We start from the raw sequence: 55682 nt of genomic DNA, 5'->3' as shown, positions 1-55682 counted from the left end.
AGCGGCCGACCGCCCGCTGCACGGTCAGGACGTTGCTTCCCAATGGCGTCTCGAGCTTCAGCAACCGGTCCTGCTGAAGCAACCCGCCGCGCAATGCGGCGATCGTGTTCTGCATGTTCATGGCTACGGCCTTTTCTTCTTTTGACGCGCCCTCGGATGGCGCGCTGAGCGATTTCGCTCGCGCGATTTTACAGACAAATTACGGCCCGAATCGGAAAAATGACCTGATTTAAAAGAGTATTTTTAAGTGGATCCAGAATGCCCGCGGCGAACGGTTCGACTAGGCAGTCGCCGTGCACAGCCCATGCCGTCGCGCTGGATTGCCGCCTTCAATCCGCTGAAATCGATTGCAATCAGGGCCAATTCGACTTCCGGTGCGGCGCGGTTGCGAGTAGTGTCTACGTGCCCGTATTGCGGCCCATCGAGGCCACCCAGCGCCCGGTGCCCGTCGCTCACCACAACACCCTACTGACCACTGGAGATCCGCGATGAAACGTTCGAAGTTCCTGCTGTCGGGCCTGCTGCTCGCGTCGGCCCTCGGCTTCACGGCCGTCGCCGCGCACGCGGAAGACCTGCTCGATTCCGTGAAGAAAGCCGGCGTGCTGCGCGTCGGCCTCGAAGGCACGTATCCGCCGTTCAACTCGCGCGGCACGTCCGGCCAGCTCGAGGGTTTCGACGTCGACGTCGCGAACGCGGTCGCCGGCAAGCTCGGCGTGAAGACGCAATTCATTCCGACCGAATGGAGCGGCATCATCGCGGGCCTGCAGGCCGGCAAGTTCGACGTGATTGTCAACCAGGTCACGATCACGCCGCAGCGCAAGGAAGCGCTCGACTTCAGCCAGCCGTACACGTACTCGGCCGCGCAGCTGATCCAGCGCAAGGACGACACGCGCAACTTCAAGTCGCTCGACGATTTCAAGGGCAAGAAGCTCGGCGTGACGCTCGGCACCAACTACGACCAGATGGCGCGCAGCGTGCCGGGCATCGAGGTACAGACGTATCCGGGCGCGCCGGAGAAACTGCGCGACCTCGCTGCGGGGCGGATCGAGGCGACGCTCGACGACCGGTTGATGCTGCCGTACATGATCAAGACGTCGAACCTGCCGCTGCGCTCGGGTGCGGTGCTGAACGGCGGCAAGCAGGAGATGGCGATCCCGTTCCGCAAGGGCAACCCGAAATTCGAGAAGGCGATCAACGACGCGCTCGATTCGCTGCGCAAGGACGGCACGCTGAAGAAGATCTCGATGCACTGGTTCGGCAGCGACGTGACGGTGCCGGTCGCGCAGTAAGCGGTTCGCCGCGCGTTCGATGCGTCACGTTTTCGCTGCGGCGAAGGCGTGACGCGCGGTTGCAGCCTTCCCCCTTTGCCTTTTCCGTCAGGCCGCGTCGTCGAAACGGGCAAGCAGCATCTGGCCGATCGGCGTCAGCGCCGGGCGCGCCGCTACCTCGTTCACGCGTCGCTGCGTGTCGTCGACCAGCCGCTTTTCGACGAGCACGGCAAAGGCCGGGTTCGCGAGATCGACACTGTCGGGCGCACGCGCAATGCGCAGCAGCATCGAGAATTCGTGCGGGCTCAGCATGGTTCGTGTCTCCTGATCGTCCGCGATGCAGTTCGATCGGCGTCGATCGCGTTTTCGAATGGAATGGATGCGAGGCAGAAGCCAATGCGCTGGCGGGAGCGAGATCCCGGGTGAGCCTGCGCGACGCGGGCACGGCGTCGGATGCGGTCACGCACGCTCGGCTCGCGAAGATGCTGCCGCGACGAGAAGGTGCAACGTTAGGGGTGCCGCGTGACGCAGGCGTGACAGGAAAAAGGGGCAACGATGGCGCTCGCGACATCGCGGCGCGCGGCTCCATGAACAAAAAAGGGGTTACGGAAAATTCCGTAACCCCTTTTCGGATTTGGTGCCGGCTGCAGGACTCGAACCCGCCACCTGATGATTACAAATCAACTGCTCTACCAGATGAGCTAAGCCGGCGTAGCGCGAGATTCTACCTCATTTCACGATCTTGAGGCGAGGTCTGCTCCCGCCTTTCGAACCATCGCCGTCGCCGTCGGTTTTCGGCGGTTCGTCGGCGCCTTCGGACGGTTCCTCGTTCGCGCCGCTGTCGGCGACGGGCGCCAACGGCGATACGGACTCGTCACGCGGCGCATCATCGGCCGACGCGGCGTCATCGTCGAACGCGCCCGAATCCTCGCCTTCGCCCGCGACCGCATCGACCTGGAACGCCATGCCCTGCCCGTTCTCGCGCGCATAGATCGCGAGCACGTTGGCCACCGGAATCTCGATCTTGTGCGCCTTCCCGGAGAACCGGGCCGTGAACTCGATCCACTCGTTGCCCATCTGCAACTGGCTCGTCGCCTCGAAGCTGATGTTGAGCACGATCTCGCCGTCACGCACGAACTGACGCGGCACACGCGTCGAGTTGTCGACCCTCACCGCGATATGCGGCGTGTAACCGTTATCGGTGCACCACTCGTACAACGCGCGCAGCAGATACGGCTTCGTTGAAATCTCTTGCATCACAATCCTCGAACCCGGAGCGGATGCGCGGCACGCCGCGCCACCGCTCCGTCATGCCTTCATTGCAACATTAGCGACGCATGACCTTTTCGGACGGCGTCAGTGCTTCGATGTAGGCCGGACGGCTGAAGATCCGTTCGGCGTACTTCATCAGCGGCGCGGCGTTCTTCGACAGCTCGATGCCGTAGTGATCCAGGCGCCACAGCAGCGGCGCGATCGCGACGTCGAGCATCGAGAACTCTTCGCCAAGCATGTACTTGTTCTTCACGAAGATCGGCGCGAGCTGCGTCAGGCGATCGCGGATCGCGAGGCGTGCCTTCTCGTGGTTCTTCTCCGCCGCCTTGCCCTTCTCGTTCTCGAGCGTGCTGACGTGAACGAACAGTTCCTTCTCGAAGTTGAGCAGGAACAGGCGCGCGCGGGCGCGCTGCACCGGGTCGGCCGGCATCAGTTGCGGATGCGGGAAGCGCTCGTCGATGTACTCGTTGATGATGTTCGATTCGTACAGGATCAGGTCGCGCTCGACGAGGATCGGCACCTGACCGTACGGGTTCATCACCGAAATATCTTCCGGCTTGTTGAACAGGTCGACGTCGCGGATTTCGAAGTCCATGCCCTTCTCGAACAGCACCAGCCGGCAACGCTGGGAGAACGGGCAAGTTGTGCCGGAATACAGAACCATCATATTTGCGTTTCCTCAAAAAAGCCGAGGGCCGGCACGCGGCGCAACCCCTTTCACGGGTTCCGCCTTGCGCCGGCCCCACGCCGGTCAGGCGTGTTTACTTGATATCTTTCCAGTACGCGGCATTCAGCCGCCAGGCCAGGAAAGTCAGGACACCGAGAAAGATCAGCACCCACACGCCAAGGCGCTTGCGGGTCTGCTGGGCCGGCTCGGACATCCATGTCATATAGGCCACCAGGTCGGCCACCGCAGCATCGTAGTCGGGCGACGAGAGCGTGCCCGGCGTGACCTGCTGGAAGCCGACGAGCACGTGGGCCTTCTCGCCCGTCTCCTCGTCCGTCTTGTCTTCGAATTTGGCTACGCGCTGCCCCTGCAACTGCCACAACACATGGGGCATGCCAACGTTCTCGAACACCGCGTTGTTCCAGCCGGTCGGCCGCGTATCGTCGCGGTAGAAGCTGCGCAGATACGTGTACAGCCAGTCGCGGCCGCGCGCACGCTCCTCGACCGACAGGTCGGGCGGCGTGGTGCCGAGCCAGTTCTTCGCGTCGTCGGGCCGCATCGCGACGGACATCGTGTTCCCGACCTTGTCGGTCGTGAACAGGAGATTCTTTTCGATCTCCTTCTGGGATATGCCCAGATCCGTCAGACGGTTGTAGCGCATCAGGTTCGCGCTGTGGCAGTTCAGGCAATAGTTTACAAACAATTGCGCGCCGTGCTGAAGCGAAACGAGATTTTCCGTGTTATCGGGCGCCCGGTCGAGCGGAAAATTACCCTCCGCCCGCACGGCCGGCGCCGCCAGCAGCGCACACGCGGTCGCCCCGATCAGCGCGAGTGTCGAAAGCAGTTTCTTCATGTCGTTCTCTCCTCGCTCACGTTAATGGGGCTTGAAGCGCACCCGTTCCGGCGGCTGCTTGAACGTGCCAAGCGGCGTCCAGACGGGCATGCCGAGGAAGAACGCGAAATAGATCAACGCACAGGCCTGCGCGATCAGCGTCGCCGCCGGCGATGGCGGCCGCGTGCCGAGGAACGCGAGGGTCAGGAACGCCGCGACGAAGATCCCGAGGAACACCTTGTGGAACAGCGGCCGGTAGCGGATCGACTTCACCGGGCTGCGGTCGAGCCACGGCAGGAAGAACAGCGTGATCACCGCCGCGCCCATCACGACGACGCCCCAGAACTTCGACTCCGTCAGGTACATGAACACGACGATCGCGGCGGCCAGCACCGGCAGCCCGATCTTCCACTTGCCGCGCGCGCGGATCAGCGCGAGCACGCCGAGCAGCGCGATCACGATCATCAGCACGATCTTGAACGGGTCGGTGGTCGCGCGCAGCATCGCGTAGAACGCGGTGAAGTACCAGACCGGCGCGATCTCCGGCGGCGTCTGCAGCGGGTTCGCCGGGACGAAGTTGTTCGCCTCGAGGAAGTAGCCGCCCATCTCCGGCGAGAAGAACACGATCAGCGCGAACACCATCAGGAACACGCACACGCCGAGGAAATCGTGCACCGAGTAGTACGGGTGGAACGGGATGCCGTCGAGCGGGATGCCGTTCTCGTCCTTCTTCGCCTTGATCTCGATGCCGTCCGGGTTGTTCGACCCGACTTCGTGCAGCGCCACGAGGTGCGCGATCACGAGGCCGACCAGCACGAGCGGAATCGCGATCACGTGGAATGCGAAGAAGCGGTTCAGCGTGACGTCGGACACGACGTAGTCGCCGCGAATCCACAGCGACAGGTCCGGGCCGACGAACGGAATCGCCGAGAACAGGTTCACGATCACCTGCGCGCCCCAGAACGACATCTGGCCCCACGGCAGCAGGTAGCCGAAGAACGCCTCGGCCATCAGGCACAGGAAGATCGCGCAGCCGAAGATCCAGACGAGCTCGCGCGGCTTGCGGTACGAGCCGTACAGCAGCCCGCGGAACATGTGCAGGTACACGACCACGAAGAACATCGATGCACCCGTGGAGTGCATGTAGCGGATCAGCCAGCCCCACGGCACCTCGCGCATGATGTACTCGACCGACGCGAACGCGAGCATCGAGTCAGGCTTGTAGTTCATCGTCAGGAAGATGCCCGTGACGATCTGGTTGACGAGCACGAGTAGCGCGAGGGAGCCGAAGAAGTACCAGAAGTTGAAGTTCTTCGGCGCGTAGTACTCGGATACGTGCTTCTTCCAGGTGGACGTGAACGGGAAGCGCTGGTCGATCCAGCCGGTGAAACCTGTCGTGGAGACTTCGTTGTTGTCGGCGGCCATCACGCTTCTCCTTTCTCGTCCTTGCCGATCACGAGGGTCGTCGCCGACGTGAACATGTAGGGCGGGATGTCGAGATTCTGAGGCGCCGGCTTGTTCTTGAACACGCGGCCGGCGAGGTCGTAGGTCGAACCATGGCACGGGCACAGAAAACCGCCCGGCCAGTCGTCCGGCAGGTTCGGCTGCGGACCCGGCGTGAAGCGTTGGCTAGGCGTGCAGCCGAGGTGCGTACACACGGCCATCACGACGAGAATGTTCTTCCGATCGGCCCGCGACCGATATTCGTTCGCGCAATACGCGGGCAACGGCATCGAATACGGGGATTTCGTGGCCGGATCGGCCACTTCCTTGTCGGCCTTGACGACGTCGGCCAGCATCGAATCGGTGCGATTCAGGATCCAGACGGGTTTGCCGCGCCACGGCACGGTGACCATTTCGCCGGGCTTCAGGCCGCTGATGTCGACCTCGACCGGCGCACCGGCCGCTTTTGCTTTCGCGGACGGCGCAAGCGACGCCGCGAAAGGTATGACGGTGGCGACGCCTCCTACGCCACCTGCTACGGATGTCGCAATCAGCCAGGTACGGCGGCCGCTGTCGACGCGTTTCTCTTCCTTGTCTCGCATCACACGCCCCACTTCTGAGTTGGATTTTCCGTCACGACTTTCCATTCCGCCGCTAGTTTGCTCGAATGGAGTCGTCATTTACAAGGCCCGGAGATGAAAATCCCTTCGAAGTGTTTGATAGTTAAGGGTTATCCCCCACTATCGGAGCAATTAAATCATTTCGCTTTTAAGCGAATGCTACATTGCGGAATTTCGATGCACCGCCGCAAATCCGGCGCTCAGACCGGATTATGAATATCGATAAAAAGGTGTTCGAGATCGAATTCCTCGGACAAGTGGCGCCCCAGCGCCTGAATTCCGTAGCGTTCGGTCGCATGGTGCCCCGCCGCAACGAACGCGACACCGCTTTCCGCCGCCGCGTGCGTGGTCGACTCGGATACCTCGCCGGTCAGGAACACGTCCGCCCCGGCGTCGATCGCCGCATCGAAATAGCTCTGCGCGGCGCCCGTGCACCACGCGATGCGGCGCAACTGCGTGTCCGGATCGCCGAGCACGAGCGGCGTGCGGCCGAGCGTGTGCTCGACCTTCGCGACGAAGTGCTCGAGCGTGACGGGCATCGGCAGCGTCGCCATCCAGCCGAGATCGCCTTCGCCGAAACGTTGCTCGCCGATCAGCCCGAGCTTCTCGCCGAGCTGCGCGTTGTTGCCGAATTCGGGGTGCGCGTCGAGCGGCAGGTGAAACGCGAACAGATTCAGGTCGTTCGCGAGCAGCAGTTTCAGGCGCCGATACTTGCGGCCGGTGATCTGCGGCGCCTCGTTGCGCCAGAAATAGCCGTGATGGACGAGCACGGCATCCGCGCCCCATTCGAGCGCGGCTTCGAGGAGCGCGACCGACGCCGTCACGCCGGTGGCGATCTTCTCGATCTTGCGGCGCCCCTCGACCTGCAGGCCGTTCGGGCAATAGTCCTTGAAGCGCGCGGTTTCAAGGGTATTGTTCAAGTACAATTCGAGTTCGATCCGATCCATATAAACCTCTAATCCATTCAGATGCTTAGACGCTTCTGGCTGTTCTTCGCGCAGGCGGTGACCGTACTGCTCGCGCTGATGTTCATCGTCGTGACGCTCAAGCCGCAATGGCTGCAACGGCAAGGACAGCTCGGCAAGCAGCTCGCCACGCCGATCGTCGCGCTGCGCGAAGTCGCGCCGGGCATCGGCGGCGCACCGGCAACCACGTCGTATGCCGAAGCCGCGCAGAAGGCGATGCCGGCCGTCGTCAACGTGTTCTCCAGCAAGGACGGCTCGCTGCCGCCCGACCCGCGCGCGAAGGATCCGCTGTTCCGCTACTTCTTCGGCGACCGCAACGCCCGCAAGCAGCAGGACGAGCCGGCCGCCAACCTCGGCTCGGGCGTCATCGTGAGCCCTGAAGGTTACATTCTAACGAACCAGCACGTCGTGGACGGCGCCGACCAGATCGAAGTCGCGCTCGCCGACGGCCGCACGGCCACCGCGAAGGTGATCGGCAGCGATCCCGAAACCGATCTCGCGGTGCTGAAGATCAACATGACGAACCTGCCGACGATCACGCTCGGGCGCTCCGACCAGTCGCGCGTCGGCGACGTCGTGCTCGCGATCGGCAACCCGTTCGGGGTCGGCCAGACGGTCACGATGGGCATCATCAGCGCGCTCGGCCGCAACCACCTCGGCATCAACACGTTCGAGAACTTCATCCAGACCGACGCGCCGATCAACCCCGGCAACTCCGGCGGCGCGCTGGTCGACGTGAACGGCAACCTGCTCGGCATCAACACGGCGATCTACTCGCGCTCGGGCGGCTCGCTCGGCATCGGTTTCGCGATTCCGGTCTCGACCGCGCGCACGGTGCTCGAAAGCATCATCACGACGGGCTCGGTCACGCGCGGCTGGATCGGCGTCGAGCCGCAGGACGTCACGCCGGAAATCGCCGAGTCGTTCGGGCTCCAGCAGAAATCGGGCGCGATCGTCGCGGGCGTGCTGCAGGGCGGCCCGGCCGACAAGGCCGGCATCCGGCCGGGCGACATCCTGGTGAGCGTCAACGGCGAGGACATCACCGACACGACGAAGCTGCTGAACGTCGTCGCGCAGATCAAGCCGGGCACGCCCACCAAGGTGCACGTCGTGCGCAAGGGCAAGCAGTTCGACGTGAACGTCGTGATCGGCAAGCGCCCGCCGCCGCCGAAACAGGCACTCGACGAGCAGGACAGCGACAGCGAATGACGGTCGGCGGGCGGCACGCCGCCTGCCGGTCATGACGCGATGCGGAATTGAAAAAGGGCAGCCGGCCGGCTGCCCTTTTACCTTGCTTCAAACGATGCCTGGTGCCGGGAAGATGGCTATGCCACGCACCGGCCGGCGGCCAACCACGGTACCGGTGGCCGCAGCGCCACGCGGCGGCGCGTCGTCAACTCGCGGCTTCGCCGTTGCCTGCCTCGCCCTCTTCCACCGGCTTCTTCGGTACGAAGAATCGCGCGGCCAGCAGCCCGATCTCGAACAGCACGATCAGCGGCAGCGCGAGCATCAGTTGCGAGAACACGTCCGGCGGCGTGACGACCGCCGCGACCACGAATGCGCCGACGATCACGTACGGCCGCATCTCCTTCAGCTTCTTCAGGGACAGCACGCCCATCCGGACGAGCAGCACGACGACGATCGGCACCTCGAACGTGACCCCGAACGCGATGAACATCCCCAGCACGAAGCTCAGGTAGTTGTCGATGTCGGTCGTCATCTCGGCCCCGAGCGGCGCGTTGTAGTGCGCCATCACGCGGAAGATCGTCGGAAACACGAGGAAGTACGCGAACGCCATCCCGCACAGGAACAGGAAGTAGCTGCTGCCGACGAGCGGCGCGACGAGCTTCTTCTCGTGCTGGTACAGCCCCGGCGCGACGAACGCCCAGATCTGGTACAGCACGATCGGCAGCGCGATCACGAGCGCGACGAGCATCGTGACCTTCATCGGCACGAAGAACGAGCCGGTGACGTCGGTGACGATCATCTTGCCGTCTTTCGGCAGGTTGTCCATCAGCGGCCGCGCGAGCAGCTTGAAGATGTCCGGCGCCCAGTAGACGAGCCCGACGAACACGACGATCACGGCCAGCCCCGCGCGAATGATGCGATCGCGAAGCTCGACGAGATGGGAAATGAAGGTTTCTTCCGGGGCGTCGCCCGGGTTCTGCTGGGGGTCGCTCACACCGGCCCTCGGTAGGATTGACGAGCGAGCATGCGCTCGACTCAGAAGAAGCGCGTCGGCCGGCGCAGGCTGGCCGGCTGGTGGCGCGCGACACGCGCGGCGCCCGACTGCACGTGCGTGCGGCGGGTGGTCGCGCGCTTGTACCAGACAGGTGTCGCCGCCTGCTTGATGCGCCAGTTGCGACGCTTCGGCGCAAGCGCGGTCGAACTGCCTCGCCACGACGGCGCCGCAGGCGTGTCGGAACCCGCGGAACCGACGGAACCGGCGTCGCCGGACGCCCCGTCAAGACCGCCGACCGCGGAATGCCACGTGTCGTTCAGTTCCTTCTCGTGCTCGCGCAGGTTGTCGTGAATCGTCGTCTCGACGTTGCGCGCGGCCGATTCGAAATCGGTCTTCATCGTCCGCAGCGCGTCGAGTTCGATTTCGCGCGAGACCTCGGCCTTCACGTCGTTGATGTACCGCTGCGCGCGGCCGAACAGCGCGCCTGCCGTACGCGCGACGCGCGGCAGGCGCTCGGGGCCGAGCACCACGAGCGCGACGACGCCGATCAGCGCCATCTTCGAAAGACCGAGATCCAGCATCGAGAATGCCTGTCAGCGTGCCGGCGTTACGCCTTGTTCGAATCGGAACGCGTCGTTTCCTTCGCGTTGACGTCGACCGCGCCCGAACGCGGCAGCTGCTGCGCATCAGCCGGCGTTTCGCCTTCCTTCATGCCGTCCTTGAAACCCTTGACGGCGCTGCCGAGGTCGTTGCCGATGTTGCGCAGCTTCTTCGTCCCGAAAACCAGCGCGACGATCAGCAGCACGATCAGCCAGTGCCAAATGCTCAATCCACCCATGATGAAACCTCTCCTCAACCACGCCGCCATGCGGCGCAAATCGCCGGCAACGCGCCGGCTTCGACTATCGGATGCGGGGAAACGCCCCGCGTCGTCAACCCATTCGCTGCCACGGGCGCGGGCCGGCCAGGATATGCGCGTGCAGGTGGTAGACCTCCTGCCCGCCGCCCGGGCCCGTGTTGATCACCGTGCGAAAACCCGTTTCGCCGCCCGTATACGCGACGCCGAGCTGGTCGGCCAGACGCGCGACGAGCAGCATCAGCCGGCCGAGCATCGGCGCATCGGCCTCACCTGCCGCCGACAGCGTCGGCAGGTGCCGGCGCGGAATCACGAGCACGTGCGTGTCGGCCGCCGGGCGGATGTCGCGGAACGCGACGAATTCGTCGTCCTCGTGCACCTTCGTGCTCGGGATCTCGCCTGCCGCGATCTTGCAGAACAGGCAATTCGGATCGTGACTCATGTTGCTCCTGCAAACGCCCGCCCGCGGCCGGTCAGAACCACGCCTGCGGATCGAGCGTCTTGTTGTCGTTCAGGTACAGCCAACCCTTGATGATACGGTACAGCGTCCAGATCCATGTGACAAACATCACCGCGAATCCGATCACCACGAAGGCCAGCGCGAACCCGATCACGTACGCGATCAGCGCGCGCCAGAACGTGCGGATCTGCCACTCGAAGTGATCGGCGTACGGCGTGCCGGCCACATCGCCGCGCTTCACGTAGTTGATGATGATCGCAATGATGCCCGTCACGCCGCCCGTCAGCCAGTGAAATGCATAGAGGCCGTAGAGCACGTGCGTGAGCGTGCGCAGCCCGTTCAGGCGTTCGGCATCCGCTGCGCCCGGCACCGCCGGCGTCGGAAACTGGTTCGACGTATCGTTCATGATGCTACCCCCGTTGGATGACAATTCTTACAGCTTACCGCACTGTTGCCACCGCGGCGGGCCTGCCCGTCACCCGCCGTTTTCCTCGCGCTCGCGACGCTTGCGCAGCGCTTTTTCCTCGATGCCCGACAAGCCTTCGCGGCGCTCGAGTTCGGCGATCACGTCGGCCGGGCTCAGGTCGAAATGCGACAGCATCACGAGGCAGTGGAACCACAGGTCGGCCACCTCGCCGACGAGCGCGCCCGGCGCGCCGCCCTGACGCACGTCCTTCGCGGCGAGCACGACTTCGGTCGCCTCTTCGCCGATTTTCTTCAGCACCGCGTCGTCGCCCTTGTGGAACAGGCGCGACACGTACGATTGATCGGGATCGCCGCCCTTGCGGCTATCGATCACGGCCGCGAGGCGCAGCAGCGTGTCTTCGGTCGATTGCGTCATTTGTAGATGTGTTCGGGGTCTTTCAGCACCGGCTCGACCGCGACCCAGTCGCCGCTGTCCACCGTACCTTCGAATTTCTGGAAGAAGCACGAATGCCGGCCGGTGTGGCACGCGATGCCCGACACCTGCTCGACCTTCAGCAGCACGACGTCCTCGTCGCAGTCGAGCCGCACCTCGTGCACGTGCTGCACGTGGCCCGACTCCTCGCCCTTGAACCACAGGCGCTTGCGCGAACGCGAATAGTAGACCGCGCGCCGGGTCTCGACCGTCTTCGCGAGCGCCTCGCGGTTCATCCACGCGAACATCAGCACGTCGTTCGTCGACGCTTCCTGCGCGATCACCGGCACGAGGCCGTTGTCGTCCCAGCGGACCTTGTCGAGCCACGCGGGCAGGGATTTCGTTTCGGTATTCATCACAGCCTCACCGGGATGCCCTGATCGGCCATGAAGCGCTTCGCCTCGCCGACCGTGTGCTCGCCGTAGTGGAAGATGCTCGCGGCCAGCACCGCGTCGGCACGGCCGTCCTTGATGCCGTCCGCGAGATCCTGCAGGCAGCCGACGCCGCCCGATGCGATCACCGGCACCGGCACCGCGTCCGACACGCCGCGCGTGAGCGCGAGGTCGAAGCCCGACTTCGTGCCGTCGCGGTCCATGCTCGTGAGCAGGATCTCGCCCGCGCCGAGCGCGGCCATCTTGCGCGCCCATTCGATCGCGTCGAGGCCCGTGTTCTTGCGGCCGCCGTGCGTGAACACTTCCCAGCGCGGCGTCTCGCCGTCGGCCGACACGCGCTTCGCGTCGATCGCGACGACGATGCACTGCGAGCCGTACTTGTCGGCCGCGTCGCGCACGAGCTGCGGATTCGCGACCGCCGACGAGTTCATGCTGACCTTGTCCGCGCCCGCGTTCAGCAGGCGCCGCACGTCCTCGACGGCGCGCACGCCGCCGCCGACGGTCAGCGGAATGAACACCTGCGACGCGACGGCTTCGATGATCGGCAGGATCAGGTCGCGCTGGTCGGAGGTCGCGGTGATGTCGAGGAAGGTGAGTTCGTCGGCACCCTGGTCGTCGTAGCGGCGGGCGATTTCGACAGGGTCGCCGGCGTCGCGCAGCTCGACGAAGTTGACGCCCTTGACGACACGCCCGGCGGTCACGTCCAGGCAGGGGATGATGCGTTTAGCTAGAGCCATGATGTTGCGCCAAATGCCGCGCTGGGACGGCCGGTTACGGAAGCCTCGCGCGAGGCTTCCGGCGGGGCTGCCCGCGGGCAGCCCCGGCGAACGGGACGACCGCGGTTACGCGTTGTCGAGTTCGCCGTTCAGTTCGTCCGCGCGCTTTTGCGCGGCCGCGAAATCGAGATCGCCGGAGTAGATCGCCCGGCCGCAGATCACGCCTTCGACGCCGTGCTCTTCCACTTCGCACAGGCTCTCGATGTCCGTGAGGTTCGACAGGCCGCCGCTCGCGATCACCGGGATGCCGACCGCCTGCGCGAGCTTCACGGTCGCGTCGATGTTGATGCCCTGCAGCATCCCGTCGCGGCCGATGTCCGTGTAGACGATCGATTCGACGCCGTAGTCCTCGAACTTCTTCGCGAGATCGATCACCTCGTGGCCCGTCAGCTTGCTCCAGCCGTCGGTCGCGACCTTGCCGTCCTTCGCGTCCAGCCCGACGATGATGTTGCCGGAGAACGCGGTGCACGCGTCCTGCAGGAAGCCCGGATTCTTCACGGCCGCGGTGCCGATGATCACGTAGGACAGGCCGGCGTCGAGATACTTCTCGATCGTCTCGAGGCTGCGGATGCCGCCGCCGAGCTGTACGGGGATTTCGTCGCCGACTTCGTCGAGGATCGCTTCGATCGCGTCGAGATTCTTCGGCTTGCCGGCGAATGCGCCGTTCAGGTCGACGAGATGGAGCCGCCGTGCGCCGAGGTCGACCCACTTGCGGGCCATCGCCGCCGGGTCCTCGGAGAAAATCGTGGCCTGGTCCATATCGCCCTGTTTCAGGCGCACACACTGACCGTCTTTGAGATCGATGGCCGGAATCAGCAACATAGCAATCGGGTGTCGTCGTGGAAAATGAAAAGAATCCGGCGCGTACCGGCCAAACCGGTGCCGCGCCGTCTCGCTAGTTTAGTACAACTCTTTCGGCGCTTAAGCGAGCGTGCCACGTGCGACAGGCCGTTCGGCCAGGTCGACTGTGGCTCGCGCACCACGTTTTACGGTTTCCAGTGCACGAAGTTGCGATACAGACGCAACCCGACCTCCGCGCTTTTCTCCGGGTGGAATTGGGTCGCGAAGAGGTTGTCCCGCGCGACCGCGGACGTAAACGGCGCACCGTAAGCCGTTTCGCCTACCGTGTGCGCCGGGTTGTCCGGCGTCACGTAGTAGCTGTGCACGAAGTAGAAATACGCGTCGTCGGGCACGCCGTCCCACAGCGGGTGCGGCTGCGCCTGGCGCACGCGGTTCCAGCCCATCTGCGGCACCTTGAAGCGCGAGCCGTCGTCCTGCAGCCGGCCGTCCAGCTCGAAACGCACGACCTTGCCGGGCAACAGGCCCAGGCCCTTCGTGTCGCCTTCCGCGCTCCAGTCGAACAGCATCTGCTCGCCGACGCACACGCCGAGCAGCGGCTTCGTGCGCGATGCGTCGATCACCGCTTCCTGCAGCCCCGATTCGCCGAGGCAACGCATGCAGTCGGGCATCGCGCCCTGGCCGGGCAGCACGACGCGGTCGGCCGCGCGAATCGCGGCCGGCGTGTCGACGATCGCCACGTCGGCGGCCGGTTCGGCCTTCTTGAGCGCCTGCGCGACCGAGCGCAGGTTGCCCATCCCATAATCCACAATCGCAATCGAAGTTTTCATCTCAGTGCAGGCAGTAGCGCCCTCAGTCCATCGACGATGAATTCCACCGCCAGCGCCGACAGCATCAGACCCATCAGCCGCGTGGCGATGTTGATGCCGGTGCGGCCGATCCAGGTCGCGATCGGCTCGGCGAGCCGCATCGCGACGAAACACAGAACAGCCAGGACCGCGCCGATCGCGACCAGCCCGGCCCGCTCATACCAGTGATGCGCGTTCGCCGCATAGATGATCACCGTGCTGATCGAGCCGGGGCCCGTGAGCAGCGGAATCGCCAGCGGCACGACCGCGATGTTGTCCTTCAGCTCGGCTTCGTGGCGCTCCTCCGGCGTGGATCGCGTGTTGCCGATCTGCGCGTTCAGCATGTTGATCGCCATCAGCAGCATGATGATCCCGCCGCCCACCTCGAGCGACCCGACCGAAATGCCGAAGAAGTTGATGATCTGCTGCCCGAGCAGCGCGGTCACCGTCATCACGCAGAACACCGACACCGATGCGATCCGGATCGTGCGCCGCCGCTCGCCGTCCGTCTGCTGCGCCGTCAGGCTCAGGAAGAACGGCACCGCGCCGACCGGATTGATCAGCGCGAGCAGCGAGATGAACGATTTGAGCAGATCCATCGCAAGCCGGCGCGCCGCGCCGAAGCCGTGAGGTTGTCCTTGGCGTCGTCCGTCCGGAGGTTCAGAGGCTGCCTTTGGTCGACGGAATCTGCCCCGCCGCGCGCTCGTCGAGCTCCACCGCCGCGCGCAGCGCGCGGCCGAAGGCCTTGAACACCGTCTCGAGCTGATGGTGCGCGTTGATCCCGCGCAGGTTGTCGATGTGCAGCGTGACGCCCGCGTGGTTCACGAACCCGCGGAAGAATTCGATCGACAGGTCGACGTCGAACGTGCCGATCCGCGCGCGCGTGAACGGCACGTGGAATTCGAGGCCCGGCCGGCCGGAGAAGTCGATCACGACGCGCGACAGCGCTTCGTCGAGCGGCACGTACGAGTGGCCGTAGCGGCGGATGCCCTTGCGGTCGCCGATCGCCTTCGCGACGGCCTGACCGAGCGTGATGCCGACATCCTCGACCGTGTGGTGATCGTCGATATGCGTGTCGCCGTGCGCTTCGACCTCGAGATCGACCAGACCGTGTCGCGCGATCTGGTCGAGCATATGGTCTAGAAACGGCACGCCGGTGGCCAGCTTCTGCTGGCCGGTGCCGTCGAGATCGAGCTTCACACGGATCTGCGTTTCGCTGGTATTGCGAACGACTTCCGCCACACGCATGGCAATTCCTTGATTGAGTCTGATGTAAATGGGGATTGATCGTCGCGCGCCGCCGCGCCCTGGGCTCAACCGGGCAGCGCGAGTTTCAAGGCGGCCAGGAGGCGAGCGTTTTCGTCGGGAGAACCGACGGTCAGCCGCACGCATTCGGCCAGTAACGGATGCATTTTACTCACGTTTTTGACCAGCACCCGCTCGGTGAGCAGCGCATCGAACACGGCAGCCGCGTCCGGCACGCGCACCAGCAGGAAATTGCCGGCGCTCGGGAACACCGTCGCGCCCGGCAGCGAGGCCACCGCCTGCGCGAGGCGCGTGCGCTCCGCACGCAATTCGGCCGCCTGCGCGTCGAGCACGTCGAGGTGGTCGAGCAGGAAATCGGCGGTCGCCTGGGTCAGCACGTTGATGTTGTACGGCGGTCGCACCTTGTCGAATTCGTTCAGCCACGCGGGCGAGCCGACGAGATAGCCGAGGCGGATGCCCGCGAGGCCGAGCTTCGATACCGTGCGCATCACGACGACGTTGTCGAACTCGGCGGCGCGCGGCAGCCACGAGCGCTCGGCGAACGGCTGGTACGCCTCGTCGATCACGATCAGGCTGTGCCGCGCGGCCGCGACGATCCGTTCGACGTCGGCATCGTCGTACAGCGTGCCGGTCGGGTTGTTCGGATACGCGAGATAGACGATCGCCGGCCGGTGCTCGGCGATCGCCGCGAGCAGCGCGTCGGCGTCGAGCGTCAGGTCCGCCTTCAGCGGCACGCCGACGAATTCGAGCTGCGCGAACTTCGCCGACAGTTCGTACATCACGAAGCCCGGCACCGGTGCGAGCACCTTCGCGCCCGGCTTCGCGCACGCGACCGAGATCATGCTGATGATTTCGTCGGAGCCGTTGCCGAGCAGCACGTCGCAGCCGGCCGGCACGCCCATCGCATGGCGCAGCTTGTCGAGCAGCGCGGCCGGGCGCGGCGCCGGATAGCGGTTCAGCGCGACCTGCGCGAGCCGCTCGCCGAGCGCCGCGGCGAGCGGTTCGGGCAGCGGATACGGGTTCTCCATCGCGTCGAGCTTCACGAACCCGCTCGCGTCCGGCACCGGATAGCTGGTCATCGCGAGCACGTCGCGGCGGATGATGTCTTGTGGCGTCGTCATGGTTTCAAGCCGGCGTGCATCGCGCCGGCGTCAAATGGTCGGCAAGGCGGCGGCTGCCGCCCTGCACTGGTCCCCTGCCCCGATCCGGGGCGGCCGGCGCGGCGCATCGGCGCCTGCCCGGCCCCGCGCACCCTGCGCGCTCAGCCCTTCATCCGGAACTCGGCGCTCCTCGCGTGCGCCTGCAGCCCTTCGCCGTACGCGAGCTCGGACGCGATCTCGCCGAGCGTCTGCGCGCCTTCCGCGCTGACCTCGATCAGGCTCGAACGCTTGATGAAGTCGTACACGCCGAGCGGCGACGAGAAGCGCGCGGTGCGCGACGTCGGCAGCACGTGGTTCGGGCCCGCGCAGTAGTCGCCGAGGCTCTCGCTCGTGTAGCGGCCGAGGAAGATCGCGCCCGCGTGGCGGATCTGCTGGCCCCATTGCTGCGGCTCCAGCGCCGAGATTTCGAGGTGTTCCGGCGCGATGTCGTTCGCGATCCGGCACGCCTCGGCCATGTCGCGCACCTTGATCAGCGCGCCGCGGCCTTCGAGCGACGCACGGATCACGTCCTGGCGCGGCATGGTCGGCAGCAGCTCGTCGATCGCCTTCTCGACGCGCTCGAGGAACGCGCCGTCGGGGCACAGCAGGATCGATTGCGCGAGTTCGTCGTGCTCGGCCTGCGAGAACAGGTCCATCGCGACCCAGTTCGGATCGGTCGTCCCGTCGCACAGCACGAGGATTTCCGACGGCCCGGCGATCATGTCGATGCCGACCGTGCCGAACACGCGGCGCTTCGCCGACGCGACGTACGCGTTGCCGGGGCCGCAGATCTTGTCGACGGCCGGCACCGTCTGCGTGCCGTACGCGAGCGCGCCGACCGCCTGCGCACCGCCGATCGTGAACACGCGATCGACGCCGCCGAGCAGCGCGGCGGCCAGCACGAGATCGTTCTTCACGCCGTCCGGCGTCGGCACGACCATCACGATTTCGCCGACCCCGGCGACGCGCGCCGGAATCGCGTTCATCAGCACCGACGACGGATACGCGGCCTTGCCGCCCGGCACGTACAGGCCGACGCGGTCGAGCGGCGTGACTTTCTGGCCGAGCACCGTGCCGTCGCTTTCCGTGTACTGCCAGCTATGCGTGCCGCACTCGATCTTCTGCTTCTCGTGGTACGCGCGCACGCGGGCGGCGGCGGCTTCCAGCGCCGCGCGCGCCTTCGGCGCGAGGCCGTCGAGCGCCGTCTGCAGCGCGTCCTGCGGCAGTTCGAGCGCGCCGACGCTCGTCGCGCTCAGCCGGTCGAAGCGGTTCGTGTACTCGAGCACCGCGGCGTCGCCGCGCGACTTCACGTCGGCGAGGATCTTCGCGACCGATTGCTCGATCGCTTCGTCTTCGCTCGCCTCGAACGCGAGCACGGCGCGCAGCGCGGCGCCGAAGCCTTCGTTCGTCGAATCGAGCTTGCGGATGGTGATGGACATGGGAGTTCCGTTACGGTGATGCGCTCAACCGCCATTCTGCGACGCGCGTTCGAACGCGTCGAGGATCGGCTTGAGCGCCGCGCGCTTCAACTTCAGCGCGGCCTGGTTCACGACGAGGCGCGACGAGATCGCCATGATCTCCTCGACCTCGACCAGATTGTTCGCCTTCAGCGTGCCGCCCGAGCTGACGAGGTCGACGATCGCGTCGGCCAGGCCGACCAGCGGCGCGAGTTCCATCGAGCCGTACAGCTTGATCAGGTCGACGTGCACGCCCTTCGCGGCAAAGTGCTCGCGCGCCGTTTCGACGTATTTGGTCGCGACCCGCAGGCGCGCGCCCTGGCGCACCGCGTTCGCGTAGTCGAAGCCGGCCGGCACGGCCACCGACATCCGGCAGCGCGCAATGTTCAGATCGATCGGCTGGTACAGGCCCGAGCCGCCGTGCTCGACCAGCACGTCCTTGCCGGCCACGCCGAAATCGGCCGCGCCGTATTCCACGTAGGTCGGCACGTCGCTCGCGCGGACGATGATCACGCGCAGGTTCGGATCGGTCGTCGGCAGGATCAGCTTGCGCGACGTTTCCGGGTCCTCGGCCACCTGCACGCCGGCGGCGGCCAGCAGCGGCAGGGTTTCCTCGAAAATCCGGCCCTTCGACAGGGCGAGGGTCAGCGGCGCGCTCATGCTTGGCTCCCGGAAAGGCGGCGCACGTTCGCGCCGACGGCGGTCAGTTTGGCTTCCATGCGGTCGTAGCCGCGGTCCAGGTGATAGATGCGGTCGACGAGCGTTTCGCCGTCGGCGCGCAGCCCGGCGATCACGAGGCTCGCCGATGCACGCAGGTCGGTCGCCATCACGTTCGCGCCCGACAGCTTGTCGACGCCCGTCACGAGCGCGGTGTTGCCGTCGATCGTGATGTTCGCGCCAAGCCGGTTCAGCTCCTGCACGTGCATGAAGCGGTTCTCGAAAATGGTTTCGACGACCTGCGCGGTGCCCGTCGCGACCGTATTGAGGGCCATGAACTGCGCCTGCATGTCGGTCGGGAACGCCGGGTATTCCGACGTGCGGATCGTCACCGCCTGCGGGCGGCGGTCCATCTTCACGCGCAGCCAGCTGTCGCCTTCCTCGATCGACACGCCGGCTTCGCGCAGCTTGTCGATCACCGCGTCGAGGATGTGCGGGCGCACGCCCGTCAGCATCACGTCGCCGCCGGCGGCCGCGACCGCGCACAGGAACGTGCCGGCCTCGATACGGTCGGGGATCACCGCGTGGCGGGCGCCGTGCAGCCGCTCGACGCCCTGGATCACGAGGCGGTCGGTGCCGATGCCGTCGATTTTCGCGCCCATCGCGACCAGCAAGTGTGCGAGATCACTCACTTCCGGCTCGCGCGCGGCGTTTTCGATCACCGTCTCGCCGTCGGCGAGCGTCGCGGCCATCAGCAGGTTTTCCGTCCCCGTCACCGTGATCATGTCGGTCACGATGCGCGCGCCCTTCAGGCGCTTCGCGCGCGCTTCGATGAAGCCGTGCTCGATGCTGATTTCCGCGCCCATCGCCTGCAGGCCCTTGATGTGCTGGTCGACCGGCCGCGCGCCGATCGCGCAGCCGCCCGGCAGCGACACCTTCGCCTCGCCGAAGCGCGCGAGCAGCGGCCCGAGCACGAGGATCGACGCGCGCATCGTCTTCACGAGCTCGTACGGCGCGACGAGGTTGTCGACGCGCGACGCGTCGAGCTGCACGCGGCAGCCGTCGGTCTCGCTCTTCACGCCCATCTGGTTCAGCACCTTCAGCGTCGTGCGCACGTCCTTCAGGTTCGGCACGTTGTCGAGCTCGACCGGCTCGGCGCTGAGCAGCCCCGCGCACAGGATCGGCAGCGCGGCGTTCTTCGCGCCCGACACGACGATCTCGCCGGACAGGCGGTTGCCGCCTTCGATCGCGAGTTTGTCCATCCCCTGTCCCTGCGATTCCCCGTTGGCGGCCGGGTGTGCCGTGGCGACGCTCTGGACGGCGTCGCGCTCGTTGACGGTGACTTGCACTCAGTGATTTCCGTTTATGCGTTCTGCCATTCGGCGGGCGTCAGCGTCTTCATGCTGAGCGCGTGAATTTCCTGCTTCATGCGATCGCCGAGCGCCGCATAGACGAGCTGGTGCCGCTGGATCGGCCGCTTGCCTTCGAAGGCCGCCGACACGATCGTCGCGAAGAAATGCTGGCCGTCGCCTTCGACTTCCAGATGCGTGCAGGCGAGACCGCCGGCGATGTATTGCTTGACCTGTTCGGGAGTCGGCAACATGGTGTAAGGCTCCTGTCGGCGCGCGCCGCCCGTGGGGCGGCCGCGGCCTGTCGATATCAATGACGCAGTTTGTAGCCGGTCGCGAGCAGCCGCATCGCGATCAGCGCGAGCAGCACGAAGAAACCGGTGACGATCGCGAGGCTCGCGAACGGGTTGATGTCGGACGCGCCGAAGAACCCGAAACGGAAGCCGTCGATCATGTAGAAAAACGGGTTGAGACGCGACACCTCGCGCCACACGGGCGGCAGCGAGTGCGTCGAATAGAACACGCCGGACAGGAACGTCAGCGGCATGATCAGGAAGTTCTGGAACGCGGCGAGCTGGTCGAACTTCTCGGCCCATATCCCGGCGATCAGGCCGAGCGTGCCGAGGATCGCCGAGCCGAGCAGCGCGAACGCCATGATGAACAGCGGCGCCGCGAAGTGCATCGGGATAAACCAGATCGTCACGACGAACACGCCGGTGCCGACCGCGAGCCCGCGCACGACCGACGCGAGCACGTACGCGCCGAAGATGTCGCGGTACGACAGCGGCGGCAGCAGCATGAACACGAGGTTGCCGGTGATCTTCGACTGGATCAGCGACGACGAGCTGTTCGCGAACGCGTTCTGCAGCACGCTCATCATCACGAGGCCCGGCACGAGAAAGCTCACGTACTCGACGCCCGGATACACCTCGACGCGGCCCGACAGCGCGTGGCCGAAGATCGTCAGGTACAGCAGCGCCGTCACGATCGGCGCGAGCACCGTCTGGAACGACACCTTCCAGAAACGCAGCAGTTCCTTGTAGAACAGCGTCCGAAACCCGCTTCCCGGCACGCGCCGGGCCGCCCCTTCGAGCGGCAGCGAACGCAGTTCGCGTGGGGAGTGTTGATTCATGCCAGACCCTCGATCACCTCGGCCCCGTTCATCACCTGGACGAACACATCCTCGAGGTCGGCCTTGCGGACCTCGATCTCGTCGAACGTGCAGCCGGCCGCGCGGCATTGCGCGAGGATGCGCTCGACCTCGTCATAGCTCGCGAGGCGCAGCAGGTGCTCGCCCGGTGCGCGCGCGGCCGGGTCGGTCTCCAGCCCGCGCAGCTCGGCCGGCAGCGCGCCCGTCGCGAGCCGCAGGTACAGCTGCAGCCCCGCGAAGCGGCGCAGCAGCGCGTCGGTGCGGTCGAGCGCGACGACTTCGCCCCGGCGCAGCATCGCGATGCGGTCGCACAGCGACTCGGCTTCCTCGAGGTAATGGGTGGTCAGCACGATCGTGTGACCCTCACGGTTCAGGCGCGAGATGAATTTCCACAGGGTCTGGCGCAATTCGACGTCGACGCCGGCGGTCGGCTCGTCGAGCACGATCACGGGCGGCCGGTGCACGAGCGCCTGCGCGACGAGCACGCGGCGCTTCATCCCGCCCGACAGCGCACGCATGTTCGCGTCGGCTTTCTCGGTGAGATCGAGATTGGCCATCACTTCGTCGATCCAGTCGTCGTTGCGGCGCAGCCCGAAATAGCCGGACTGGATCCGCAGCGTCTCGCGGACAGTGAAGAACGGGTCGAAAACGAGTTCCTGCGGAACGACGCCGAGGGCGCGGCGCGCGTTGCGGAAGTCCTGGACGACGTCGTGACCGCGCACCGAGATACTGCCTTCGTCGGCCCGGGCGAGCCCGGCGAGGATACTGATGAGCGTGGTCTTGCCTGCGCCGTTGGGGCCGAGCAGACCGAAAAACTCGCCTTCCTCGACCGACAGGCTGACGCCCTTGAGCGCCTGAAGCGACTTGTAGCGCTTCTTGACGTGACGGATTTCTATGGCTGACATGACTGTGCGCGACGCAACGGCCGCGACGCCTATTCTGTGCTTGCTGCGAAAGAAAATGGGGGCCGGACGCCGATTGGCTGCCCCGCAAAACGCTTGATTATAGGGCAAACCGGCTGGGGGAGCCGGCGCCGACGGCGCGCGGCCTGAAGCGTGCGCGCGCCGGCTGGCGCGGCAGGCTTCGGTCGGACAGGGTCAATGTCGCCCGGCGCCTTCGATGAGCGCGTCGACGCCGTAGGCGCGCGCGAGGCTGGCGAGCTTCGGAGGGAGATTGAGGATGTCGAGGGCCACGCCGCGCGCTTTGGCGGCACGTTGCCATGCGAGCAGCACGGCGAGCGCGGACGAGTCGAACTGCGCGAGCGCCGCGCAATCGACGGCGGTCGCGCCCGCGCCGATGCGCGCAAGACCGTCCGCGAGCGCGGACTTCGCGCTCGTGACGGTCAGCGAGGAGCCGGCTTCGAAGCCGCTCACGACGCCTGCTTGCCTGCGGCAAGCTCCTGGTTGCGCTGCGTCAGGAACTTGATCAGGCCGTCCACGCCGCTTTGCTGGATCTTCTCGTTGAACTGTTGCTGGTACGTCTGGATCAGCCATGCGCCGAGCACGTTCAGGTCGTACACCTTCCAGCCGTTCGCCGTCTTGTACAGGCGGTAATCGATCTGGACCGGCTGGCCGTTGTTCATCGCGACCGTCTTGACCACCACGTCGGTATCGGCCGGATCGGCGCGGAACGGCGGGTACTGGATCTGCTGGTCGGGCTTCAGTTGCGCGAGTGCGCCCGAGTACGTGCGGATCAGCAGCAGCTTGAACTGCTCCTGAACCTGCTGCTGCTGCTCGGCCGTCGCCGTGCGCCAGTTGCGGCCCATCGCGAGCTGCGTCGTGCGGCGGAAATCGGTGTACGGCAGGATGTCCTTGTTGACGATCGAGATGATGCGGTTGGTGTCGCCCTGCTTGATCGTCTGCTGCTTGACTTCGTCGAGGACCTGCTGCGTCGCCGTCTTGATCAGCGCCTGCGGGTTCGACTGGTCGACTTCCGCGTGAGCTGCGCCGCCGAACGAGAACAGCGCCGCGAAAACGGGGATCAGGAACAGTTTTTTCATCATAGTGGCCTGCATGAATGAGTCGATGCGAAGGTTGGAGCAGGTAGCTTACGCGCAAGTTCGCATACGCTACCGACTGAATCGTTTCCGGCTGTAACGAATGTAAGCCCGTCAGTGCAGCCGGATGCTCGGGAACCGGAGCCCTCCCGGCGACGGCGGCGCCACCTGCATCGCCGGTACGTTCGTCTCGCTGGCCGGGTTCGGCGCTTCGGCCGTGCCCGAGGCCGGCGCGGCAACCGCCGCGCCCGATGCGCCCGCCGGCGCCGCCCCGCCCACCGCCGCCGCGCCCGCGGTACCGGCCGCGCCGGCTGCCGCCGGTGCCGCGCCGTCTTCCGGCAAGTCGTACTTCGGCAGCGCGTCGTTGCTCGACGTCGCGGCGGCCTCGCCGCGCGCGTTGCTGATCAGCATCTGGCGGCGCTGCAGATACGCATTGCGCACGAACGAATACTTGTCGAGCGCCGCGGCATCCAGCACGTCGCCCGCGCCGAGCAGGTTCGCGCGCGTGTTGACGAGGTTCACGCCGAACAGGCCCCAGCTCAGGCCGTCCGGCTTCACGTAGGTGAGCGGGTTGCCGACGTAGTCGACGCCGAGGCCGGCCGTGTCGCGCAGCGTGCTCGGGCCGAGCAGCGGCAGCACGAGGTACGGGCCCGACGGCATGCCGTAGCGGCCCATCGTGATCCCGAAGTCGGCCGTGTGCTTCGGCAGCTTCGCGATCGTCGCGACGTCGAACAGGCCGCCGACGCCGAACACCGTGTTGATCACGACGCGCATGATGTCGCCGACGCCGTCGGCGATCCGCAGCTGCACGATGTTGTTCGCCGCGATGTAGACGTCGCCGATGTTCGAGAAGAAGTTCGTCACGCTGTCACGCACCGGCTGCGGCACCACGTACTGGTAACCCTTCGCGACCGGCTTCAGCGCGTACGTGTCGACCGTGTCGTTGAACTTGTACATCGTCCGGTTGAAGCCTTCGAGCGGATCGCCCTTGGTCGGCGTCTGCACGGTCGCGCAGCCGCTCAACGCGGCGACTGCCGCAACCGCCAGCGCGGCGTGCCTGATGCGGATCGTGTGCATGGTCATTACCCTCTTGTCTTTCTCTCGTGTGGTTATTGGGCTGCAGCGCCGGACACCGCGGACGCCGGCACCGCCACCGGCGCGGGCGCGGCGGGCGCCGCCGGTGCCCCGGCTGCCGGCTTCGCGCCGCCCGCGTCGGCGGCCTTGCTGTACAGGAACTGGCCGATCAGGTTCTCGAGCACGATCGCCGATTGCGTCATCGTGATGGTATCGCCGGCCTTCAGCATTTCGGTGTCGCCGCCCGGATCGAGGCCGATATATTGCTCGCCGAGCAGGCCGGACGTCAGGATCTTCGCCGACGAATCCTTCGGGAATTGATACTGACCGTCGACGTCGATCGTGACGACCGCCTGGTAGGTGTTGGTATCGAACCCGATCGACTTCACGCGGCCGACCACGACGCCCGCGCTTTTCACGGCCGCACGCGGCTTCAGGCCGCCGATGTTGTCGAATTTCATTCTCACCGAGTAGGTCGGCTGAAACGACAGCGAGCTCATGTTGCCGACCTTCAGCGCCAGGAACAGCACCGCGAGGAAGCCCACCACCACGAACAGGCCGACCCAGAAGTCGAGAGCAGTCTTTTTCATCGTCATCCCAAAATTTGGCTTGGCTGAGGCTTAGCTGAACATCAGCGCGGTCAGCAGGAAATCGAGGCCGAGTACGGCGAGCGACGCGAACACGACCGTCTTGGTGGTCGCGCGCGACACGCCTTCGGGCGTGGGCTTCGCTTCATACCCTTGAAACAGTGCAATGAAGGTCACGGCGAACCCGAACACGATGCTCTTGATCACGCCGTTGCCGACGTCGGCCCACACCTGGACCCCGCCCTGCATCTGCGACCAGAACGCGCCCGGATCGACGCCGATCAGCACGACGCCGACGAAATAGCCGCCGAGCACGCCGACCGCGTTGAAGATCGCGGCCAGCAGCGGCATCGCGATGATGCCGGCCCACATGCGCGGCGCGATCACGTTCTTGATCGGGTCGACCGCCATCATCTCGAGCGCGGTAAGTTGCTCGCCGGCCTTCATCAGGCCGATCTCGGCCGTGAGCGACGTGCCCGCGCGGCCCGCGAACAGCAGCGCGGTGACGACCGGCCCGAGCTCGCGCACGAGCGACAGCGCGACCAGCAGGCCGAGCGCCTGCTCGGAACCGTAGCGGTTCAGCGTGTAATACCCCTGCAGGCCGAGCACGAAGCCGACGAACAGCCCCGACACGGCGATGATCACGAACGAATAGTTGCCGAGGAAGTGGATCTGCTTCGTGACGAGCCGCGGCCGGCGCAGCAGCGGGAAGAATTCCAGCACGAGGCGCACGAACAGGCGCGTGCCGTAGCCCGCCCGCTCGAGGCCGCCGATGACGTAACGTCCGATCGCGCTGATCATGCGCGCCCTCCGCCGAGCCCGAAATCCGCTGCCAGCGGCGGGCTCGTGTAATGAAATTTGAACGGGCCGTCCGGCGCGCCGTCGATGAATTGCCGCACGCTCGGATCGGTCGACGCGCGCAGCTCGTCGGGCGTGCCCTGCGCGAGCACGCCGCCATTGGCCAGAAAATACACGTAGTCGGCGATCGCGAACGATTCCGGCACGTCGTGCGTGACGAGGATCGACGTCGCGCCGAGCGCCTGGTTCAGCGTGCGGATCAGGTTCGCGGTGATGCCGAGCGAGATCGGATCGAGGCCCGCGAACGGCTCGTCGTACATGATGAGCTGCGGATCGAGCGCGATCGCGCGCGCCAGCGCGATGCGGCGCGCCATCCCGCCCGACACCTCGGACGGCATCAGGTCGCGCGCGCCGCGCAGCCCGACCGCGTTCAGCTTCATCAGCACGAGGTCGCGGATCAGGTCTTCGGGCAAATCGGTGTGCTCGCGCAGCGCGAACGCGACGTTCTCGAACACCGACATGTCGGTAAACAGCGCGCCGAACTGGAACAGCATGCCCATCTTGCGGCGCAGCGCGTACAGGCCGTCGCGCGTTTGCGCGCCGACGTCGGCGCCGTCGAACAGCACCTGGCCGCGGCGCGCACGCACGAGGCCGCCGATCAGGCGCAGCACGGTGGTCTTGCCGCAACCCGAGCCGCCCATGACCGCGACGACCTGCCCGCGCCCGAAGCGCAGGTTCAGGTTGGACAGGACGAGGCGGTCGCCATAGCCGAAGTCGACGTCGCGAAGTTCCAGCAGGGTCTCGGTAGGAGTGGGGCTCACGGAGCTGACAGTCCTTTTACGCAGAACGCCGAATTATAGGGCCTGCATTGGAATGATGTCGTGACGCCGTTCCGGGCCCTGCGGTCAATGATTGTCAAATTGTCCGGCAAAGCACTGCTGCAGTGCAATAAGCGCCGTCCGATAATCGGCCGCGCCCGTGACCGCGCTGACCACCGCGACGCCGCCGACGCCCGTGCCCAGCACGGCCGGCAGCGTGTCGACCCCGACCCCGCCGATCGCGACGAGCGGCGCGCTCGCGCCGGCGAAGCGCGCGTAGCGGGCAATCCGCGCGAGGCCCTGCGGCGGCGCGGCGACGGCCTTGGTGGCGGTCGCGTACACGGGGCCGAGCGCGAGATAGCTCGGCCGCGCGTGCAGCGCGCGCAACATCTCGTAATAACCGTGGCTCGAAAGTCCGAGCCGCAGGCCCGCACGCGCGATCGCGGCCAGGTCGGCCGTTTCGAGGTCCTCCTGGCCGAGATGCACGCCGTACGCGCCTTCTTCTACCGCGATCTGCCAGTGATCGTTGATGAACACGCGCGCATCGGGATAGCGGCGCCCCGCCGCGACCGCGCGCGCGATTTCCCGGCGCAGCGCGTCCGGCGCCGCATCCTTCACGCGCAATTGCACGGTTCGCGCGCCGCCGTCGAGCACGCGCTCGACCCATGCGGCGCTCGGCACGACCGGATAGAGGCCGAGCCGCGCGGGGCACGGCGCGAACGCCGGCTCCGGCGCAGGCGGCAGCCCGGCGACACGCGGGAATCGCGCGGCATCGACCGGCCATGCGTCGGCGGCGCGCGTCTCGTCGCCGTCACGCCACGCCAGCGCGAGCACCAGCGCGTCGACCGGCGCGAAGCCGCAATCGAGGAACGCGGCGAGCGCCGCGATCCAGTCGTCCGCGAGCGGATGCGCGGCGTCGAGCGCGTAGCGCACGCCGGCCGCATGCAGCACGGCGCCGCCCTCGTCGAATTCGATCGCCACCGCGTCCGGCGACGCAGGCCGCGACACGGCCGACGCACGCGCCTGCGCGGCACGGTCGCCCGCCGACACGATCAGCACGTCGCCGTCGGCCGGCAGGTCGGGCGCCGCCACGCAGAGCCGCCACGGCGCCGCGCCACCCTCCGGCCAGTCGCCGAGCCGCGCGCGAATCCGCTCGGCCGCTTCGGCCAGTTCGTCGGCCGGCGGCCAGAACGCATTGGCGAAGCGCGCGCTCATGCGCCGCCCCCGTCCTGGTGCCAGAACGGCATCCCGACGACCGGCGTGCTCGCGTGCGCGGTCTCGCGCGCATCCATCGGGCCGGCGAGATACGCGGCGCGGCCGGCCTCGACGCCCTGCGCGAACGCGCGCGCCATGATTTCCGGGTGCGTGGCCTGCGACACGGCCGTATTCAGCAGCACGCCGTCGAAGCCCCACTCCATCACCTGACACGCGTGCGACGGCACGCCGAGCCCCGCGTCGACGATCAGCGGCACGTCCGGCAGCCGTTCGCGCAGCACGCGCAGACCGTACGGATTCACGACGCCCTTGCCGGTGCCGATCGGCGCGCCCCACGGCATCAGCGCCTCGCAGCCGACGTCGAGCAGGCGCCGGCCGATCACGAGATCCTCGGTGCAGTACGGCAGCACCTTGAAGCCGTCCTTGACCAGTTGCGCCGCGGCTTCGATCAGCCCGACCGGGTCGGGCTGCAGCGTGTAGTCGTCGCCGATCAGTTCGAGCTTGATCCAGTCGGTATCGAATACCTCGCGCGCCATGTGCGCGGTGGTCACCGCTTCGGCGACGGTCTGGCAGCCGGCCGTGTTCGGCAGCAGCGGCACCGCGTGGCGCTTGAGCAGGTCGAAGAAGCCGGCTTCGGCCGTGCCGCCCGTCATCTGCCGGCGCAGCGCGACCGTCACCATTCCGGGGCGCGACGCGGCGATCGAATCGGACAGCGACTGCAGCGACGGATAGCGCGACGTGCCGAGCAGCACGCGGCTTGCGAAGGTTACGCCGTACAGCGTGAGCGCGTCGGCGGAGGTGGGGGACGTCATGTCGTTTTCCTGGAAGAGCGGGGACGAACCGGCGGCGCTCAGCCGCCCGCGACGGGGTGCACGACGTCGAGCTTGTCGCCCGCCGCGAGCGCGCGCGCCGCATGCTGCGTGCGCGCGACGAAGTTGCCGTTCAGCGCGACCGCGTACGGCGGACGCGCGCCGTACGCGGCCAATGCGTCGGCCACCGTCGCGCCGTCGGGCAGCGTCAGGGTCTGTTGATTGATCTGGATATCCATGAGGCTCGGTCGGATTCGGTCGGCGGCGCGCGTCAGGCCGGCTGGCGCGCGTCGTTACGGTGATGAAGCAGGGTCGGCCAGCGGGCGGCGGCGCGCCACGCGGCGAACGCGTCGGGATCGCCGAGCGCGCCGCCGAGCGCGGCCTGCGCGAACGCGACGGCCGCCTGCGCGACTTCCGGCGCGATCATGAAGCCATGCCGGTACAGGCCGTTGACGGCGAGCGTCGACGCGCCGTCCCAGATCACGGCCGGGCGATGATCGGGCAGCGTCGGCCGGCATTGCGCGTTGAGTTCGAGGATGCGTGCCTCGCCGAACGCCGGATGCACGGAAAACGCCGCGCTCAGCAGTTCGAGCGCGGAACGCACGCTGACGGGCGACATGTCCTCGCCCTCCACCTCGGTCGCGCCGATCACATAGAGATCGTCCTGCTTCGGCGCGACGTACAGCGGATAGCGCGGATGCAGCAGCCGCACGGGCCGCGTGAGCCCGATGCCGGGCGCATGCACGCGCGCGACTTCGCCGCGGATGCCGCGCAGCGCCGGCAGCGCAGGTTTCGCGCCGAGCCCGCGGCAATCGATCGTGAAATGCGCGGTGGGCGGGTTCGTGTCGTCGACCGACGCGTGCCAGTGCGTTTCGACGCCGCGCTGCGCGAGGCCCGCCGCCAGCGCGCGCAGCGCCTGACGGTTGTCGAGCTGGCCTTCGCGCGGCAGCAGCAGCCCGCGTGCGAAGCGGCCCGCGAGCGCGGGTTCGGCCGCGTCGACCTGCGCACCGGCCAGCGTGACGAAGCCGCCATCGAACAGCTCGGCCGGCGCGTTCGCACGCACGCGCCGCTCGAACAGCGGCGCTTCCGCGCGGTCGGCTTGATGCCAGACGACGAGCGTGCCGTGCTGCTGGAAGAAGACGGGTTCGGGCAGTTCCGCGAGCCACTGCGGCCAGCGCGCAAGCGACGCGACGCCGAGCTCGGTGATCAGCAGTTCCGCGCTCGCGGCTTCCGCGAGCGGCGCGAGCATCGCGGCCGCGACCCACGCGGCCGACTGCTCGCCGTCCGGGCCGCCGCGCTCGTAGAGCGCGACGCGATGGCCGTCGCCGGCGAGCCGCCATGCGATCAGGCGGCCGACGAGGCCGCCGCCGAGCACCGCGAAATCGGGCCGTGCGTCCCGGACGTTCATCGCCCGCCCTCCGCGCGCTCACGCGCGACGAACGTCGACGCGTGCGCGCCGCCGCATGCGAACGCACGCGACATCGGGCCGGGAACCGTGCAAAAGACTGAAGATTGTGCGGTCATCATTCCTTCCGTAACGCGCAATGCGCGTACCCAAAAGGACGAAACCGGCAGCAAAGGCCGGCCGGGCGGGACTCGGGCGCTGACCATGTGGGATGGCGGCCAGCGCGGCCCGGCGGGATCAGAAACTTCCCTCGCCGGTATTACCCGGATCGGGTGCGAAGGGTCTTTCTCAGCCTCGCCGCGCTGCCCGGAACATCCGCCGGCCGCGTCACGAAGCACCCCTGTTTCGTCGTCGGCCATTAGACCATAAAAGCGGAAAGCGCCGCAAACTGTCCCCGTTGCGGCAAATTCGCCGGCGTGTTGCGCCGCTCTGGCACAATGCCCGCAGGCCGGCCGCGCGAGCGGCCGGTTGCCGCGTCACCGCCGGTTTTTAAGTGCCGTTTAAGACGCACGGGCGACCATCCGGACGCCCGCCGTCAGTCGGCGCCGCGCCCCGGCATGCCGTATCGCGGCGCGCGCCCCGGTTTCACCCGGCCCGCGCGCCGGCTCATCATCAGGAAGCACATGACCCAATCGATCGATCCCGTCCGCTCCGCCTCCGACGCGCCGCAGGACGAGCGCCCGGTATCCGCATGGAGCCTCATCAAGCCCTACTGGGTGTCGTCCGAATGGAAAATCGCGTGGGGGCTGCTGGTCACGATCATCGCGATCAACCTCTGCGTGGTCTGGATCAACGTCCGGCTGAACAAGTGGAACGCGCAGTTCTACAACGCGCTGCAGTCGAAGGACGTCCACGACTTCCCGAACCTGTTGATGCAGTTCTCCGCGCTCGCCTTCGCGTTCATCATCCTCGCCGTGTACGGCCGCTACCTGCGCCAGATGCTCGGCTTCCGCTGGCGCCAGTGGCTCACCGACCGTTTCCTCGGCCAGTGGCTCGGCAATCGCGCGTTCTACCGGATCGAGCGCGACCGCCTCGCCGACAACCCCGACCAGCGGATCACCGACGACCTCCAGTCGTTCGCCACCACGACGCTCGCGCTGTCGCTCGACCTGCTGTCGACGGTCGTCACGCTCGTGTCGTTCATCACGATCCTGTGGTCGCTCGCCGGTGCGCTGACGTTCACGCTCGGCGCGACGCCGATCGCGATTCCCGGCTACATGGTGTGGGCGGCCGCGCTGTACGCGGTGGTCGGCTCGCTAATCATCCAGAAGGTTGGCCATCCGCTCGTGTCGATCAACTACCAGCAGCAGCGCGTCGAGGCCGATTTCCGCTTCGGGCTGATCCGCGTACGCGAGAACGCCGAGCAGATCGCGTTCTACGACGGCGAGAAGACCGAGACCGGCAACGCGCGGAATCTGTTCATGCGCATCCGCGACAACTGGTGGCGCGTGATGAAGTACACGAAGCGGCTCACGTTTGTCCTGAGCTTCTACGGGCAGATCGCGATCATCTTTCCGCTCGTCGTCGCGGCGCCGCGCTACTTTGCCGGTGCGTTCTCGTTCGGCGTGCTGATGCAGATCTCGTCCGCGTTCGGCACGGTCAGCGATTCGTTCTCGTGGTTCATCAACAGCTACTCGACCCTCGTCGAATGGCGCGCCACCGTCAACCGTCTGCGCGAATTCAAGCGCGTGATGGGCACGTCGCACCTGAAGGAAAGCCTGTCGCCCGCGACCGAGCACGGCGGCATCAACCTGCACTACATCGACGCCGCGAAGCTGTCCACGTCGTCGCTCAAGCTCGCGCTGCCGAACGGCAACGCGCTCGCCAACATCGGCGACGTCACGATCGAGCCCGGCTCGCGCTGGCTCGTGGTCGGCAAGTCCGGTTCCGGCAAGAGCACGTTCATGCGCGCGCTCGCGGGCCTGTGGCCGTTCGGCGACGGCGCGATCGACGCGCCGGTCGGCGCGCGGATGATGTTCGTGCCGCAAACGAGTTACTTGCCGATCGGCACGCTGAAAGCCGCGCTCACCTACCCGGCGACGCCCGACACGTTCAGCGACGAAGCGTGCCGCGACGCGCTGCGCGCGTGCCGCCTCGAGGATTACGTCGAGCGCCTCGACGAAACCGCGCACTGGACCCGCGTGCTGTCGCCGGGCGAGCAGCAGCGTCTGGCCGGCGCGCGCGTGCTGCTGCACAAGCCCGACTTCCTGTTCCTCGACGAAGCGACCAGCGCGCTCGACGCCGACAATGAGGCGCGCCTCTATCACCTGTTCGCCGAACGGCTGCCGAAGGCCGCGATCGTCAGCATCGCGCACCGCGAGTCGCTCGCCGCGTTCCACGTCGGCACGATCAACGTCGAGCGCGTGAACGACGACGACAAGGTCGCCGCGTGAGCGCACGCGCCGCGCCCATCGCACGGATCGCGCTGATCACCGGCGCAGGTTCGGGGATCGGCGCGGCGCTCGCGCGGCGGCTCGCGGCGCCCGGCGTCGCGCTGGCGCTGCATGCGCGCGGCGCGGACGATGCGGCACGCGCGCGGCTCGCCGACGTCGCCCATGCGTGCACGGCGGCCGGCGCGGAATGCCTGACGCTGACCGGCGATCTCGGCGAGCCGGGTGTTGCCGCCGCGCTCGTCGACGCAACCGCCACGCGCTTCGGCGCGCTCGACCAGCTCGTCGCGAACGCCGGTTTCGCCGCACGGCAATCCTTTTCCGATCTTTCCGCGGACGCGCTCGCGTCCGCCTTCGCGGCGATGCCCGGCGCATTCTCCGCGCTCGCGGGCCGCGCGCGGCCGCTGCTCGAAGCGTCGGCCGCACCGCGGATCGTCGCGGTCAGCTCGTTCGTCGCGCACCGCTACCGCGCCGATGCGCCGTTCGCGGCCACCGCCGCCGCGAAAGCGGCGCTCGAATCGCTGGTGCGCACCGCGGCCGCCGAATTCGCCGCGCACGGCATCACCGTCAACGCGGCCGCGCCGGGTTTCACGCGCAAGGATCACGGGCCGAGCGCCGGCAACGCCGCCGCGTGGGCGCAGGCCGAACAGGCGACGCCGCTCGGCCGGATCGCCGAGCCCGACGACGTCGCCGCGCTGATCGCGTTCCTGCTGTCGGACGCGGCGCGGCAGATCACCGGCCAGGTCATCCACGTCGATGGCGGCCTGACGCTCTGACGCGTCGCCCTTCCCTCCGCCCTTTCCGCACGAACCCGAAGCCGCCTTTTTGGCGGGCAGGATCGCGCCCGTAAAATAGCCGCGACGCGGCAGCGCGGGACCAGACGAGGCGACAGGGGGCGGCAAGCATGCAGGCATTCCAGTGGTTCAACGAACTATCGACGCGCGAACGCCGGACGCTGTATGCCGGCTTCGGCGGCTATGCGGTCGATGCGTTCGACTTCATGATCTATTCGTTCCTGATTCCGACGCTGATCGCCACCTGGGGCATGACGAAGAGCGAGGCCGGGATGATCGCGACGAGCTCGCTGATCTCGTCGGCGATCGGCGGCTGGGTCGCCGGCATCCTCGCCGACCGCTACGGCCGCGTGCGCGTGCTGCAGTGGACGATCGCGACGTTCGCGCTGTTCACGTGCCTGTCCGGCTTCACGCATTCGTTCTGGCAGCTTCTTGCGACGCGCACGCTGCAGGGTTTCGGTTTCGGCGGCGAATGGTCGGTCGTGACGATCATGATGGCCGAGACGATCCGCTCGCCCGAGCATCGCGCGAAGGCCGTCGGCACCGTGCAGAGCAGCTGGTCGTTCGGCTGGGGCGCGGCCGCGATCCTCTACTGGGCGTTCTTCGCGCTGCTGCCCGAGCAGGTCGCGTGGCGCGCGTGCTTCTGGATCGGCATCGTGCCCGCGCTGTGGATTCTCTACATCCGCCGCAACGTCAGCGATCCCGACATCTACACGGCCACGCGCCGCGCGCGCGACGAAGGCCGCGTGTCGGGCCATTTCCTCGAGATCTTCTCGCCGCCGCACCTGCGTGCGACGCTGTTCGGCAGCGCGCTGTGCACCGGCATGCTCGGCGGCTACTACGCGATCACGACGTGGCTGCCCACCTATCTCAAAACCGTGCGCCACCTGTCGGTATTCAACACGAGCGGCTATCTGGTCGTGCTGATCGTCGGTTCGTTCGTCGGCTACGTGGTCGGCGCGATCCTGTCCGACCGGCTCGGCCGCCGCGCGTCGTTCATCCTGTTCGCGATCGGCTCGTTCTCGCTCGGCATGGCGTACACGATGCTGCCGATCACCGATACCGCGATGCTGCTGCTCGGCTTCCCGCTCGGCATCGTCGTGCAGGGCATCTTCGCGGGCATCGGCGCGTATCTGTCGGAGCTGTATCCGGGCGCGATCCGCGGCTCGGGCCAGGGCTTCTGCTACAACCTCGGCCGCGGGCTGGGCTCGTTCTTCCCGATTCTCGTCGGCGCGCTGTCGCAGTCGATGTCGCTCGTGAAGGCGATCGGCCTCGTCGCGGGCGGCGGCTACCTGCTCGTGATCGTCGCGGCGCTCGTGCTGCCGGAAACGCGCGGCAAGTCGCTCGCCGACGATCCGGCCGTCGCGTCGTGAGCCACCGTTTCGTTCCGGACACCGCATGCACGTGATCGTTCTCGGCGCCGGCGTGATCGGCGTCACCACCGCCTGGCACCTGCGCGAAGCAGGCTGCGACGTCACCGTGATCGAACGCGAGGCCGACGTCGCGCAAGCGACGAGCCTCGGCAACGCAGGCGTGATCGCGCCCGGCTACGTGACGCCGTGGGCCGCGCCCGGGATGCCCGGCAAGATCCTCAAATACCTGTTCAAGCCCGCGTCGCCGCTGATCTTCCGGCCGACGCTCGATGCCGCGCAGTGGCGCTGGATCGCGCGCTGGCTGCGCGAATGCGAGTTCGAGCGGTTTCGCGTGAACAAGCAGCGGATGCAGCGCATCGCGTATTACAGCCGCGCGTGCCTGCATGCGTTTCGCGAACGTCATCCATTCGACTACGGCGCGAGCCGCGGCTACCTGCAACTGCTGCGCGGCGCGTTCGACGTCGAGATGGCGCAGCCCGCCCTGAAGGTGCTGCGCGACGCCGGCATCGCGTTTCGCGAACTGGATGCCGCCGGCTGCACCGCGATCGAACCGGGCCTGCGCTGGGCGCGGCAGCCGCCCGTCGGCGGCATCTACCTGCCCGACGACGAAGCGGGCGACTGCGCGCGCTTCACGCGCGAATTGCGGGCGCTGTGCGAAGCGAACGGCGTGACGTTCCGGTTTCGCACCGCGATTCGCGCGCTCGATGTCGCGGGCGGCAAGGTGCGCGGCGTGCGGGTCGACTCGCTCGACGCAGGCGCCGCCGTCCGGCGCGATGCGCTGCTCGCCGCCGACGCGATCGTCGTCGCGCTCGGCGTCGACAGCGCAGGCCTGCTGCGGCCGCACGGCATCGACGTGCCGCTGTACCCGGTGAAGGGCTACTCGGCCACGCTCGTGGTCGTCGACGATGAAAAGGCGCCGTGCGCCGCGCTGATGGACGAATCGCTGAAGACCGCGATCACGCGCTTCGGCCCGACGCTGCGCGTCGCCGGCACCGCGGAGCTCGGCAACCGCCGGGCGGCATTGCGGCAGCAGGCGCTCGACACGCTGATGAAGGTGCTCGACGACTGGTTCCCGCACGCGGCCGATCGCGCGTCGGCGCGTTTCTGGGTCGGCCGCCGGCCGATGACGCCCGACGGCCCGCCGCTGCTCGGCGCGAGCGGGATCGACGGCCTCTGGCTCAACGTCGGCCACGGCTCGACGGGCTGGGCGATGTCGATGGGGTCGGGAAAGGTGGTGGCGGATCTCGTCACCGGACGGACGCCGGAGATCGATCTGGCCGGGCTGACGCTCGCGCGCTACGACGGGTAGTGCAGCCGGCCGGTCGTACCGTCGAAGCGATGCACGGTCGCGACCAGCGGCATGGCGCGCGGCCGTCGGCGCGGGTCGCTACCGCGGCGGCGTCCGGCCTTCGGCCGCGGCGATCGGCGCCCCGCTACCGGCACTCCCGGCCGATCAAGAGTCGATCGAGATCGAGCGAGGCCAGCTACATCACGACTGTTACGTCACCGGGCGCGAAAGAACTCGGATGCTTCCGCTCGGTAAAACCAGCGCAATGATGTCGGGCGACCGACTGATTCGGCAGCAATCCTCAAACAGCGCTTACCGCCGCAGGTTGAATCCCCGGCGGGCATACGTCTCCTGAACAAATACCCCCTTCGCCTTAGACCGCCTCGTAACTGTTGGACACATTGCCCGCCAACAGGACGTGTCGAGAAAAGCATCCCCGCATTTCGATTTTTCTCGCCTCTTGTCGGAACGCTACGCAATGGGAACAGGGCAGCCAGCTGGCCCTGCATTTTCAGCGCTCCGTGGCCCAGAGCCGGCATACGGGGGATTTCGAGACAAGGCGGAGCCGTCGCATGCCTCCATGAATCTCGTTTCATACCATTCCGCAGGATCAATCCAGACGACTTCGTCACGAAGACGTGCAAGAGAAATTCCTTGCCGATCGCAGAAAAAAATATAACCGTCTTACGTTCAGACCTGCCAATCAATCATCGAAATCACCACTGCACGGGGCATGAAATGACGACACGCAATCCTTGGAAACAGATAAACCAATCCGCCAAAGAACAACAACAGCCTTGGATGCGGCGACGTTTTCTGGTTGCGTCAACAGTCCTCCCATTTGGCACGCTGCTGAAGCACGCGACGGCCGTGGCTCAGAACAATGTGCTTCCGCCCATCACGATCACAGCACCACAGCCACCGGATTTCAATTTCGGTGATTTCGGCGTCAAGGTAAACGACATTCCGGGCGCCAATCCCGGAGCCGGAATTCCAGCACCGACGGTTTGCTTCAATCAGTATTGCACATCAAATTTCATGTTGCTTTTTGCAAACACGGGAAACATGATCCGCGCCACCGATATGTTCCTCAAACACCTCGAGATATTTGGCAAAAACGACACGGTATTCTGGCGAAATCAACTAACACTGGTAGGCGGCTTCACTCCGTGGCTGGCCCTTGGTGGCTACAAGCATTTACCCGGCGGCAACCCATATGGATTTAGCTTCGAGCCTGGGCAATATGCCAACATCACTGCATTATTCGGCATATACATTGGCCAGTCACACGGCATCCCTCCGACGAGCACATTTTCATCGTATGGAAACCCATTGATGTTCGTCGAAGCAATCAATCACTGGATACACGGAGACGGAACCCAACAAACCATCAATATTGAATCTCTCAACTTGAAAATGGGCATTGCCGATTTCAGAGAAATAGCGAAAGCCGTTGAGAATCCCGGGTACGGCCCCGGCACCTACTCGTTCGACACAGCTTTCAGCACCAACATCTTCAATCACGGAACAAAGGACCTCTGGAGCGCCTCGGTCTTTGGGCGAGTATCCGGCAGAATACGTGGCACGCTTGTGATGCTTGAGGACAATACATATCGGTTTGACGGCTACTACTCGCTCAATCCCGATCGGTTCGATGCGGATCCTTCCAACCGGCCATTCCTCCAGGAGGCTGCGACGACGTTTCTCGCCAAGCTCGGCGCCGTCTTGGGACACAAGGACTATCAAATCAATTTTTTCGGTGAAAAACATCTCTCGTTCTCAGGCCAACGGCCGGTGAAGAATGCAGGCACACGCCCACCTCAGGCAGTCCATAGACCGTCGTTCGGTGGACTAATGCGCCCGCCTCGCTAGCATGCCACCGGGCGGCTCCGGAAATGTGGCTGCCCGAGTCAATCTCCCATGTTCTTTACGTCCCATCGGGCATTTCATGAGTTCCAAAGCCATGCGAGGCGTTCTTAGGCTAGTTCTTTGGCTGGTTGGCGCAGTAATCTGCGCCTATACGCTGCTGTTCATCGTCGTCGCGACTTCCCGATATGAGAGAACCGAAGGTAGTTGCCCCGACATGTCCCTCGACGCGCTACGGAAAAATGTCCAGGCCCGTCTTCTCGACGAGCATGGAATACCGCCGGGCAGCATCCAATTCGACGGCGCGCCGGAGTATCACGCATGGAAGCTGGGTGTGTGGGAATTCCCGCTGCGCGTCGAGGGAACCCGATATACCGCGATGATCGATTGCAACGGGCAGCTTGCAAGCTACGGGCGAACCATCGATCCGTTAGGCGCCCCAACCGGGCAAGCCTATGATCGCCCACCGCTTCAGAAATAAAAAAACCGGGCGCCCTCTCGGACGCCCGGCTTTCACGAAACCCGCTCGCGCTTCGACTCAGCGCGGCAGTTCCGAATGCCCCATCAGGTACGCATCGACCGAGCGCGCGCACTGGCGGCCTTCGCGGATCGCCCACACCACGAGCGACTGGCCGCGACGCATGTCGCCTGCCGCGAACACCTTGTCGACCGACGTGTAGTACGAACGATCGCCTTCGGTCGCCGCGCGCGCATTGCCGCGCGCATCCTTCGCGACGCCGAACGCGTCGAGCACCGGCGCCGCCGGCTGCGTGAAGCCCATCGCGAGCAGCACGAGGTCGGCCTTCATCTCGAACTCGGAACCCGGCACTTCCTGCATCTTGCCGTCCTTCCACTCGACGCGCACCGCGATCAGCTTCTCGACCTTGCCGTTCTTGCCTTCGAGACGCTTCGTCGCGACCGCCCAGTCGCGCTCGCAGCCTTCCTCGTGCGACGACGACGTGCGCAGCTTGATCGGCCAGTACGGCCACACGAGCGGCTTGTTTTCCTCTTCCGGCGGCTGCGGCAGCAGCTCGAACTGCGTGACCTGCTTCGCGCCGTGACGGTTCGACGTGCCGACGCAGTCCGAACCCGTATCGCCGCCGCCGATCACGATCACGTGCTTGCCCTTCGCCAGCAACTGGTCGGGGAGCTTGTCGCCCGCGTTCACGCGGTTCTGCTGCGGCAGGAAGTCCATCGCGAAATGCACGCCCGCGAGCTCGCGGCCCGGCACCGGCAGGTCGCGCGGCGTTTCCGAACCGCCGGCGATCACGACCGCGTCGAATTCTTCCTTCAGCGTGTCCGGCGAAATGGTTTCCTTCGCGAGGCTGCCGATCGACTCGGGCAGCGGATCCTTGCCGATGAACACGCTGGTGCGGAACGTCACGCCTTCCGCCTCCATCTGGCGCATGCGGCGGTCGATCAGCCACTTCTCGAGCTTGAAGTCGGGAATCCCGTAACGCAGCAGGCCGCCGATGCGATCGTTCTTCTCGAACACCGTCACGTCGTGACCGGCACGCGCGAGCTGCTGCGCGGCGGCGAGGCCCGCGGGGCCCGAACCGACGACCGCGACCTTCTTGCCCGTCTTGTGCGCGGCCGGCTGCGGCTTCACCCAGCCTTCCGCCCAGGCCTTGTCGATGATCGCGTGCTCGATCGACTTGATGCCGACCGGGTCGTTGTTGATCCCGAGCGTGCACGCCGCTTCGCACGGCGCCGGGCAGATGCGGCCCGTGAACTCCGGGAAGTTGTTGGTCGAATGCAGGACTTCGATCGCCTGCTGCCAGTCCTGGCGGTAAACGAGATCGTTGAAGTCCGGGATGATGTTGTTGACCGGGCAGCCGTTGTTGCAGAACGGGATGCCGCAATCCATGCAGCGCGCGCCCTGGACCTTCGCGTCCGCGTCGGTCAGTGCCGCGACGAATTCCTTGTAGTGCTTCACGCGCGTGAGCGGTGCTTCGTACGCCTCGTGGCGGCGTTCGAACTCCAGAAAACCGGTTGCCTTGCCCATAAGGTGCTCTTCTGTTCGGTGTATCGGGTGGGGGAGCCGCGCGCGGCCGTCAGGCGCGCGCGGCATTCGCTATGTCGTTCGTCGCTCAGGCGGCCAGCACTTCCTTCGCCGCCTTCTTCGCACCGATCTCGCCCAGCGCGCGCTTGTATTCGTGCGGGAACACCTTCACGAACTGGCGGCGCGCCGCGTCCCAGTTTTCCAGCAGCGACTTCGCGCGCGGCGAACCCGTGAACTGGAAATGACGCTCGACGAGCCCCTTGAGCAGCGCTTCGTCGGTCGTGCCTGCGTGCCAGAGCGCGCGGTCGACCGTGCGCTCCTGCTCGGCCTGCTGCAGCACCGGCTCGAGCGCGACCATCGACTTGTTGCACTTCGCCGCGAACGTGCCTTCCGGATCGTAGATGTACGCGAGGCCGCCCGACATGCCGGCCGCGAAGTTGCGCCCCGTCTCGCCGAGCACGACGACCGTGCCGCCCGTCATGTATTCGCAGCCGTGGTCGCCCGTGCCTTCGACGACCGCCGTCGCGCCCGAGTTGCGCACGCAGAAGCGCTCGCCGGCCACGCCGCGGAAGAAGGCTTCGCCTTCGATCGCGCCGTACATCACCGTGTTGCCGCAGATGATGTTTTCCTCGGACTTGCCGCGGAAGTCGTTGGTCGGACGGATGATGATCCGGCCGCCCGACAGGCCCTTGCCGACGTAGTCGTTGCCGTCGCCGACGAGGTCGAGCGTCACGCCCTTCGCGAGGAACGCGCCGAAGCTCTGGCCGGCCGTGCCCTTCAGCTGGATGTGCACCGCGTCGTCGGCCAGGCCGTCGTGGCCGTGCTGCTTCGCGATCACGCCCGACAGCATCGCGCCGACCGTCCGGTTCACGTTGCGCACCGGCTGGATGAACGACACGTGCTCGCCGTTCTCGATCGCCGCCTTCGCCTTCTCGATCAGCACGTGGTCGAGCGCGCGTTCGAGGCCGTGATCCTGCACGTCGACGTGACGGCGCGCGACGTCCTCGCATTCTTCCGGCTGGTAGAACACGCGCGAGAAGTCGAGGCCCTTCGCCTTCCAGTGCTCGATGCCCTTGCGCGTATCGAGCAGGTCGGCGCGGCCGATCAGGTCGTCGAACTTCGCGATGCCGAGCTGCGCCATGATCTCGCGCACTTCCTCCGCGACGAAGAAGAAGTAGTTCACGACGTGCTCGGGCTGGCCCTTGAACTTCGCACGCAGCACCGGGTCCTGCGTCGCGACGCCGACCGGGCACGTGTTCAGGTGGCACTTGCGCATCATGATGCAGCCCTCGACGACGAGCGGCGCCGTCGCGAAGCCGAATTCGTCCGCGCCGAGCAGCGCGCCGATCACGACGTCGCGGCCCGTCTTCATCTGGCCGTCGGCCTGCACGCGGATGCGGCCGCGCAGGCGGTTCAGCACCAGTGTCTGCTGCGTTTCGGCGAGGCCGAGTTCCCACGGCGTGCCCGCATGCTTGACCGACGACAGCGGCGACGCGCCCGTGCCGCCGTCATGACCGGCGATCACGACGTGATCGGCCTTCGCCTTCGCGACGCCGGCCGCGACCGTGCCCACGCCCACTTCCGACACGAGCTTCACGGAGATGCTCGCGCTCGGGTTCACGTTCTTCAGATCGTGGATCAGTTGCGCCAGATCCTCGATCGAGTAGATGTCGTGGTGCGGCGGCGGCGAGATCAGGCCGACGCCCGGCACCGAGTAACGCAGCTTGCCGATGTATTCGGACACCTTGTGGCCCGGCAGCTGGCCGCCTTCGCCCGGCTTCGCGCCCTGCGCCATCTTGATCTGGATCTGGTCGGCCGACGCGAGGTACTCGGCGGTGACGCCGAAGCGGCCCGACGCGACCTGCTTGATCTTCGAGCGCAGCGAATCGCCGTCCTTCAGCGCAATGTCGCTGACGATCTCGTCGCCGATCACCGACTTCAGCGTCTCGCCCGCCTTGATCGGAATGCCGCGCAGTTCGTTGCGATAGCGCTTTTCGTCCTCGCCGCCTTCGCCGGTGTTCGACTTGCCGCCGATCCGGTTCATCGCGACCGCGAGCGTCGCGTGCGCTTCGGTGCTGATCGAACCGAGCGACATCGCGCCCGTCGCGAAGCGCTTGACGATCTCCTTCGCCGGCTCGACGTTTTCGATCGGGATCGCCCTGGTCGGCTCGACCTTGAACTCGAACAGGCCGCGGAACGTCATGTGACGCTTGGTCTGGTCGTTGATCAGGTGCGCGTATTCCTTGTACGTCTGGTACGAGTTGCTGCGCGTCGCGTGCTGCAGCTTCGCGATCGAATCCGGCGTCCACATGTGGTCTTCGCCGCGCACGCGGTACGCGTACTCGCCGCCCGCGTCGAGCATGTCGCGCAGCACCGGGTTGTCGCCGAATGCGTCGCGGTGCAGGCGGATCGCCTCTTCCGCGACTTCGAACAGGCCGATGCCGCCGACCTTCGACGCCGTGCCCTTGAAGTACTTCTCGACGAGGTCGCTCGACAGGCCGAGTGCTTCGAAGATCTGCGCGCCCGTGTACGACATGTACGTCGAGATGCCCATCTTCGACATCACCTTCTGCAGGCCCTTGCCGACCGCCTTCGTGAAGTTGTAGACGGCCTTCTCCGGCGACAGGTCGCCCGGCAGCCCCTCGGCCATCTTCGCGAGCGTTTCCATCGCGAGGTACGGGTGCACGGCTTCCGCGCCGTAGCCCGCGAGCAGCGCGAAGTGGTGCGTTTCACGTGCGGAGCCCGTCTCGACGACGAGGCCCGTGCTCGTGCGCAGCCCTTGCTGGACGAGGTGCGTGTGGATCGCCGACGTGGCGAGCAGCGCCGGAATCGCGACGTGCTCGGCATCCGTCTTGCGGTCCGACACGATCAGGATGTTGTAGCCCGACTTCACCGCGTCGACGGCTTCCGCGCACAGCGACGCGAGGCGCGCCTCGATGCCTTCCTTGCCCCACGCGACCGGATAGCAGATGTTCAGCTCGTATGCGCTGAACTTGCCGCCCGTGTACTGGTCGATCGCGCGGATCTTCGCGATGTCCTTGAAGTCGAGCACCGGCTGCGACACTTCGAGCCGCATCGGCGGGTTGATGTTGTTCGTGTCGAGCAGGTTCGGCTTCGGGCCGATGAACGACACGAGCGACATCACCATGTTCTCGCGGATCGGGTCGATCGGCGGGTTCGTCACCTGCGCGAACAGTTGCTTGAAGTAGTGATAGAGCGTCTTGTTCTTGTTCGACATCACCGCGAGCGGCGAGTCGTTGCCCATCGAACCGACGGCTTCCTCACCCTGCTGCGCCATCGGCGCCATCAGGAACTTCAGGTCTTCCTGCGTGTACCCGAACGCCTGCTGGCGGTCGAGCAGCGCGGCGCCCTGCGTGCGGCCGGCCGCGACTTCCTCGGCCTTCGGCTCGATCTCGTCGAGCTTGATGCGCACGGCGTCGATCCAGCTCTTGTACGGCTTCGCGTTCGCGAGGTTGTCCTTCAGTTCCTTGTCGTCGATGATGCGGCCGTGTTCCATGTCGATCAGGAACATCTTGCCCGGCTGCAGGCGCCACTTCTTGACGATCTTCGATTCGGGGATCGGCAGCGTGCCGGCTTCCGACGCCATGATGACGAGGTCGTCGTCGGTCACGATGTAGCGCGCCGGGCGCAGGCCGTTACGGTCGAGCGTCGCGCCGATCTGGCGGCCGTCGGTGAACGCGATCGCGGCCGGGCCGTCCCACGGCTCCATCATCGCGGCGTGATATTCGTAGAACGCGCGGCGGTTCTCGTCCATCAGCGTGTGCTGTTCCCACGCTTCCGGGATCATCATCATCACCGCGTGCACGAGCGGGTAGCCGGCCATCACCAGCAGCTCGAGACAGTTGTCGAACGACGCGGTGTCGGACTGGCCCGGGTAGATCAGCGGCCACAGCTTCGGCAGATCGTCGGCCAGCACGTGCGACGCGATCGCGCCGGTACGCGCGTTCAGCCAGTTCACGTTGCCCTTCACGGTGTTGATCTCGCCGTTGTGCGCGATCATCCGGTACGGGTGAGCAAGCTCCCACGCCGGGAACGTGTTGGTCGAGAAGCGCTGGTGCACGAGCGCGAGCGCGGACACGACACGCTCGTCCTGCAGGTCGCGGTAGTACACGCCGACCTGGCCGGCCAGCAGCAGGCCCTTGTAGACGACCGTGCGCGCCGACATCGACGGCACGAAGTATTCCTTGCCGTGCTTGAGCTTCAGCGCCTGGATGCGGTGGCTCGCCGTCTTGCGGATCACGTACAGCTTCCGCTCGAGCGCGTCCGTCACCATGATGTCCTTGCCGCGGCCGATGAAGATCTGGCGGATCAGCGGCTCGCTCGCCTTGACCGTCGGCGAGATCGGCATCGCATGGTCGACCGGCACGTCGCGCCAGCCGAGCACGACCTGGCCTTCGGCCTTCACCGTGCGCTCGAGCTCCTGCTCGCACGCGAGACGCGACGCGTTTTCCTTCGGCAGGAAGATCATCCCGACCCCGTATTCGCCGGCCGGCGGCAGGTCGATGCCCTGCTTCGCCATTTCCTCGCGATAGAACGCGTCCGGAATCTGGATCAGGATGCCCGCGCCGTCGCCCATCAGCGGATCGGCGCCGACCGCGCCGCGGTGATCGAGGTTCTCGAGGATCTTCAGGCCCTGCTGGATGATCTCGTGGCTCTTCTTGCCTTTGATGTGAGCGACGAAGCCGACGCCGCAGGCGTCGTGTTCGTTTTGCGGGTCGTACAGACCTTGTGCGGCGGGCACCGCGGCGAGCGGCTGCTGGTGGTCGTTCATGGGGACACCGTCGTAAAGGGGGCCTGGAGGCCGTTGAACCGTTTTCTTGTTGCCGTCGATCCCGCTTCCCGAGGGAGACGGCGCGGCCGACAGTGGTTGGGCAAGCTTCGCCCGGGCCACCGGAATTCGGAATATACGCGACGAATCAAGGGAATAGCAACAAAAACCGCTTGATCGAACCCCAATTAAACCAATGCCTCGATCCGGTGCCGTTTTATTGGGGACGTATCGTTTTGGTGCAAAAAGAAGCGGCGCCCGCAGCGCCGCTCCTGGCCCGCCTTTCCGGCATTACTGCTGGATCGGCGGCGTGTTCTCGCGCACCTTTCTGGGGCGTCCGCGCGGCAACGGCGAGACGCGCCGGTTGGCGGTGCGCGCCGCCCACTCGCGGTAATTCTCGCCGCCGAGCACCCAGCCCTTCAGCGTCGCCTGCTGCAACTGGTCGGCCTGCCGCTCGTCGAGCGGCTGCTCGCACAGCTCCTTGTACGCGCGCTGGCGGTCGAACGGCGTGTTGCCGAGCGCCCAGTAGAGCGGATGGTCGGTGATCAGGCTGTCGACGGTGAGCCCGACGTGATGCCGGTAGCTCGACCAGCGATAGGCCTCGGGCGTCGCGACGAGCTGCGAGCGCACCGGGCTCATCTCGACCACGCGGCTCGCGAGCAGGAAATAGCGCTCGCCTTCGATCACCGTCGCGCGATAGCGGCCTTCCCACAGGGTGCCGCGCCGCGAATAGCGCCGGTTGAAATGCGCGACGTAGCGACGGCCGACGGCCTGCATCGCCTTCGGCAGGCTGGCCTCGTCGCTCGGCGTCACGAGCAGTTGCACCTGGCGCGGCAGCAGCACGTAGGCATGCACCGACAGGTGATGATCGCGTGCGGCGGCCTTCAGGCAATCGATGAAGAGTTCGTAGTCCTGGTCGTCGACGAACGCGGGTTGCTGATCCAGGCCGCGCAGTATCACGTGCTGCGGCTGGTCGGGAACGTAGAGTCGTGCTAACCGTGCCATGCTGAATGTCCGTTTGAACGCGTTAGGAAATACCCGGAGGTCCGAAAATGCGCACCTGCGTAGAATGCCTGTCCTGTCAGGGCGCGGAAGCGTACGGTCGTGCGAATCCTAGGGTGAAAACTCTAACTTACGAGCTTGTTTGGTTTTAAACGCAGTCGTCATAATGAGCACGCCTTTGATCGGAGGAGACACAATGAAACGAAAACTGGCCATTACGGGGGCCGCTGCGCTCGCATTCACGTTAGCGGGCGGTCCGGCACACGCACAATCCGCAGGCGATTTCTACGTCAGCACCGGCTGGCTGCACCTTTCGCCGCAGGACAGCAGCGACCCGCTGTTCGTCTATGGCGTAGGCGGCACGCCCATCAACCAGTCGATTCCCAATACCGGCGCCGGCATCAACGACGCCGATACGCTCGGGCTCGCGGCTGGCTACTTCGTCACCGACCATATCTCCACCGAGCTCGTCATGGGGATACCGCCGAAGTTCGACATCACCGGCAAGGGTCAGTTCGAAAGATTCGGCGTGCTCGGCCGTGCGTACCAGTGGAGCCCCGCCGTACTGCTTCGCTACCACTTCAACGACGCCAACGCGAAGTTCCGTCCGTATGTCGGCATCGGCGCAACGTACGTCTGGTTCACCGGCGCGAAGATCACGAACGGCAGCTTCGAGAACGGCGTGCTCGGCGGCCCGACCAGCGCGACGACCAGCAACCAGTGGGCGCCCGTCTTCAACGCCGGCTTCACGTACAACTTCACGAAACACTGGTTCGCCGGCCTGTCGCTCTCGTACATCCCGGTCAGCGTGACCGCGACCTTCACGACGGCCCGCCGCACGCCGGTCGGCACGCTGACGGAAACGTCGAAGGCCCACATCTCGCTGAACCCGATCGTCACGTACCTGAACGTCGGCTATCGCTTCTAAGCGTAGTCGAATATTTGGGGAATGGTTAATCCTGCTGCAATTTGTAGCGGAATTTTCCTGGCGTAACGTCTCCACGATGCAAAACGCCCCGGCGGGCATCCCGCCGGGGCGTCGTTTTTTCGCGTCCGGCACGTTTCGGGCAAGGGTTTCACCGGGCACCGCCGCCGCCGTGGCGGTCAGACGACGTCGATGTCGTCCAGCGCATCGGGCGCGATCAGGTCGATACGGTCCGTGCAGACGGCATCGACGCCCCAGCGCGCGAGCTCGCGCGCCCGTTCGAGGTCGTTCACCGTGTAAACCAGGATGCGCAATCCGGCGCGCTTGATCGCGCGAACGAGCGGTTCGTCGAGCCGGGTGTGGTCTGCGTGCAACGATACGCAGTCGAGCGCGTCGATCACCTGCGCGCGCCAGTCGTCCGGCACGACTTCGTAGAGCATCCCGCGCGGCAGCGTGGGCGCGCTCGCGCGTGCCTGTCGCAGCGCGTCGAACGAGAACGACGACAGCAGCGGCGCCACGGCGGCGCCGCGCCAGTATGCGGCCGCGTCGGCCGCCACGCGTTGCCCGGTTTCGCGCTCGCGCCCCGGGCACGGCTTGATCTCGACGTTCGCGGCCAGCCCGTGCGCGATGCAGCGCGCCGCCGCCGCCTCGAGCGTCGGCATCCGCTCGCCCGCGAAGCGCGCATCGCGCCACGCGCCCGCGTCGAGCGCGGCCAGCGCCGCATAACGCATGCCTGCCGCCGCGCCATGGCCGTTCGACGTCCGGTCGACCGTGTCGTCGTGCAGCAGGAAGGTCACGTCGTCGGCCGACAGCTTCGCGTCGAACTCGACCATCCGGTGACCGCGCCGCGCGCCCTCGTCGAGCGCGGCCAGCGTGTTCTCCGGCGCGAGCGTGCCACCGCCGCGATGGGCGACGACGCGCGGATAGGGCCAGTCGGTACGGATCGTCATCGTCGGTCTCCGTCGGTCGAACGGTTTCAGCCGGCACGCCTGCCGGTCTCGGGATCGAAGAAATGCAGCCGGTGCGCGGGCAGCGCGGCCGCCAGCGCCGTGCCACGCGCGGGGCGGTCCGCGTGCGGCAGGCGCACCGCGACGTCGTGATCGCCCCAGCGGCCGTGTGCGAGATTGTCCGCGCCGAGCAGTTCGCACGAATCGACCGGCAGCGTCGCGTGCGCCGCGCCCGGCTGCGGCGTCATGTGTTCGGGACGCACGCCGAGCACCCAGTCGCGCCCGGTGGCGATCTCGCTGCCGATGCCGGGCGCGCCGGCGACCGGCAAAGCCGGACCGCCGCCCGCGACGGTGAAGGTCGCGCCGTCTTCCGACAGCCGGCCATGCAGCAGGTTCATCGCGGGCGAGCCGATGAAGCCCGCGACGAACACCGTCGCCGGCTTCTCGTACACGTCGACCGGCGCGCCGATCTGCTCCGCGTAGCCGCGGTTCATCACGATCACGCGCTGCGCGAGCGTCATCGCCTCGATCTGGTCGTGCGTCACGTACACGCTCGTCGTCGCGAGCCGCGCATGCAGCCGCTGGATCTCGAGCCGCATCTGCACGCGCAGCTTCGCGTCGAGGTTCGACAACGGCTCGTCGAACAGGAACACCGACGGCTCGCGCACGATCGCGCGCCCCATCGCGACGCGCTGCCGCTGGCCGCCCGACAGTTCGCGCGGCCGCCGCGCGAGCAGCGGCTCGAGCTCGAGGATCTTCGCGGCCGCGGCCACCCGCGAATCGATCGTCGCGCGCTCGATCCCGCGAATCTTCAGCCCGTAGCCCATGTTCTGCGCGACCGTCATGTGCGGGTACAGCGCATAGTTCTGGAACACCATCGCGATGTCGCGGTCCTTCGGCTCCAGCGCGTTGACGACCCGGTCGCCGATCGCGATCTCGCCGTCGGTCACGCTCTCGAGCCCCGCGATCATCCGCAGCAACGTCGACTTGCCGCAGCCCGACGGGCCGACCAGCACGATGAATTCGCCGTCGGCGATCTCCACGTCGATGCCGTGCAGCACGTGCTGCTTGCCGTCGTAGGATTTCCTGACGCCCTTCAAGCTCAGCGCAGCCATACCTGATCCTTCTCCCGGTTACCGTCGGTCGTTCATTTCTCGGAATCGACGAGGCCGCGCACGAACCAGCGCTGCATCGCCAGCACGACGACGAGCGGCGGAACCATCGCCAGCAGCGTCGCCGCCATCACGTATTGCCATTCGGTCGCGGCGTCGCCGCTCGCGATCATCGTCTTGATGCCCACCACCGCCGTCGATAGCGACGCTTCCGTCGTGATCAGGATCGGCCAAAGATACTGGTTCCAGCCGTAGATGAACGTGATCACGAACAGCGCCGCGATACTCGTCTTCGACAGCGGCAGCACGACGTCCCAGAAAAAGCGCAGCGGCCCCGCGCCGTCGATGCGCGCGGCATCCATCAGCTCGTCGGGCAGCGTCATGAAGAACTGGCGGAACAGGAACGTCGCGGTCGCCGACGCGATCAGCGGCAGCGTGAGCCCCGCATAGGTGTTCGTCAGATGCAGCGTCGACACGACCTGCACGGTCGGGAAGATCCGCACTTCCACCGGCAGCATCAGCGTGACGAAGATCAGCCAGAACGCCGTGTTGCGAAACGGAAAGCGGAAATAGACGATCGCGTACGCGGAAAGGATCGACACCGCGATCTTGCCGACCGCGATCCCGAGCGCCATCGCGAAGCTGTTCACGAGCAGGCGGCCGAACGGCGCCGTCGTGCCGCCGCTGCCGTGCCCCCAGATGTACGCGACGTTCTCGAACAGGTGCGTGCTCGGCACGAGCGACAGCGGCACCGTGAACACTTCCTGCGCGTTCATCGTCGCCGCGCAGAACGCGACGTAGACAGGGAACACGATCAGCACGACGCCGGCGATCAGCACCGCGTGGCAGAACAGGTCGAAGCCCTTGCGATTTTCGATCATGCGTATTGCACCCTGCGTTCGACGAAGCGGAACTGGATCACCGTGAGCGCGACGACGATGATCATCAGCACGACCGACTGCGCGCCCGAGCTGCCGATGTCGAGCCCCTGGAAGCCCTCCGCGAAGATCTTGTAGATCAGCGTCTTGGTGCTCTGCGCCGGGCCGCCGCCGGTGGCCGCGTCGATCACCGGAAACGTGTCGAAGAACGCGTAGACGAGGTTCACGACCAGCAGGAAGAAGCTCGTCGGCGACAGCAGCGGCAGCACGATGTTGAAGAAGCGCCGCACCGGCCCCGCGCCGTCGATCGCCGCCGCCTCGATCAGCGAGCGCGGGATCGCCTGCAGCCCCGCGTAGAAGAACAGGAAGTTGTAGCTCACCTGCTTCCACACCGACGCCAGCACGACGAGGAACATCGCCTGCTCGCCGTTCAGCGCGTGGTTCCAGACGATGCCGCCCTTCGCGAGCGCATAGGTGATCAGGCCGATGCTCGGGTTGAACAGGAACGCCCACAACACGGCCGCGATCGTCGGCGCGACCGCGTACGGCCAGATCAGCAGCGTGCGGTACGCGCGCGCGCCGCGGATCACGCGATCGGCGCAGGCGGCCAGCAGCAGCGACACGACGAGGCCGCTCACCGTGACGAGCGAACTGAACACGAGCGTCGTGCGGAACGAATCGAGATACAGCGGATCGGCGAACAGGTGCGTGAAGTTCGCGAGGCCGACGAATTCGCTCGACGTGCCGAACGCGTCCTGCGTCTGCGTGGATTGCCACAACGCGACGCCGGCGGGCCACAGGAAAAATACGGCGGTGATCGCGAGCTGCGGCGCGATCAGCAGATACGGCACCGGGCTCGTACCGAAACGGGAACGGGATTGCATCGCGGGTGTCCGGTCAGGCGAAACGGAAGGGAAACCGCGCCGCCGGACGGCACGCGCTCACGCGCGGCGCAGCCGGCGGCACGACGCGATGCGTGCTCAGCCGCCCGACTTCTCGAAGCGGCGCAGCAGTTCGTCGCCGCGCGACGCGGCCGAATCGAGCGCGTCCTTCGGCGTCTTCTTCTGCGCCCAGACCTGTTCGAACTCCTCGTCGACGATCGTGCGGATCTGCGGCATGTTGCCCAGCCGCAGCCCCTTCGTGTACGGCAGCGGCGGCTTGTTCAGCATCTGCTTGATCGCAGTTTCGGCGCTCGGGTTCTTCGCGTAGAAACCCTGCTGGCGCGTCAGGTCGTATGCAGCGGTCGTGACCGGCAGGTAGCCCGTGTCCTGGTGCCACTTCGCGGCGACGGGCGGCGAAGCCAGGTACGCGAGGAATTTGGCCACACCCTTGTAGGTCGCCGGATCCTTGCCGGCCAGCACCCACAGGCTTGCGCCGCCGATGATCGCGTTCTGCGGCGCGCCCTTCACGTTCGCGTCGTACGGCATCATCCCCGTGCCGTAGCTGAACTTCGCGAACTTCTGCACGTTCGCGAGCGCGCCCGACGACGTCGTCAGGATCCCGCAGTCGCCGCTGTAGAACTTCGCCGACGCTTCGTCCTTGCGGCCCGCGTACGTGAACGTGCCGTCCTTCGCCATTTGCTGGAGGAACGAGAGGTGCGCGACCTGCTGCGGCTTGTTGAACTCGAGCACGGCATCGGTGCCGTCGAAGCCGTTGTTGCGGCTCGCGAACGGCAGCCCGTGCCACGCGCTGTAGTTTTCGAGCTGGATCCAGCCCTGCCACCCGGTCGTGAAGCCGCACGCCATGCCCGACTTGCGCAGTTTCTCGGCGTCGGCCTTCACGTCGGCCCACGTCTTCGGCGGCTGGTTCGGATCGAGGCCGGCCTTCTTGAACGCGTCCTTGTTGTAGTACAGCACCGGCGTCGAGCTGTTGAACGGCATCGAGACGAGGTGGCCCGTCTTCGCGTCGCTGTAGTAGCTCGCGATGGTCGGCACGAACGCCTTTTCGTCGAGCGTCACGCCGGCCTGCTTGAACACGTCGTAGACCGGCACGACCGCCTTCTTCGCCTGCATCATCGTCGCCGTACCGACTTCATAGACCTGGAGGATCGCCGGCGCGTTGCCGCTGCGATAGGCCGCGATGCCGGCCGCGAGCGCCTGGTCGTAAGTGCCCTTGAAGACCGGCACGATCTTGTAATCGCTTTGCGACGCGTTGAACTGGTCGGCGATCGCGTTGACCCGCTCGCCGAGCGCGGCTTCCATCGCATGCCAGAACTGGATTTCCGTCGCGGCGAGCGCGACGTGCTGCGCGCCGAACAGCAGCGCGCCGCCGAGCGCGATCGAACGAACCAGTGTCCCCGCAGGCTTCTTCTTCATCGACCTCTCCTATGAAAACGTTACCAACAGCGTGTGCAACATTCCCGTCGCCATTGAACCGGCGAAGTCTAGTGATCGTTTATGACAGTCAGTTGTCGTTGACGACGAACAGCCGCTGATATTCCTTCAGCGCGAAGCGGTCGGTCATGCCGGCGATGTAGTGCGCGACGAGACGCGGCTGCTGCGCCGCGTCGTCGGACTGATACGGCGGCGGCAGCAGGCGCGGATCGTCGATGAACGCGTCGAACAGCCCCGTGACGACGCGTTGCGCCTTGCTCGCCATGCGCATCACCTTGTAGTGGCGATACAGGTTCTTGAACAGGAAGCGCTTGAGGGCGGCCGCCTGCGCGGCGACCTCGGGGCTATGCGACACGAGCGGCGGCGCGGCGCGCACGTCGTCGAGCGACGCGGGCGCGACGCGGGCGAGATTGCGCGTGGTCTCGTCGATCAGGTCGACGATCAGCGTGTTGATGATGCGGCGCACCGTCTCGTGCACGAGACGGCGGCCTTCGAGGTGCGGGAATTCGGCGAGCGCCGCTTCGTAGTGGCGCTGCCACAGCTCGACTTCCGCGAGCTGCTCGATCGTGATCAGGCCCGAGCGCAGGCCGTCGTCGACGTCGTGGTTGTTGTAGGCGATCTCGTCGGCGATGTTCGCGAGCTGCGCCTCGAGCGACGGCTGGCGGCCCTGCAGGAAGCGCTCGCCGAGCGCGCCGAGCTTGCGCGCATTCTCGCGCGAGCAGTGCTTCAGGATGCCTTCGCGCGTCTCGAAGCACAGGTTCAGCCCGTTGAACGCGCCGTAGTGCTCCTCGAGCTCGTCGACCACGGCGAGGCTCTGCAGGTTGTGCTCGAAGCCGCCGTGCTCGCGCATGCACGCATTCAGCGCGTCCTGCCCGGCATGGCCGAACGGCGTATGGCCGAGATCGTGCGCGAGCGAGATCGCTTCGACGAGATCCTCGTTCAGTCGCAGGTTGCGTGCGACCGAGCGCGCGATCTGCGCGACTTCGAGGCTGTGCGTAAGGCGGGTGCGGAACAGGTCGCCTTCGTGATTGACGAAGACCTGGGTCTTGTATTCGAGCCGGCGAAACGCGGTCGAATGGACGATGCGGTCGCGATCGCGCTGGAACTCGGTGCGCGCCGCCGGCGGCGGTTCCGGATGGCGGCGGCCGCGCGACTGCGACGCGTGCGCGGCATACGGAGCGAGATGGGCTTCCAGCGCCGCGAGCGTCGGCGGCTCGGCCACCGGCGCGGCGGATGCGCGGCTGGCTTCGGGCAGTGTGCTGCTGGATGTCTCGCTCACGTCTCCTCCATGTCGGCGGCGCCGGCGAATCCGGGCGCCGTTAGCCGGTCGTCTGCGCCAGTGTAGCGAATACCGCTTCGTCCGGCGCCTGCGTGATCAACGTATCGCCGAATCGCTTCAGCAGGATGAACTTGATCGCGCCGGCCTCGGCCTTCTTGTCGACGCGCATCAGATCCATGTAGCGCGCGTCGCCGAGCGCGGGCCCGCGGGTCGGCAGGTGCGCGGCCGCGATCACCGCATCGAGGCGTTGCCGCGACGCTTCGTCGAGGAGGCCGAGCCGCACCGACAGGTCGCCCGCCATCACCATCCCGCAGCCGACCGCCTCGCCGTGCAGCCATTCGCCGTAGCCGAGCCCGGCCTCGATCGCATGGCCGAACGTGTGGCCGAAGTTCAGGATCGCGCGCAGGCCGCCTTCGCGCTCGTCGGCCGCGACGACGCTCGCCTTGATCTCGCATGAACGCTTCACCGCATGCGCGAGCGCCGCGGGTTCGCGACGGTTCAGCGCATCGACGTTCGCCTCGATCCAGTCGAAGAACTCGGCATCGGCGATCGCGCCCGTCTTGATGACTTCGGCGACGCCGGCCGCCAGTTCGCGATCGGGCAGCGTCGTCAGCGCGCCGATGTCCGCGATCACGGCCTGCGGCTGGTAGAACGCGCCGATCATGTTCTTGCCGAGCGGATGGTTGATGCCCGTCTTGCCGCCGACCGACGAATCGACCTGCGACAGCAGCGTCGTCGGCACCTGGATGAACGGCACGCCGCGCATGTAGCACGCGGCGGCAAAGCCGGTCATGTCGCCGACCACGCCGCCGCCGAGCGCGACGAGCGTCGTCTTGCGATCGGCGTGATCCGTCAGCAGGCCGTCGAAGATCAGGTTCAGCGTTTCCCAGTTCTTGTACGCCTCTCCGTCCGGCAGCACGACCGTCGACACGCGCTTGCCGAGCGGCGCGAGCGCCGCGCGCAGCGCGTCGCCGTAGAGCGGATCGACCGTCGTGTTCGTGACGATCGTGACGGACGAACCCTTGATGTGCGGCGCGAACAGCTCGGCGCGGCCGATCAGGCCGGCGCCAATATGAATCGGATAGGCGCGGTCGCCCAGATCGACGTTGACTGTAATCATGCTTGTAGCGGCTTGGCGATGACGCCGGCCAGTTCGAGTTGCATCAGCACCATGTTGACGAGGCCGTTGACCGACGGGCGGCCGGTCTCGATGACGAAATCCGCGCATTCGCGGTACAGCGGGTCGCGCACTTCATACAGCGCTTCGAGACGCCCCTTCGGATCTTCCGTCTGCAACAGCGGGCGGTTCTTGTCCTTGCGCGTGCGCAGCCACAGATCGTGCGGATTGGCGCGCAGGTAGACGACGATGCCGTGGCTTTTCAGGCTGTCGCGATTTTCCGGGCGCAGCACCGCGCCGCCGCCCGTGGCGAGCACGATGTTCTCGCGCTGCGTAAGATCGGCGATCACCTGCGTTTCACGATCGCGAAACCCGGCCTCGCCCTCCAGCTCGAAGATCACCGGAATGCGCGCGCCCGTACGGGCCTCGATTTCGTGGTCGGAGTCGAAGAACGTCCTGTCGAGACGACGCGCGACCGCACGGCCCACGGTGGTCTTACCCGCTCCCATAAGGCCGACGAAAAATACGTTTGCATGTGGGTCCCGCGCTTGCAACGGCTTCCTCTGCTTCAATCTTGCTGGTGTGTGGCGCAGCTTACTGGCAAAGCGGCTGCCTTGTCGAGCCTGCGCCGGCGGCTTCCGGCCCCGTTTCCTCGGCATCCGCGCCGCCCGCGCCGGGTGCGCCGCAACGCGCGTCGACGACGGTCGGCGTGATGAAGACGACCAGTTCGTGGCGCTGGTCGCGCTGCGCGCGGTGCCGGAAAAGCGCGCCCAGAAGCGGTATTTTGCCCAAGAGCGGCACCCGCGTCACATCGTTCCGGTTCAGTTGCTCGTAGATGCCGCCGATCGCGACCGTCCCGCCATTCTCGACCTCGACGCGCGTCTGCACGTGCTTCGTATGGATCGCGGGGCCCGCCGCGGTCGGCTCCCCGACGCTGTCCTTCGTCACGTCGAGATCGAGCACCACGCGCCCGTCCGGCGTGATCTGCGGCTCGACCTCCAGCTTGAGCGTCGCGCGGCGGAACTGCACGCCGCTCATGCCATTACCGACCTTCGCCTGGTACGGCAGCTCGGAGCCCTGCTCGACGATGGCCTTGACGCGGTCGGCCGTCACCACCCGCGGACGCGAAACGATCTGGCCCCGGCCCTGCGCCTCCAGCGCGCTCAGCTCGATGTCGAGTACGCGGCTGAGCGGCGCGGCGAACAGCGTGAAGCCGGCGGTGGCCGCGTCGAAGCCGCCGAGCGGCCGCGCGGCGAGATCGAGCGCGTTGCGCGTGTCGGCCGTGAAGGGCGTGCCGTCGGCCGGCGACGGCCGCCCCTGCGCACGCAGCGCGACACGCGCGCCGAGGTTGCGCGAGAAGCCGTGCTCGCCTTCGACGATGCGGGCCTCGATCCGGACCTGCCGCGACGGTCGGTCGATCGCGTCGATCAGGCCGGCGATCTGCGCGATGCGCGGCGCGAGATCGGTCACGAACAGCAGGTTCGTGCGCGGATCGGCCGCCGCGGCGCCGCGCTTCGACAGCAGGCGTTGGCCGGTCGCGCCGGCCAGCAGCCGTTGCACGTCCTGCGCGCGCGGATAGTGCAGCACGAA

General features: G+C 66.5%; 58 protein-coding genes, 1 tRNA gene and 1 riboswitch (2 of these 60 cut by a window edge). Of the genes, 9 read left to right on the top strand and 50 right to left on the bottom strand.

All coding sequences use genetic code 11. From position 1 onward, the window contains the following. Positions 1 to 121 carry the 5' portion of a type VI secretion system Vgr family protein gene (tssI, locus tag LGM42_RS27200; protein ID WP_226233785.1) on the bottom strand. 3059 nt of this gene lie to the left of the window's left edge, so the window shows 121 of its 3180 coding nt (coding positions 1–121); the start codon lies at positions 119 to 121; its stop codon lies off the left edge, out of view. 367 nt (positions 122 to 488) lie between these two features. Here tssI and LGM42_RS27195 point away from each other — a divergent pair, with 367 nt between their 5' ends. Then, on the top strand, positions 489 to 1289 hold the full coding sequence (locus LGM42_RS27195; RefSeq protein WP_124863183.1) for a transporter substrate-binding domain-containing protein: 801 nt from the start codon (positions 489 to 491) through the stop codon (positions 1287 to 1289). An 87-nt stretch (positions 1290 to 1376) separates the two neighbouring features. Here the strand turns inward: LGM42_RS27195 and LGM42_RS27190 are convergent, their stop codons facing one another. The 8 genes from LGM42_RS27190 to LGM42_RS27155 form a co-directional block, all read right to left on the bottom strand. Next, positions 1377 to 1580 carry a hypothetical protein gene (locus LGM42_RS27190; protein WP_060315480.1) on the bottom strand — a complete coding sequence of 68 codons (204 nt, stop codon included), beginning with the start codon at positions 1578 to 1580 and terminating at the stop codon, positions 1377 to 1379. 323 nt (positions 1581 to 1903) lie between these two features. After that, positions 1904 to 1979, bottom strand: a tRNA-Thr gene (locus LGM42_RS27185). Positions 1980 to 1997: 18 nt separating this feature from the next. Then, positions 1998 to 2525 carry a ClpXP protease specificity-enhancing factor gene (locus tag LGM42_RS27180; RefSeq protein WP_060315483.1) on the bottom strand — a complete coding sequence of 176 codons (528 nt, stop codon included), beginning with the start codon at positions 2523 to 2525 and terminating at the stop codon, positions 1998 to 2000. Positions 2526 to 2595: 70 nt separating this feature from the next. Then, complete coding sequence (locus tag LGM42_RS27175; RefSeq protein WP_006400565.1) at positions 2596 to 3207, bottom strand: glutathione S-transferase N-terminal domain-containing protein; 612 nt, start codon at positions 3205 to 3207, stop codon at positions 2596 to 2598. Positions 3208 to 3301: 94 nt separating this feature from the next. Next, complete coding sequence (locus LGM42_RS27170) at positions 3302 to 4060, bottom strand: cytochrome c1 (RefSeq protein ID WP_060009428.1); 759 nt, start codon at positions 4058 to 4060, stop codon at positions 3302 to 3304. 21 nt (positions 4061 to 4081) lie between these two features. After that, on the bottom strand, positions 4082 to 5464 hold the full coding sequence (locus tag LGM42_RS27165; protein WP_059577232.1) for a cytochrome b: 1383 nt from the start codon (positions 5462 to 5464) through the stop codon (positions 4082 to 4084). Then, positions 5464 to 6084, bottom strand: coding sequence for a ubiquinol-cytochrome c reductase iron-sulfur subunit (gene petA / locus LGM42_RS27160; RefSeq protein ID WP_006491868.1), 621 nt, complete (start codon positions 6082 to 6084; stop codon positions 5464 to 5466). The genes LGM42_RS27165 and petA overlap by 1 nt, the downstream gene beginning before the upstream one ends. A 218-nt stretch (positions 6085 to 6302) precedes the next feature. Next, complete coding sequence (locus LGM42_RS27155) at positions 6303 to 7049, bottom strand: Nif3-like dinuclear metal center hexameric protein (RefSeq protein WP_060315486.1); 747 nt, start codon at positions 7047 to 7049, stop codon at positions 6303 to 6305. 21 nt (positions 7050 to 7070) lie between these two features. Here LGM42_RS27155 and LGM42_RS27150 point away from each other — a divergent pair, with 21 nt between their 5' ends. Further along, on the top strand, positions 7071 to 8276 hold the full coding sequence (locus LGM42_RS27150; RefSeq protein ID WP_059577237.1) for a S1C family serine protease: 1206 nt from the start codon (positions 7071 to 7073) through the stop codon (positions 8274 to 8276). Positions 8277 to 8460: 184 nt separating this feature from the next. Here LGM42_RS27150 and tatC read toward each other — a convergent pair whose 3' ends face one another. From tatC to LGM42_RS27005, 29 genes are all read right to left on the bottom strand, one after another. Beyond that, entirely contained in the window at positions 8461 to 9249 is a 789-nt protein-coding gene (gene tatC, locus LGM42_RS27145) for a twin-arginine translocase subunit TatC (protein WP_059577240.1), read from the bottom strand. Between the two features lie 41 nt (positions 9250 to 9290). Further along, on the bottom strand, positions 9291 to 9830 hold the full coding sequence (gene tatB, locus LGM42_RS27140) for a Sec-independent protein translocase protein TatB (protein WP_059577243.1): 540 nt from the start codon (positions 9828 to 9830) through the stop codon (positions 9291 to 9293). 26 nt (positions 9831 to 9856) lie between these two features. Beyond that, a complete protein-coding gene (gene tatA / locus LGM42_RS27135) occupies positions 9857 to 10087 on the bottom strand; it encodes a Sec-independent protein translocase subunit TatA (protein WP_006477115.1) in 231 nt (76 codons plus the stop codon). Between the two features lie 94 nt (positions 10088 to 10181). Next, on the bottom strand, positions 10182 to 10547 hold the full coding sequence (locus LGM42_RS27130) for a histidine triad nucleotide-binding protein (protein ID WP_027783360.1): 366 nt from the start codon (positions 10545 to 10547) through the stop codon (positions 10182 to 10184). 31 nt (positions 10548 to 10578) lie between these two features. Next, positions 10579 to 10971 carry a DUF4870 family protein gene (locus LGM42_RS27125; protein ID WP_059236499.1) on the bottom strand — a complete coding sequence of 131 codons (393 nt, stop codon included), beginning with the start codon at positions 10969 to 10971 and terminating at the stop codon, positions 10579 to 10581. Positions 10972 to 11040: 69 nt separating this feature from the next. Continuing rightward, entirely contained in the window at positions 11041 to 11406 is a 366-nt protein-coding gene (locus tag LGM42_RS27120; protein WP_027783358.1) for a phosphoribosyl-ATP diphosphatase, read from the bottom strand. Then, the gene (gene hisI / locus LGM42_RS27115; protein WP_059577245.1) at positions 11403 to 11819 is read right to left on the bottom strand and encodes a phosphoribosyl-AMP cyclohydrolase; all 417 of its coding nucleotides are present in this window, start codon (positions 11817 to 11819) and stop codon (positions 11403 to 11405) included. Before hisI ends, LGM42_RS27120 begins: the two co-directional genes overlap by 4 nt. Further along, positions 11819 to 12592: an imidazole glycerol phosphate synthase subunit HisF gene (gene hisF, locus LGM42_RS27110; protein WP_060315492.1), complete on the bottom strand. Its 774-nt coding sequence runs from the start codon at positions 12590 to 12592 to the stop codon at positions 11819 to 11821. The genes hisI and hisF overlap by 1 nt, the downstream gene beginning before the upstream one ends. 105 nt (positions 12593 to 12697) lie before the next feature. Beyond that, positions 12698 to 13453 (bottom strand): 1-(5-phosphoribosyl)-5-[(5-phosphoribosylamino)methylideneamino]imidazole-4-carboxamide isomerase, encoded by a 756-nt coding sequence (hisA, locus tag LGM42_RS27105; RefSeq protein ID WP_059577248.1) that lies wholly within the window; start codon positions 13451 to 13453, stop codon positions 12698 to 12700. 164 nt (positions 13454 to 13617) lie between these two features. Further along, complete coding sequence (gene hisH / locus LGM42_RS27100; RefSeq protein ID WP_059577249.1) at positions 13618 to 14259, bottom strand: imidazole glycerol phosphate synthase subunit HisH; 642 nt, start codon at positions 14257 to 14259, stop codon at positions 13618 to 13620. Next, the gene (locus tag LGM42_RS27095) at positions 14256 to 14876 is read right to left on the bottom strand and encodes a MarC family protein (RefSeq protein WP_060315496.1); all 621 of its coding nucleotides are present in this window, start codon (positions 14874 to 14876) and stop codon (positions 14256 to 14258) included. Before LGM42_RS27095 ends, hisH begins: the two co-directional genes overlap by 4 nt. A gap of 61 nt (positions 14877 to 14937) precedes the next feature. Next, positions 14938 to 15525, bottom strand: a complete 588-nt coding sequence (gene hisB, locus LGM42_RS27090; RefSeq protein ID WP_006477126.1) for an imidazoleglycerol-phosphate dehydratase HisB — start codon at positions 15523 to 15525, stop codon at positions 14938 to 14940. A gap of 65 nt (positions 15526 to 15590) precedes the next feature. Beyond that, positions 15591 to 16664 (bottom strand): histidinol-phosphate transaminase, encoded by a 1074-nt coding sequence (gene hisC / locus LGM42_RS27085; RefSeq protein WP_226233784.1) that lies wholly within the window; start codon positions 16662 to 16664, stop codon positions 15591 to 15593. Between the two features lie 140 nt (positions 16665 to 16804). After that, positions 16805 to 18121: a histidinol dehydrogenase gene (gene hisD / locus LGM42_RS27080; RefSeq protein WP_059577262.1), complete on the bottom strand. Its 1317-nt coding sequence runs from the start codon at positions 18119 to 18121 to the stop codon at positions 16805 to 16807. Between the two features lie 24 nt (positions 18122 to 18145). After that, positions 18146 to 18799, bottom strand: coding sequence for an ATP phosphoribosyltransferase (gene hisG / locus LGM42_RS27075; RefSeq protein ID WP_034209773.1), 654 nt, complete (start codon positions 18797 to 18799; stop codon positions 18146 to 18148). After that, positions 18796 to 20145 (bottom strand): UDP-N-acetylglucosamine 1-carboxyvinyltransferase, encoded by a 1350-nt coding sequence (gene murA, locus LGM42_RS27070; protein WP_059640178.1) that lies wholly within the window; start codon positions 20143 to 20145, stop codon positions 18796 to 18798. The genes hisG and murA overlap by 4 nt, the downstream gene beginning before the upstream one ends. A gap of 14 nt (positions 20146 to 20159) precedes the next feature. Continuing rightward, positions 20160 to 20399, bottom strand: coding sequence for a BolA family protein (locus tag LGM42_RS27065; protein WP_006477131.1), 240 nt, complete (start codon positions 20397 to 20399; stop codon positions 20160 to 20162). A gap of 56 nt (positions 20400 to 20455) precedes the next feature. After that, positions 20456 to 21277 (bottom strand): ABC transporter permease, encoded by an 822-nt coding sequence (locus LGM42_RS27060; RefSeq protein WP_226094291.1) that lies wholly within the window; start codon positions 21275 to 21277, stop codon positions 20456 to 20458. Continuing rightward, positions 21274 to 22200 (bottom strand): ABC transporter ATP-binding protein, encoded by a 927-nt coding sequence (locus tag LGM42_RS27055; RefSeq protein WP_011694114.1) that lies wholly within the window; start codon positions 22198 to 22200, stop codon positions 21274 to 21276. The genes LGM42_RS27060 and LGM42_RS27055 overlap by 4 nt, the downstream gene beginning before the upstream one ends. Before the next feature lie 192 nt (positions 22201 to 22392). After that, a complete protein-coding gene (locus LGM42_RS27050; protein WP_226233781.1) occupies positions 22393 to 22668 on the bottom strand; it encodes a lipid asymmetry maintenance protein MlaB in 276 nt (91 codons plus the stop codon). Beyond that, positions 22665 to 23294, bottom strand: coding sequence for a phospholipid-binding protein MlaC (locus tag LGM42_RS27045; RefSeq protein ID WP_060966864.1), 630 nt, complete (start codon positions 23292 to 23294; stop codon positions 22665 to 22667). Before LGM42_RS27045 ends, LGM42_RS27050 begins: the two co-directional genes overlap by 4 nt. A 111-nt stretch (positions 23295 to 23405) precedes the next feature. After that, the gene (locus tag LGM42_RS27040; protein WP_059640236.1) at positions 23406 to 24368 is read right to left on the bottom strand and encodes a VacJ family lipoprotein; all 963 of its coding nucleotides are present in this window, start codon (positions 24366 to 24368) and stop codon (positions 23406 to 23408) included. Positions 24369 to 24400: 32 nt separating this feature from the next. Then, positions 24401 to 24961, bottom strand: a complete 561-nt coding sequence (mlaD, locus tag LGM42_RS27035) for an outer membrane lipid asymmetry maintenance protein MlaD (protein ID WP_059577270.1) — start codon at positions 24959 to 24961, stop codon at positions 24401 to 24403. A 24-nt stretch (positions 24962 to 24985) separates the two neighbouring features. Then, on the bottom strand, positions 24986 to 25753 hold the full coding sequence (mlaE, locus tag LGM42_RS27030) for a lipid asymmetry maintenance ABC transporter permease subunit MlaE (protein WP_050013133.1): 768 nt from the start codon (positions 25751 to 25753) through the stop codon (positions 24986 to 24988). Further along, positions 25750 to 26571, bottom strand: a complete 822-nt coding sequence (locus LGM42_RS27025) for an ABC transporter ATP-binding protein (protein WP_006477138.1) — start codon at positions 26569 to 26571, stop codon at positions 25750 to 25752. Before LGM42_RS27025 ends, mlaE begins: the two co-directional genes overlap by 4 nt. A gap of 84 nt (positions 26572 to 26655) precedes the next feature. Next, a complete protein-coding gene (gene thiE, locus LGM42_RS27020) occupies positions 26656 to 27783 on the bottom strand; it encodes a thiamine phosphate synthase (protein ID WP_226233779.1) in 1128 nt (375 codons plus the stop codon). Next, positions 27780 to 28595, bottom strand: a complete 816-nt coding sequence (locus LGM42_RS27015) for a thiazole synthase (protein WP_059577272.1) — start codon at positions 28593 to 28595, stop codon at positions 27780 to 27782. Before LGM42_RS27015 ends, thiE begins: the two co-directional genes overlap by 4 nt. Positions 28596 to 28633: 38 nt before the next feature. Continuing rightward, positions 28634 to 28831 carry a sulfur carrier protein ThiS gene (gene thiS, locus LGM42_RS27010; protein ID WP_027783340.1) on the bottom strand — a complete coding sequence of 66 codons (198 nt, stop codon included), beginning with the start codon at positions 28829 to 28831 and terminating at the stop codon, positions 28634 to 28636. Between the two features lie 32 nt (positions 28832 to 28863). Then, positions 28864 to 30000, bottom strand: coding sequence for an FAD-dependent oxidoreductase (locus LGM42_RS27005; RefSeq protein WP_226233777.1), 1137 nt, complete (start codon positions 29998 to 30000; stop codon positions 28864 to 28866). A 225-nt stretch (positions 30001 to 30225) separates the two neighbouring features. Next, a riboswitch (TPP riboswitch) is annotated at positions 30226 to 30349 on the bottom strand. Between the two features lie 271 nt (positions 30350 to 30620). Here LGM42_RS27005 and LGM42_RS27000 point away from each other — a divergent pair. The 6 genes from LGM42_RS27000 to LGM42_RS26975 all read left to right on the top strand — a co-directional run bounded on the left by LGM42_RS27000 (position 30621) and on the right by LGM42_RS26975 (position 38189). Then, complete coding sequence (locus LGM42_RS27000; RefSeq protein WP_226233775.1) at positions 30621 to 32390, top strand: ABC transporter ATP-binding protein/permease; 1770 nt, start codon at positions 30621 to 30623, stop codon at positions 32388 to 32390. Continuing rightward, entirely contained in the window at positions 32387 to 33163 is a 777-nt protein-coding gene (locus LGM42_RS26995) for an SDR family NAD(P)-dependent oxidoreductase (protein ID WP_226233773.1), read from the top strand. Before LGM42_RS27000 ends, LGM42_RS26995 begins: the two co-directional genes overlap by 4 nt. 128 nt (positions 33164 to 33291) lie before the next feature. Further along, a complete protein-coding gene (locus LGM42_RS26990; protein WP_226233771.1) occupies positions 33292 to 34554 on the top strand; it encodes an MFS transporter in 1263 nt (420 codons plus the stop codon). Between the two features lie 25 nt (positions 34555 to 34579). Continuing rightward, positions 34580 to 35863: a D-amino acid dehydrogenase gene (locus LGM42_RS26985; protein ID WP_226233770.1), complete on the top strand. Its 1284-nt coding sequence runs from the start codon at positions 34580 to 34582 to the stop codon at positions 35861 to 35863. Positions 35864 to 36496: 633 nt separating this feature from the next. Next, positions 36497 to 37714, top strand: a complete 1218-nt coding sequence (locus LGM42_RS26980) for a lipid II-degrading bacteriocin (protein WP_226233768.1) — start codon at positions 36497 to 36499, stop codon at positions 37712 to 37714. Positions 37715 to 37790: 76 nt separating this feature from the next. Then, positions 37791 to 38189 carry a hypothetical protein gene (locus LGM42_RS26975; RefSeq protein WP_124863168.1) on the top strand — a complete coding sequence of 133 codons (399 nt, stop codon included), beginning with the start codon at positions 37791 to 37793 and terminating at the stop codon, positions 38187 to 38189. 57 nt (positions 38190 to 38246) lie between these two features. On the opposite strand, the gene LGM42_RS26970 is transcribed toward LGM42_RS26975, so the two are convergent. The 3 genes from LGM42_RS26970 to LGM42_RS26960 all read right to left on the bottom strand — a co-directional run bounded on the left by LGM42_RS26970 (position 38247) and on the right by LGM42_RS26960 (position 45504). Then, positions 38247 to 39713 carry a glutamate synthase subunit beta gene (locus LGM42_RS26970; protein WP_124863165.1) on the bottom strand — a complete coding sequence of 489 codons (1467 nt, stop codon included), beginning with the start codon at positions 39711 to 39713 and terminating at the stop codon, positions 38247 to 38249. An 85-nt stretch (positions 39714 to 39798) separates the two neighbouring features. Next, positions 39799 to 44502, bottom strand: coding sequence for a glutamate synthase-related protein (locus LGM42_RS26965; RefSeq protein ID WP_226233766.1), 4704 nt, complete (start codon positions 44500 to 44502; stop codon positions 39799 to 39801). 288 nt (positions 44503 to 44790) lie between these two features. Then, complete coding sequence (locus LGM42_RS26960) at positions 44791 to 45504, bottom strand: transposase (protein ID WP_027783329.1); 714 nt, start codon at positions 45502 to 45504, stop codon at positions 44791 to 44793. Between the two features lie 193 nt (positions 45505 to 45697). Between LGM42_RS26960 and LGM42_RS26955 the strand changes: the two genes are divergently transcribed. Continuing rightward, complete coding sequence (locus LGM42_RS26955; protein WP_059577302.1) at positions 45698 to 46429, top strand: OmpW/AlkL family protein; 732 nt, start codon at positions 45698 to 45700, stop codon at positions 46427 to 46429. 176 nt (positions 46430 to 46605) lie between these two features. Here LGM42_RS26955 and ugpQ read toward each other — a convergent pair whose 3' ends face one another. The 9 genes from ugpQ to pilQ form a co-directional block, all read right to left on the bottom strand. Further along, positions 46606 to 47376, bottom strand: coding sequence for a glycerophosphodiester phosphodiesterase (gene ugpQ / locus LGM42_RS26950; RefSeq protein WP_060315522.1), 771 nt, complete (start codon positions 47374 to 47376; stop codon positions 46606 to 46608). A gap of 26 nt (positions 47377 to 47402) precedes the next feature. Then, complete coding sequence (locus LGM42_RS26945) at positions 47403 to 48488, bottom strand: sn-glycerol-3-phosphate import ATP-binding protein UgpC (protein ID WP_059640200.1); 1086 nt, start codon at positions 48486 to 48488, stop codon at positions 47403 to 47405. A 32-nt stretch (positions 48489 to 48520) separates the two neighbouring features. Continuing rightward, complete coding sequence (ugpE, locus tag LGM42_RS26940) at positions 48521 to 49366, bottom strand: sn-glycerol-3-phosphate ABC transporter permease UgpE (protein ID WP_059577311.1); 846 nt, start codon at positions 49364 to 49366, stop codon at positions 48521 to 48523. Then, complete coding sequence (ugpA, locus tag LGM42_RS26935) at positions 49363 to 50247, bottom strand: sn-glycerol-3-phosphate ABC transporter permease UgpA (RefSeq protein WP_060315525.1); 885 nt, start codon at positions 50245 to 50247, stop codon at positions 49363 to 49365. The genes ugpE and ugpA overlap by 4 nt, the downstream gene beginning before the upstream one ends. A gap of 96 nt (positions 50248 to 50343) precedes the next feature. Continuing rightward, positions 50344 to 51678 carry a sn-glycerol-3-phosphate ABC transporter substrate-binding protein UgpB gene (gene ugpB / locus LGM42_RS26930; protein WP_060315528.1) on the bottom strand — a complete coding sequence of 445 codons (1335 nt, stop codon included), beginning with the start codon at positions 51676 to 51678 and terminating at the stop codon, positions 50344 to 50346. A gap of 88 nt (positions 51679 to 51766) precedes the next feature. Beyond that, a complete protein-coding gene (locus LGM42_RS26925; protein WP_059577319.1) occupies positions 51767 to 52975 on the bottom strand; it encodes a deoxyguanosinetriphosphate triphosphohydrolase in 1209 nt (402 codons plus the stop codon). 40 nt (positions 52976 to 53015) lie between these two features. Then, positions 53016 to 54095 carry a 3-dehydroquinate synthase gene (aroB, locus tag LGM42_RS26920; protein WP_060965485.1) on the bottom strand — a complete coding sequence of 360 codons (1080 nt, stop codon included), beginning with the start codon at positions 54093 to 54095 and terminating at the stop codon, positions 53016 to 53018. After that, positions 54092 to 54646: a shikimate kinase AroK gene (gene aroK / locus LGM42_RS26915; protein WP_059577324.1), complete on the bottom strand. Its 555-nt coding sequence runs from the start codon at positions 54644 to 54646 to the stop codon at positions 54092 to 54094. The genes aroB and aroK overlap by 4 nt, the downstream gene beginning before the upstream one ends. A gap of 40 nt (positions 54647 to 54686) precedes the next feature. After that, positions 54687 to 55682: the 3' portion of a type IV pilus secretin PilQ gene (pilQ, locus tag LGM42_RS26910; protein WP_226233764.1), read on the bottom strand. Its footprint extends 630 nt past the window's final position; only the last 996 of its 1626 coding nucleotides appear in the window; the start codon falls outside the window, past its right edge; the stop codon is at positions 54687 to 54689.

It is taken from the genome of Burkholderia sp. AU39826, assembly GCF_020419965.1.
In the GTDB taxonomy this organism is placed as follows: domain Bacteria; phylum Pseudomonadota; class Gammaproteobacteria; order Burkholderiales; family Burkholderiaceae; genus Burkholderia; species Burkholderia semiarida.
Note: the sequence above shows the minus strand (reverse complement) of the source record. Positions and strands in the feature narration are given on the sequence as shown.

Excerpts from the sequence above, each read along its gene's own strand:
- LGM42_RS27195 (WP_124863183.1), top strand. The coding sequence starts at position 489 with ATGAAACGTTCGAAGTTCCTGCTGTCGGGCCTGCTGCTCGCGTCGGCC.
- LGM42_RS27190 (WP_060315480.1), bottom strand. The coding sequence starts at position 1,580 with ATGCTGAGCCCGCACGAATTCTCGATGCTGCTGCGCATTGCGCGTGCG.
- LGM42_RS27180 (WP_060315483.1), bottom strand. The coding sequence starts at position 2,525 with ATGCAAGAGATTTCAACGAAGCCGTATCTGCTGCGCGCGTTGTACGAG.
- LGM42_RS27175 (WP_006400565.1), bottom strand. The coding sequence starts at position 3,207 with ATGATGGTTCTGTATTCCGGCACAACTTGCCCGTTCTCCCAGCGTTGC.
- LGM42_RS27170 (WP_060009428.1), bottom strand. The coding sequence starts at position 4,060 with ATGAAGAAACTGCTTTCGACACTCGCGCTGATCGGGGCGACCGCGTGT.
- LGM42_RS27165 (WP_059577232.1), bottom strand. The coding sequence starts at position 5,464 with ATGGCCGCCGACAACAACGAAGTCTCCACGACAGGTTTCACCGGCTGG.
- petA (WP_006491868.1), bottom strand. The coding sequence starts at position 6,084 with ATGCGAGACAAGGAAGAGAAACGCGTCGACAGCGGCCGCCGTACCTGG.
- LGM42_RS27155 (WP_060315486.1), bottom strand. The coding sequence starts at position 7,049 with ATGGATCGGATCGAACTCGAATTGTACTTGAACAATACCCTTGAAACC.
- LGM42_RS27150 (WP_059577237.1), top strand. The coding sequence starts at position 7,071 with ATGCTTAGACGCTTCTGGCTGTTCTTCGCGCAGGCGGTGACCGTACTG.
- tatB (WP_059577243.1), bottom strand. The coding sequence starts at position 9,830 with ATGCTGGATCTCGGTCTTTCGAAGATGGCGCTGATCGGCGTCGTCGCG.
- tatA (WP_006477115.1), bottom strand. The coding sequence starts at position 10,087 with ATGGGTGGATTGAGCATTTGGCACTGGCTGATCGTGCTGCTGATCGTC.
- LGM42_RS27130 (WP_027783360.1), bottom strand. The coding sequence starts at position 10,547 with ATGAGTCACGATCCGAATTGCCTGTTCTGCAAGATCGCGGCAGGCGAG.
- LGM42_RS27125 (WP_059236499.1), bottom strand. The coding sequence starts at position 10,971 with ATGAACGATACGTCGAACCAGTTTCCGACGCCGGCGGTGCCGGGCGCA.
- LGM42_RS27120 (WP_027783358.1), bottom strand. The coding sequence starts at position 11,406 with ATGACGCAATCGACCGAAGACACGCTGCTGCGCCTCGCGGCCGTGATC.
- hisI (WP_059577245.1), bottom strand. The coding sequence starts at position 11,819 with ATGAATACCGAAACGAAATCCCTGCCCGCGTGGCTCGACAAGGTCCGC.
- hisF (WP_060315492.1), bottom strand. The coding sequence starts at position 12,592 with ATGGCTCTAGCTAAACGCATCATCCCCTGCCTGGACGTGACCGCCGGG.
- hisA (WP_059577248.1), bottom strand. The coding sequence starts at position 13,453 with ATGTTGCTGATTCCGGCCATCGATCTCAAAGACGGTCAGTGTGTGCGC.
- hisH (WP_059577249.1), bottom strand. The coding sequence starts at position 14,259 with ATGAAAACTTCGATTGCGATTGTGGATTATGGGATGGGCAACCTGCGC.
- LGM42_RS27095 (WP_060315496.1), bottom strand. The coding sequence starts at position 14,876 with ATGGATCTGCTCAAATCGTTCATCTCGCTGCTCGCGCTGATCAATCCG.
- hisB (WP_006477126.1), bottom strand. The coding sequence starts at position 15,525 with ATGCGTGTGGCGGAAGTCGTTCGCAATACCAGCGAAACGCAGATCCGT.
- hisC (WP_226233784.1), bottom strand. The coding sequence starts at position 16,664 with ATGACGACGCCACAAGACATCATCCGCCGCGACGTGCTCGCGATGACC.
- hisD (WP_059577262.1), bottom strand. The coding sequence starts at position 18,121 with ATGTCCATCACCATCCGCAAGCTCGATTCGACGAACGAAGGCTTCGGC.
- hisG (WP_034209773.1), bottom strand. The coding sequence starts at position 18,799 with ATGAGCGCGCCGCTGACCCTCGCCCTGTCGAAGGGCCGGATTTTCGAG.
- LGM42_RS27065 (WP_006477131.1), bottom strand. The coding sequence starts at position 20,399 with ATGTTGCCGACTCCCGAACAGGTCAAGCAATACATCGCCGGCGGTCTC.
- LGM42_RS27060 (WP_226094291.1), bottom strand. The coding sequence starts at position 21,277 with ATGAATCAACACTCCCCACGCGAACTGCGTTCGCTGCCGCTCGAAGGG.
- LGM42_RS27055 (WP_011694114.1), bottom strand. The coding sequence starts at position 22,200 with ATGTCAGCCATAGAAATCCGTCACGTCAAGAAGCGCTACAAGTCGCTT.
- LGM42_RS27045 (WP_060966864.1), bottom strand. The coding sequence starts at position 23,294 with ATGAAAAAACTGTTCCTGATCCCCGTTTTCGCGGCGCTGTTCTCGTTC.
- LGM42_RS27040 (WP_059640236.1), bottom strand. The coding sequence starts at position 24,368 with ATGCACACGATCCGCATCAGGCACGCCGCGCTGGCGGTTGCGGCAGTC.
- mlaD (WP_059577270.1), bottom strand. The coding sequence starts at position 24,961 with ATGACGATGAAAAAGACTGCTCTCGACTTCTGGGTCGGCCTGTTCGTG.
- mlaE (WP_050013133.1), bottom strand. The coding sequence starts at position 25,753 with ATGATCAGCGCGATCGGACGTTACGTCATCGGCGGCCTCGAGCGGGCG.
- thiE (WP_226233779.1), bottom strand. The coding sequence starts at position 27,783 with ATGAGCGCGCGCTTCGCCAATGCGTTCTGGCCGCCGGCCGACGAACTG.
- LGM42_RS27015 (WP_059577272.1), bottom strand. The coding sequence starts at position 28,595 with ATGACGTCCCCCACCTCCGCCGACGCGCTCACGCTGTACGGCGTAACC.
- thiS (WP_027783340.1), bottom strand. The coding sequence starts at position 28,831 with ATGGATATCCAGATCAATCAACAGACCCTGACGCTGCCCGACGGCGCG.
- LGM42_RS27005 (WP_226233777.1), bottom strand. The coding sequence starts at position 30,000 with ATGAACGTCCGGGACGCACGGCCCGATTTCGCGGTGCTCGGCGGCGGC.
- LGM42_RS27000 (WP_226233775.1), top strand. The coding sequence starts at position 30,621 with ATGACCCAATCGATCGATCCCGTCCGCTCCGCCTCCGACGCGCCGCAG.
- LGM42_RS26990 (WP_226233771.1), top strand. The coding sequence starts at position 33,292 with ATGCAGGCATTCCAGTGGTTCAACGAACTATCGACGCGCGAACGCCGG.
- LGM42_RS26985 (WP_226233770.1), top strand. The coding sequence starts at position 34,580 with ATGCACGTGATCGTTCTCGGCGCCGGCGTGATCGGCGTCACCACCGCC.
- LGM42_RS26975 (WP_124863168.1), top strand. The coding sequence starts at position 37,791 with ATGAGTTCCAAAGCCATGCGAGGCGTTCTTAGGCTAGTTCTTTGGCTG.
- LGM42_RS26970 (WP_124863165.1), bottom strand. The coding sequence starts at position 39,713 with ATGGGCAAGGCAACCGGTTTTCTGGAGTTCGAACGCCGCCACGAGGCG.
- LGM42_RS26965 (WP_226233766.1), bottom strand. The coding sequence starts at position 44,502 with ATGAACGACCACCAGCAGCCGCTCGCCGCGGTGCCCGCCGCACAAGGT.
- LGM42_RS26960 (WP_027783329.1), bottom strand. The coding sequence starts at position 45,504 with ATGGCACGGTTAGCACGACTCTACGTTCCCGACCAGCCGCAGCACGTG.
- LGM42_RS26955 (WP_059577302.1), top strand. The coding sequence starts at position 45,698 with ATGAAACGAAAACTGGCCATTACGGGGGCCGCTGCGCTCGCATTCACG.
- ugpQ (WP_060315522.1), bottom strand. The coding sequence starts at position 47,376 with ATGACGATCCGTACCGACTGGCCCTATCCGCGCGTCGTCGCCCATCGC.
- LGM42_RS26945 (WP_059640200.1), bottom strand. The coding sequence starts at position 48,488 with ATGGCTGCGCTGAGCTTGAAGGGCGTCAGGAAATCCTACGACGGCAAG.
- ugpE (WP_059577311.1), bottom strand. The coding sequence starts at position 49,366 with ATGATCGAAAATCGCAAGGGCTTCGACCTGTTCTGCCACGCGGTGCTG.
- ugpA (WP_060315525.1), bottom strand. The coding sequence starts at position 50,247 with ATGCAATCCCGTTCCCGTTTCGGTACGAGCCCGGTGCCGTATCTGCTG.
- ugpB (WP_060315528.1), bottom strand. The coding sequence starts at position 51,678 with ATGAAGAAGAAGCCTGCGGGGACACTGGTTCGTTCGATCGCGCTCGGC.
- aroB (WP_060965485.1), bottom strand. The coding sequence starts at position 54,095 with ATGATTACAGTCAACGTCGATCTGGGCGACCGCGCCTATCCGATTCAT.